This is a genomic window from Algimonas arctica (genome assembly GCF_014652695.1).
In the GTDB taxonomy this organism is placed as follows: domain Bacteria; phylum Pseudomonadota; class Alphaproteobacteria; order Caulobacterales; family Maricaulaceae; genus Litorimonas; species Litorimonas arctica.
Window position 1 is genome coordinate 56,653 of sequence record NZ_BMZH01000011.1, and the last position, 53,579, is coordinate 110,231.

The following is a 53,579-nucleotide window of genomic DNA, read 5'->3' on the forward strand; positions in this document are numbered from 1 at the left end:
GGGATGCGGGTCTCGGGCGCAAGCCGGAGCGGACAGGCGCGGGCGCCGTTTGACCGTGTCTTTCGGTTAGACGACCTTCCAGATATGACTAATTTTGATGTGTGTGTGGGGGCGCTCCCGCTGACGTCACAAACGCAGGGCATTATCGGCATAGACGTCTTGTCAAAGTTTGAAGGCGCGCTCTTTATCAATGTTGGTCGCGGGGCAACAGCGGATATGGATGCCGTGGTTGAGGCCTTGGCGGCGGGCCGCTTGCGTCACGCCGTCTTGGATGTTGTGCCCGAAGAACCGCTCCCGCCAGACAGTCCGCTGTGGGCGCAGCCCCAGATGACCCTGACGCCGCATGTCTCAGGCATCACCCTGAATGCAGACACGGTCGCGGCTTTTACAGCGGCGTATCGCGCGATTGAGGCCGGGGAAGAGCCGCCGCTGAGGGTCGACGCCAAAGCGGGATATTAAACCGCTATATTTCGAAATCTTCCGGCCTGTAACCCGGGTCGGGATAGGTCGGATTCATAGCTTCCAGCGTTTGCCGGACCAATCGCGCGACAATCGCATTGCGAGTGGGCTTATCGTCCGAGGGGATGATGTACCACGGCGCGTACGGCGTCGAGGTTCGCTGCACCATCGTTTCATAAGCATTCATAAAGTCCGGCCATAATTTGCGGTCCTCTAGATCGCCCGGATTAAACTTCCAGCGTTTGTCCGGGACGTCCAATCGGTCACGCAACCGTTCGCCCTGCACATCGTGACTAATGTGAAGCATACACTTTAGGATGGTCGTTCCGGTCTCAACGAGCATGCGCTCAAAATCGTTGATCTGTGCATAGCGCTGCTCAATGGCTTCCGCAGGCGCGAATTCTCGCACTTTAACGACTAAAACATCCTCGTAATGGCTGCGGTTAAAGACCGTGATCTGGCCCTTTTTGGGAACGACCTGATGGACGCGCCAGAGATAGTCATGCGCCAATTCTTGTTTGCTGGGGCTTTTAAAGGCGGCGACACCGACATTGAGCGGTGGTGTGCGGTCGAATACCGCTTTCGTTGTGCCGTCCTTGCCCGATGTGTCCATGCCTTGCAGTACCACGAGGAGTTTTTGGCTCGCTTGACCGTAAAGACGGTGGGCCAGGTCTTCAATGTCTTTGGCATGATCCAAGGCCGCGTCTTTCGCATCGCTCTTGTCTTCGAAGTGATCGACTCGCGTTGGCCGGTCGGCCAGCGTAAATGTTTGTCCGGGCGTGGCTATAAAAGGCGAATTCGGGTGGTTAGTCATCAAGTCTCCTTGGCGTCAGCGTTTGAACGCGCTAGCAGAGCGGATGCGCTTCGTCATCCTGCTCTCCGCCCTTCTTTTCTCTGCTTGCAGAGGGGAAACAGTCGAGCCTGAGATACAGGCCCCCGCTTTTGAGACGAATTATGTTGTGGCGAATGATGAAAGCCGCCTTGGATTCGCGGCAACACAGGAAGGGGTCGTCTTCACGGGTGAATTTACTGACTTCGAGGCCCTGATCTATTTCGATCCTGAGGAGCTGGAGGCATCGCGTGTACTAGTGTCTGTGCCTCTCGCCTCATTTGATGGCGGTTCAACAGACCGGAATAGCAATGCGTCCAGCAACATCTGGTTTGACGCCAAAAAATTCCCTGTCGCAGTCTTTGAATCGCAATTAATCCGCGAAGACGGCAATGCCTATATTGCGCAGGGGACGCTCATGCTCAAAGGGCAAACCAAACAGATTTTGTTTCCGTTTAAACTGAATGAGACAGACGGACGCACCGTCATGACGGCGACGTTCCCAATTAACAGGACCCGATGGGATGTGGGTCAATCGCCGTGGAATACCGAAGGTTATGTGGGTCTTGATGTAATTCTTGACCTTCGGATCGTCGCGGACCGGGCCCCCTGATAATCCTATGAGAATCAGCCTTTAAGCGCCTCGCGCTTTTCGTCCAATTCGAGCCATTCCATTTCCGCAGTGTCCAGCGTTTCACTCGCTTTGACGAGCTCATCAGACGCGGCGCAAAATCGGTCGAAATCTTTCGCATAAAGGTCTGGATCCGCCAGTTCCGCATTCAAGACTTCGATCGCCGCATTGATGGCTTTCATTTCCTCAGGCAGGTTCTTGAGCCGGAAGGTGTCATTGAAGGAGAGCTTTTCAGTTCGCCCTTTGCGGGGCGCGGGTTTCGACTTCTTTTTTGACTTGCCGGTATTCTCTGAGCGCGCTTCGACGCCTTTGCCGCGTTGCCGCGCCATATCGCTATAACCGCCCGGATAAAGCTGCCAATCTGCCGGGCCCTCATAGGCCAAAGTCCGCGCCGCGAGGCGGTCAATAAAGTCCCGATCGTGGGAGACGAGAATAACGGTGCCGGGATAGTCGGCGACCATATCTTGCAACAAATCCAACGTTTCCAAATCAAGATCGTTGGTTGGCTCATCCAGAATTAAAAGGTTGCTGGGAAGGCGCAAGCCTTGCGCCAACTGCACACGGGCCCGCTCCCCGCCGGACAGCGCGCGCAGCGGGGTTGTCGCTTGCTCAGGCCGGAACAAAAAGTCCTGCATATAACGCATGACGTGAACGGGATTGCCGTTGACGATGACCGCCTCATTGCCGTCGCCCATCGCGTCACGCAGGCTCATATCGGGGTCGAGTCCGGCGCGGGCCTGATCGATGATAAGCGGCTCAAGATTGTCACCCAGCTTGATCGTGCCTTCTTGCGCGTCGAGTTTGCCCGTCATCAAATTCAGCAAAGTTGTCTTACCCGACCCGTTCGGGCCAAGCACGGCAATCCGGTCGCCTCGCATGATGCGCAGGTTTAGCTCTGAGACGATGGGACGGTCGCCATAGGCGAACGACACATCTTTCATTTCGACCACACGTTTGGCGGACCGATCTGCTTCGCTGACCGTGATCGACACATTGCCTTGCGGTCCGTTGGCATTTTTCAACGTACTTTTGAGCGTCCCGAGTTCTTTCATCCGGCGGACATTACGTTTGCGCCGTCCAGAGACGCCGTGCGTGACCCAATGTTCTTCGCGGTTGATTTGCCGCTTTAACTTATGCCGGTCGAGCGCTTCTTGCTCGATCATCTCGTCACGCCAATCTTCGAAATGCGCGAAGCTCTTATCCAGCTCAAACGTGGTCCCGCGGTCGAGCCAGACAACGCGTTTCGAGAGGTTTTCAAGGAACCGTCGATCGTGACTGATGAGGACGAGGGCTGAACGAGATTGGCCGAGTTCGGTCTCTAGCCATTCAATGGCGGGCAGGTCGAGGTGGTTGGTCGGCTCGTCGAGCAATAACACATCCGGTTCAGGCGCAAGTGTACGAATCAAGGCGGCGCGGCGTTTCTCTCCGCCTGACAGATTGGTCGGGTCTTCTTTGCCGGTCAGGCCCAGAGCGTCGAGCAGATAAGGAACGCGCGCAGTGGATTCATCAAATTGGCCTTCAACGCTAATTAGCCCGTCTTGTATGTAATCCAGCACGGTGGCGAAGTTCGACAAATCCGGGCTTTGTTCGAGGTAGCGCGCATTGGCGCTGGGTTGACGAATAATGTCGCCCGAGTCCGGTTCGACCATGCCAGCGGCAATTTTCATCAAGGTCGATTTGCCTGACCCATTGCGTCCCACAAGACAGACTCTGTCCCGCTGAAATACGGAGAGGTTCGCCTCCGTCAGCAAAGGTGTCCCGCCAAAGGTCAAAGCAGCGGATTGGATCGATATAAGGGGCGGTTGGGCCATGACGGGGCCTCTATGGGAGGAGCAATCGCTTTACAATCGGAACGAAAGACCGAAAACAGCAACTATGGGCTTATTTGCAAATATTCGTACGAAATCCTTAGGCTTTTCCGCTTGTCTGATAGGGCTGTGCTTCGGTTTAGGCCTAACAGTGGACGCGGTGGCACAGACGGCCCCGACGACACCGGCTGTTTCGGCGGCCCCTGACTTCACGACGCAGTCGCTGCGTGCAGAACTCGATGCACTCGAAGTGCCGGATGATGAGGGCGACGATCCATCCGATGGTCTGACAGATGAACAACGTGAACAGACGCGATCTTTCCTTAACAATGCGGTCAATAGTTTGGAAGCCGCGGCCCGTCAGGGTGAAATCGCGACGCGATTTAATAATAGTTTTGAGACAGGTGAACAGACTCTCACAGACCTTAGGGATGAAACGGAGGCTTTGCAGTCTGAGTTGATTGCACGGGAGCCGATGGACGGGGAAGCGGACCTCGTCGGCGAGGTTGCCATGTTCGCGACTGAGCAAACGCTATTGGCCAAGGAAAGTGAGCTGCGCGCGTTGCAAGCCGAGCTCGAAGGATACCGGACGCAAACGACTGAGATTGGCGCGCGACTGACAGCAGCCCCGCGGGAACTCAACGGCGCGCGCACACAGCTGGGTGAAATCAGCTCGGAGCTGACAGCCATAGACGGTCCCGACTTGGACCCGGTCGCGGACGCCCGGCGCAAGTCGTTCCGTGCACGGGAGTTTTCCTTACGCCGCCAGGTGAGCGCGTTAGAAGCCGAGATATCAAGTCTGCCACTTCGGCAAGACATTGTCTCAGCGCGCCGAAATTTGGCCGATTTGCGGGCTGAAGCCTTGAACGAAGAAGTGCTCACGCTGCAAAACCTCACGGGACAGAGAAAAGTTGTTGAAGCAGCACAACAAGCGCAGCGCGCCCGCGACTTTGTCGCAAGCCTGACAGATACGCATCCGTTGGTGACGAATATGTCGGCTGAGAATTTGCGATTGGCCGATATGCTAACCGCGATGGCGACAGATGATTCTGCGACGTCGCGCCGGTTGGCCCGTGTGCGCGGCACAACCGCGAATGTTCAGAACGATCTGACCGCCGCGACGGAACTTGTCAGTTTGGGACAGCTTGACCGAGAAGCCGGCGCAACATTACGGCGCTTGGGGGATCAACTCACGCCGGCGCTGCAATTGCGCGCTGATCTGCGCGATACGCAACGCGCGCTTGCGAGTTTGACCCGTCAACGGGTTGTCGCGCAGGAACAGCTTCGCGACTTACCTATCGGGGCGATTGATCCCGATGTCTTGCTGCAAAATGCGCGCGGAGAGGATCCTGCGATTGAGCCTTTGTCCGACACAGCCGCCGTCGCGGTCCGGCAATTAGCGGAACAAAGACGCGCGTTTTTACGCCAGATCGCGTCCAATGCGACAGGGCGCATTAACGCGGTAGCAGAATTACAAACCGCGCAGAACGAGCTTTCGGATCGTACTGAAGAATTGCGCACTGTTTTGGATGAAAACCTACTCTGGGTGCCGAGCGTCCCCGCCATCAATGTGGGCTGGCCGCAAAAGGTTGTCCTGGGCGCCGTCGAGCTTTTCTCCCCCATGCATGTCGAGACGGCGATCAATGCCTTACTAACGCAGTCTCAGCGTCTTTGGTTGGTCATCGTGTTTTTTGGCATCTGTATCATCCTCGCCTATCGACTTCGCCCTAGCTTGCGGGAAGACATTCTCAAGCGGGCGGACTGTGTGGGGCGGGTGAGGCACGATAACTTATGGCATACGCCTGCGGTCATCGGGGCTGGGGTCATTATGGCGTTGCCATGGCCCCTATTGTTTGGCCTTTTGGCCATTCTCTTTGGCGCGTCGAATGAACCAGACCTTTTGGTCAGCGGTTTGTCCAACGGCTTTGCCTATCTCGCGCTATTTTCATTGATTATCGTGACATGGAATTACTGGGACCGGGATCGATCCTTGTTTGCGGCGCATTTCAAACTGCACAAGGCTTTGCGTCTCGCTATTCAGAATAATTTACGCTGGTTCCTGCCTGTTGTTGGCACGACGTCATTTCTGCTGGCTGTGACCTCGGGCATGCGCGGGGAAAATATTTACGGCGGCTTCTCCCTCGCCGTGTTTATGACCACGGCTCTGTCGCTGGCGGCCTTTGCTTTGCTGGTGCTGTGGCGCAGTCGAAAAAGCTACGCATCGGCTATTGCGGATGGGTCTGCATTTAGCCGTTACCGGGTGCCGATGACGATTATCGCTGTGGGCTTGCCGCTGTTTGCGGCCGTGATGGCCGGAGCGGGGTGGTATGAAAGCGCAGACGATATTCTCGTGCGTTTATTCATGACCCTCTGGGTCTTGCTGTCGACTTATGTTCTTTACGGCACGGTGAGGCGCGCCATCACTGTGTCGCAACGCCAGATCAAATATCGTCAAGCGGTTGAGCGTCGCGAAGCCACGATTCGATCGCGCAAGAAACAGCAGGAAGCCGAAGCGCGCGGCGAGGATATACCGTCACCACCGCCAATTGATACGGACGCGATCGATGTCACGGCGATGAGCCGCCAGTCATCACAGTTGCTCCGCACGATGATTGCTATCGGTCTAGCGGCAATGTTGTGGTTTATCTGGTCTGGTTTGCTGCCGGCTCTGTCCATTTTTGATGGGTTTCAGATCGGAGAAATCGGAACGGGGGATATTGATCCAAATACCAAATTAGAAATCTTCCGCAGCATTACACTTTGGACGTTGCTGCAAGCCGGCGTGATTGCGACCATCACGATTATTGCGGCGCGCAATTTACCCGGTTTCCTCGAAATTTTTATTCTCAACCGCCTCGGCGTAGACGCGGGGGCCCGCTACGCCGTTGTGACGATCTTGGGCTATATTATCGTCGCGACAGGCTTCGTGATTGTTTTCCAAAGGATCGGCCTGGAATGGGATCAGCTCCGCTGGATCGTCACGGGCCTATCGGTTGGTATTGGTTTTGGTTTGCAAAAGATTATCGCGAACTTTGTTTCGGGCCTGATTATCTTGTTTGAGCGCCCCATACGAATTGGTGATTTTGTCACCATTGGCGATAATTCCGGAACTGTGACCCGGATTAAAATCCGGGCGACCACGTTGGGCGACCTTGATAATCGTGAAATCCTCATTCCGAATGAAAACCTGATCAGTCAGGAAGTGACTAATTGGACGCTGTCGAACTCGACCACGCGGGTCGTGATTCATGTCGGTATTGCGTATGGCTCGGATACAGACCGCGCGCGCGAAGTTATGCTCGACGTGCTGAAGGAAAATGTCAAAATTCTCGATACACCGCCCCCGCAAGTTTTCTTCCTCGGCTTTGGGGATAGCTCGCTTGATTTCCAAGTCCGTTTCTTCCTGCGCACGTTCGAAGATCGTTTCCCGGTCAGCCATCAAGTCCACACGGACATCAATAAAATGTTGATCCGCGAAGGGTTTGAAATTCCGTTCCCACAACGCGACCTCAATATTCGTGGACAAGACGGACCGCTTGAATTTAAGACGGGCTACTCCGCCCCGCCACGCGGCGGGTCCGATCTTGAGACCCAAATTAAAGAGCCAAGTCAGCCACCGAATAAGACGAAGAAAACATAGGGGGTATTATGGACGACCTAACAAAAGACGGTCTCTCACGACGCGGACTTCTTGGCGCGGCGGCGGGGACCGTCGCTCTCGGAACTATGCTCAAAGCCGCGCCTGCGCAGGCGAAAGTCGAGCCGGGTAAGCCGTTTATATTGACGACATGGGACTTTGGACCGGGGGCGAATAAGCTCGGTTATGATGTTTTGCGTGAGGGCGGTTCGTCTGTTGATGCCGTCGAAATCGCGATCAACCATGTTGAGCTGCTGACGGATGAATATTGGGTTGGCTATGGCGGTGTTCCGAATGAAATTGGGGAAACGACGCTTGATGCGATGATCTTGTGGGGGCCAACGCACGATATCGGCGGAGTCGGTTGTTTGAAACGCGTAAAAAAGGCGATCTCTGTCGCGCGCAAGGTGATGGAAGAGACGCAGCACAGTTTGATCGTCGGTGACGATGCCACGCGGTTCGCCGTGCGCATGGGGTTTGTCGAGGAATCGCTAACGAATCTGCGCTCACAAAAAGCCTATGAAGATTGGAAAGCCAAGGGCGAGCGCTCGGATGCGTTTAACCCAGAGCCGTTCGTCGAGGACACCTTGCGCGGCCATGACACGGTCGGGACTATCGCCGTCGATGCGAACGGGAACCTTTGCGTTGGCTGTTCGACCAATGGGCGTGAATTTAAGATACCGGGGCGCGTCGGTGATAGCCCTATTCCGGGCGCGGGCGCGTATGGCGACCAGTATGTTGGCGGCGCGGTGGCGACGGGCAATGGGGACGTCATGATGCGCTTCTTGCCGTGTTACCATGTGGTCGAGTTAATGCGCCAAGGGATGCCGCCAGAGTTGGCGGCTGCGGCGGCGATCAAACGGATCACCGACCGAGGGTATAAGTTTAGCGGCGGGATCGCGGCTGTGACCGTCGATGGCCGACACGGCGGCGCGCAGGCGGGGTGGGACAAGGAAGGCTTTAGTTATTCCGTCCAGACCGAAGTGGGCAATTCTAAATTTCCGATCCCCGGATAGCATAAGATCCGCGCCGCGCTCCGCATCACAAATCGACAGGCGCGCTGGCTCTGGCTGGACGCACAGGGGCTGTCGCAGGCACCGCTCGGCGCGCCGCCTTTGGCGGATATTTTTGATGCGCTCGGCTATGTGCAACTCGACAGTATTCGCAATGTTTCGCGCGCACACCACCATATTCTTTGGAGCCGGGATCAAAGCTACCGAGAACCCGCGTTACACGGATTTGCGCATGAGGATGAGATATGCCCCCCGCGCGGTGCGTTCGAACATTTCAGTCATGATGCCTGTCTTTTGCCCATGGCGACCTATCCCATGTGGACGCGACGCTTTGCCCAGTTCCGCGAAAAACTAACCCATGGCTGGTATAAGAGCCTGCCGGACGCAGCGGCGCGCGCGGCGATTAAGGCGCGGATTGCGCGCGAGGGGCCGCTCTGTTCCGCCGACTTTACGCATGCGCGTCCGGCCGAACCGCGCGCCATGTGGGACCGTCCACCGACCAAGGTCGCACTTGATTATATGTGGTATTGTGGCGAGCTTTCGACCGCTTACCGCAAGGGGTTTCAAAAATATTATGATCTAACGGACCGCGTTATCCCGGCAGAATTCCGCGAGGCGGAGATTGACGACGCCGCGCAAATTGATTGGCTGTGCCACAGTGCGCTGGATCGGCTAGGCTTTGCTAATGTCGGGGAACTCAAGCGGTTTTGGGACGCCTGCACGACGCAGGAGGTCCGGGCTTGGGTTGCGCAGAATGAGGCCAGTTTAGTTCAAGTTGAAGTGGAAGGCGCGGACGGAACAATCCGGCACGCCTTTGCCGCCGCCAATATTGAGGTCCGGCTTGCGGCTTTGCGGGCCCCGACATCGCGGTTGCGCGTGCTCAACCCGTTCGATCCGGCGGTGCGAGACCGCAAACGGCTCTCGTTTCTGTTCGGTTTCGATTATGTCAACGAGATATTCGTCCCCAAGGCCAAACGGCGTTGGGGCTATTACGTCTATCCGGTGCTGGAGGGGGACCGCATGATTGCGCGGATCGATTTGTCAGGCGGCCCGAAAACGGGCTTGCGCCCGATCCAACAAAGCTGGGTCGAGCCGGGCGTGCGCTGGAGCGCCCGCCGTCAAGATCGGCTCGAAGCCGAAGTCGCGCGCTTTTCCCGACTCGCGGGCTAAGCGCGCAGCGTTCAGTCTAACGACCGCGCCGCTTTGGCGGACGGCTGCCACCGCTATTGCGGTTTGGGGCTTCACGCGTTGGGCGGGAACTGGACGGTTTGTCACCAGACGGCTTGCCGCCGCCCGTGTTTTTCGTCGCATATTGACCTTTAGGCGAACCGCCTCTGGCACCGCTTGGTTTTCCGCCGCCGCCTTTTGCCGCGTCGCCCCGGCTCGCACCCTCAGTGCGTTTGGTCGGGTCTTTGCGATAAGGTTTACGCTTAAAGCCTTCGCTGGACCGGGCTTCGCCTGAACGGGCATTCTGACCTTCAGGACGACCTTCGCCGCGCGGCTTATCCGAACGGGGTTTATCAGAGCGAGCGTGTGAGCGGGGCTTATCAGACCAGCTTTTACCCTCGGACCGTTTTTGTCCGTCTGGGCGTCCGCTACCACCGGCGCGGGGGCCTTGATTTTTACGACCGCGATAGCCTTCGCCGTCAGCACGTGCTGGGCGACGGTCATCTGATCCGCCGAGGTTGGCCGTCTCAGAGCTTTCACCGGAATTGCGGTTTGAGCGGGGCTTGCCAGCATAAGGTTTGCGATCACCCTCTGGACGGGACCGCGCGGGACGCTCGTCATTGGACACGTGATCGCGGGGCTGGCTGTTCGACCGACCGCGAGAGCGATCTTTCTTTTTGCCAGACTTGCCACGACCTTTGCGGCCCGTATCAGGTGACAGCTCAACCGGAGCTGCGGCTTCACGCGCTTTGATCACTTTGATCCGTTCACCCATATTGTCAGGCATGGCCTCAACGGGAATGGTTTCACCCAAAAGCTTTTGAATGTCTTTGAGGTAATCCTTCTCATCGGGCGCGACAAAGGCGACGGCGCGGCCTTCGGCATTGGCGCGGGCCGTCCGGCCGATGCGGTGAATATACTGTTCCGGCACATTCGGGATTTCGTAATTGAAGACGTGGGTAATGCCCGGAATGTCGATCCCGCGCGCCGCGACATCCGTCGCGACAAGAATGTCGACTGTGCTGTTCTTAAACGCATCCAAGGCGCGCTGGCGCTGACCTTGGCTTTTATTGCCGTGAATGGCGAGCGCCGGCAGACCATTTTCAGCCAGTCGTTTTACCACCCGGTCGGCACCATGTTTGGTTCGCGTAAAGACGAGCGAGCGCTTCACTTCGGGCTGGATCAGCCAATCGGCTAGCAACATCGGCTTATCGCCGGGCTTGGCAAAGATGATCGATTGGGTGACGCGTTCTGCCGTACTATTGGCTGGGCTAACCGTGACTTTAACGGGGTCGGTCAAGAATTGAGCCGCAAGGTTTTTGATCTTCGGCGGCAAGGTGGCGGAGAAGAACAGCGTCTGACGTTCTTTTGGCAGCAGCGGCACGATCTTTTTGAGCGCGTGGATAAATCCCATATCCATCATCTGATCGGCTTCATCGAGGATCAGGATTTCGATATGGGCGAGTGTGATGGATTTACGATCCAAAAGGTCCATCAATCGTCCGGGCGTGGCGACAATAACGTCATTGCCATGCACCAGTCGTTTGATCTGTTTACCGATTGAGACGCCGCCTGTGATTTTGGCAACGGACAGGTGCGGCATGCTGCGACCGTAACTAACGAAGCTGTCGTGAATCTGTCCGACCAATTCGCGGGTCGGGGCCAGCACAAGAACGCGGCCACCGCGTTTAGGTGGCTCGGCATCTTGGGTGAAAATATGGTGCAGGGACGGGAGGGCGAAGGCCGCCGTTTTGCCTGTGCCTGTTTGGGCGATGCCCAATAGGTCGCGACCTTCGAGGAGGTGCGGAATGGCTTGTTCTTGAATGGGAGTTGGTTCTTCGTAACCAAGGGCGGAAAGGGCGCGCGCGAGTGGGTCTGCGAGCTTAAGCTCTGAAAAGGTCGTCATGATAATCCGTGAGTAGGGGGACCATCAGCGTCGTCTGATCGTTCAGGGGCTCGGTCCAATTTGGGGCGCGGCTAAGCGTCTGGAGTGCGTAAGTCAATGCGTGTGCCCATGCTTAGAAAGTCAAACCTAATTATATCAGGGGCTTTTCCATCGCCGCGCGGCGCAACAATTGACCGTTCAAGGCGACAATTTCGCGTTCTGTGACGTGGAACCCGACCGACTTAAACGGGCCTTCGGCGGCAAGGCTCGCGTGGGTGTGAAGACGCGTTTCGCCCATTGCGCGCGCCTCATGCTCGACCTTCTCGAATAGTTTTCGAAACCATCCGCGTCCCCGCGCGCGGGGTAGAATATAACCTAAATCAATATAGCCGCCGGACTCGAGGCTCAGAAACCCAACGGACGTGTCGTCCTCCTCCGCGATCAACACACGTTTGCGGACAAGACGCGTATGCCAGTCGCGACCTGCGTATGGCGTGTCCCGCCACGCCAATCGTTCGGCATCGCTATAGGGCGACGGGTCGGAATGGATGGCGTCAAACATAAGCTGCCCGAGCACATCATAATCTTTTAGCTCTGCCCAGCGCATGAGAGCGGACTATCAGCGTTTTTCGCCTTCCGCCAACGCTAACTCTTTCGTCAGGACCTTGCTCATATCGCCGTTGACGTTGGCGAGCACACGAGGGTCCATGACCCGACGCCAAAGCGGAGGAACATAGGCAAGCAAATACATGGCGCCGTAGCCATAGGGCAGGGTCGGCACATCGGTGAAGTTACGCAAATATTGGTAATGGCGTGACGGATGCGCGTGGTGATCGCTATGCCTTGCGAGATTGTAGCTGGTTATATTGGTCAAAAGGCTATTCGTGTTCCAGCTATGCTGTGGGCGCGCCGGGAGGTATTTCCCGTCCGGGCGTTTGTCCCGCAGCAGGCCGTAATGGGCGAGGTAGTTCTGACTCGACAGGGCCGTCACAGAAATCACCATCGCGATGAGGAGATAGGGTAGAACAGCGAGTCCGAAGGTCGCGATGACCGCACCCCAAATAATGATCTGTAGTAAGACCGTTTGCACGACTTCATTCTTTAGCGACCATTTCGAGTAGCCTTTGCGGGACGCGCGCTTGCTCTCGATGCGCCAGCTGCGACTCCATGCGCCGGGGATTTCGCGGGTGATGAACGTCCAATAGCTCTCGCCGAACCGGGCCGTCGCGTGATCGCGCGGGGTGGACACATCGCTATGATGGCCGGTGTTATGTTCAACGCGGAAATGGCCCAAAAAAGACGGGGCGAGCATCAGCAGCGCAACCCACTTGCTTATCTTATCCGGTTTGTGACCGGTTTCATGCGCGCTATTAATCGCAAACGTCAGCCCCCATCCGTGACTGATGCCAAGTCCGAGATAGGCCCACCACGGCCAATCGAAACTCACCGCTGCCCAGGCCCCGACTAGCCATGTGAGATAGATTAACGGCAGCAGCCCGTGGACCATATAGCGGTAGAACAGTGACTGGCTTGCTTCATCTTCCATCAGGCCAAGAACATCATTTTTATCGTCGCCGATAAGGTGATCAAGGATTGGCATGACAATGAAGATGATGGCCGTGGTCAACCAAACCCACGCGGGTTGGTCCAACGTGATCGCCAACCATAACCCCAATAACGGCAGCGTCGGATAGGTCAGCGAAATAAGCCATAGATGGCGTTTCGCAGAGGCGTGGGGGTGAGCGGGGGCTGTCGCGGTCATAATAAAAGTCCTTGTTGACAAATTACTCAATAACTTAAGTGACGATTTTGTCAATAGGCGCGATATGTGCGACGCAATCGCGTCGTCGCCAGCGCACAGTGCTTGAAATCTGTCTCCCTAGTCGGCAAGGCCGCGCCATGAGTGACGGTCCTGATAAAACGAAGATAAACGCGCGGCGCAAGCGGCTCTCGCCCGACGCGCGGCGGGCACAATTGCTCGCAACGGCGATCGACGTTTTCGCCGAAATGGGGCTGGAGCGCGCAGGACATGGGGATATTTCTAAACGCGCCGGCGTGTCGACGCCGACCGTGTTTAACTATTTTCCGACCCGCGAGGTTTTGGTGCGGGCCGTACTGGCAGAGATCGAAGTGCTGATCGACGATTTGTTCGCGCAGATATCACCGCAATCATTGTCTGTCGAAGATCGTATTCTCGCCATGGCGGCGGCTTATGCGCAGCTGGTGCGCGATCATCCCTCAGTCGCTAAGACGTTCCTGAAATGGGAAGTGTCGTTCGATCCGGATATCCGCCCGCTCTATCTCGATTTTCAAGATCGTGTGCTCGACCGCCTCGAAGCCTATGTGCCGAATGTCCCTGATCGCCGGACCGAGGCGCGAATACTCTATGGGTCGGCGAATATGCTGGCGACGATGGGTTTTGACGGCACGGACCCGCTAGTAATTCAAAGCTATATTCGGCGCATTGCCGCGATGTTGGGGCAATCGTCATGAGAATATTGTCTGTCCTTTTGGCCAGCGCAGCAATAGCTGTCACGGCCGTGTCATCGCACGCGCAGGTTCAAAGCTATGTGCAAACAGGGCCGGACGGCGAGATTATAATCACACCGTCCAGACTGGATGTTATTACCGTCACCGACCAGTTGGATACCGCTGAGGCCCGACCGGAATCCATTGACCTTATTTCTGCCGAAGACACTCGCGTGCTCGTGCATCCGAGCGAAGCCCTCAATTCAGTCGCGGGCGTCAATATTCACCGGGGGTCCGGGCAAGAACATCTGACCGCGATCCGCTCGCCCGTATTGACGGGCGGGGCAGGCGCGGGGAGTTTTCTATTCTTGGAAAACGGTATTGCTTTGCGCGCGGCAGGCTTTGCCAACGTCAATGGCCTGTTCGAAGCGGGCACAGAATTCGCGCAACAGATCGAAGTGTTCAAAGGGCCGGGACCCGCCGAATATGGCTCCAACGCTGTGCACGGATTGATCAATGTCGTGACGCCGAAACCGGGTTCCGGCAGCCGGGTGACGATCATGGGGAGCGAAGACGGGTATGGTCGGCTGACCGTGGGGCATGATGTCACGGATAATCTTCGCGCCTCGTTTAGCCTCGCGCATGATGATGGCTTTCGCGACGCGAGTGGGTTTGATCAACAGAAGGCAGAGCTACGCTACACAGCTGGTTTGGGTGTTTGGGACGTGGACGCGATTGCGGGCTTTAATAATCTTAATCAGGAAACGGCAGGGTTTATTGAAGGACCTGAGGCCTACCGTGATGACGACGTCCGTTACACCAACCCCAATCCCGAAGCGTTCCGCGACGGCAAAAACTACCGCGCGCAGGTTCAGTTGTCGCGTCAGCTAGGTGACAACCGCCTCGTACTAACTCCCTATGCGCGCCGCGCGGAGTTGCGCTTCTTACGCCACTTTGTGCCGGGGCAAGCGCTGGAAAAGAATGGCCACACATCATTTGGTTTGCAGACAGCGCTAATCGGAGACGATTGGTCGGTGGGTGTGGACGGGGAATATTCCAATGGCTTCCTTTATGAATTCCAAGACAACCCCAATCAATTCTCCTTCGTTCAAGGGCTTCATTTTGACTATGATGTGAAGGCTGTCGTATTGGCCGGTTACGCGCAGAAATCGTTTGAGCTTGATCGGTTGCGGATCGATCTCGGCGCGCGCGGGGAATATACGGCCTATAACTATGATACTCAGGCCGCGCCGGGCGTGTCGGGGCGATTCATCCGCGCGGCTGACCGCACGGACGATTATTTCACCCTGACGCCAAAGCTCGGCCTGACCTATGCCGCCGCTGACAATATTACCCTGTTCGCTCGCGCCGCGCGGGGCTCGCGCGCGCCTCAAACCACCGATCTTTATGCCGTCGTGCAAAATCAGGAGCCCGGGCAGGCGGGAGTGGAAACACTGGACAGTCTGGAGGGCGGTGTGCGCTTCGTGCGCGGCGCATCACGCTTCGAAGTTGCCGCTTATACGATGTGGAAGGATAATTTCTTCTTCCGTAATGCGGCGGGTTTCAATGTCACAGATGGCAAGACGCGCCACACAGGCGTCGAATTTTCCTTTGCCGCGCCGCTGACCGATTGGTTGTCAGCCTCGGGTGAATGGGCCGTCTCAGACCAGACGTATGCGTTTGATGACCCGTCCAGTAATATTCAACGCGGCAATGACATCGACACCGCCCCCAATACGCTCGGGACGATGCGACTGATGGCGAATTTTGACCGGATTGGCGCCGGCGTTGAATGGCGGCACGTTGGGCGGTATTTCACCAGCGAAGCGAATATGGCCTCATATCCCGGCCATGACATTTTCGTCGCGCGCGGGTCTTATGACCTATCCGACACGCTGCGCCTGTTTGGCCGCATCGATAATATCTTTGATGTGAAATATGCGGACCGCGCTGATTTCGCTTTTGGAAATGAGCGCTATTTCCCCGGACGCCCGCGCACACTGTTCGTGGGTTTGACGGCGGAATATTAGGCAATCCGTCCCTCCACAGCCCGTTAGGCTTGCAATCTGGCCGCAACATCGTAACTCGCCCCCATGCATATTCCTGACGAAAAACTCCGCCAAGTCGTCGATCGGTTCGAACAGATCGAAGCTCGCATGGGCGTAACGACTGAGAGCGACGAGATCGTGCAGCTGGGCAAAGATTATGCCGAGCTGAAACCCGTTGCCGACGGGGTGCGCTCGCTCATGTCCGTGCGCGCCGAGATGGAAGACCTCGAGGCCATGATGTCCGATCCTGAAATGGCCGCTATGGCCAAGGATGAATTACAAACGCTCAAAGACAGTCTGCCCGGACTGGAGCGCGACGTGTCCCTACTGCTCCTGCCGAAAGACAAAGACGATAAAGCCTCCATCGTGTTGGAAATTCGCGCAGGTACGGGCGGAGATGAAGCCGCGATTTTCGCGGGCGATCTGTTCGCCATGTATCAGCGCTACGCCAACTTACAGGGCTGGAAGGTCGAGATCGAAACGGCGGCCGAGGCCGACATGGGCGGGTATAAGGAAATCTCCGCCAGTATTTCCGGCGCAGGCGTCTATGGCCAAATGAAGTTTGAGTCCGGTGTTCACCGCGTTCAACGTGTGCCTGTCACCGAAACACAAGGCCGGGTGCATACGTCGGCGGCAACTGTCGCCGTGCTGCCCGAAGTTGAAGATATCGATATTGGGTTTTCCATGAATGATGTGCGCGTCGATACGCTGCGTGCGTCTGGTGCGGGCGGACAGCACGTTAACAAAACCGACTCCGCCGTCCGCATGACGCATGAGCCGACCGGCACTGTCGTTTTTTGTGACGCCAAATCCCAACACCAAAACAGGGCCAATGCTGAGCGACTGCTCAAGATGAAACTGTATGACATGGAAAAAGCGCGACAGGATGCTGAACGTTCCGAGGCCCGGTCTGGACAAATTGGCTCCGGCGACCGGTCAGAGCGCATTCGCACCTATAATTATCCGCAAGGCCGCGTGACGGATCACCGCATCAATCTCACGCTTTATAATCTCGACAAGATCGTCGCGGGTGACGCGATTGGGGATGTCATCGGCGCGCTGATAACCGAAGATCAAGCGGCGAAATTGGCGGAGATGGCGTAGCGTCCCTATCCTTGGTGTTGTCTAAAGCGTGACCGCACGGCATACTCTTCCTTATGCTGAAATATCTCCTGCCGCTCGCCCTCCTCGCCACAACGGCCACGCCGACCTTCGCGCAAGATTCGTCTTGTGACGCCCGCACCCGCTTTGCGATCATTGTTCATGGTGGCACTTCGTCGGGCAAAGCCTATCCGGAGCGGCTCGCCTTTATTAAAACCATGCTCACCGAGCGCCGCGCGGAGTTAGACTCCGGTGCGCGCGCCATCGACACGGTTGAAGCGGCCATCGTCGCGATGGAAGACTCAGGTCTGTTTAATGCCGGCAAAGCGGCAATCACCAATAGCGCCGGCTATGTCGAAACCGATGCGTCAATCATGGATGGGCGGACGTTGGATGCCGGGGCTGTGGCGTCGCAACGCCGGATTAAAAACCCCATTCGGGCCGCGCGTTTGGTTATGGATAAAACCCGCCATGTCATGATGGTCGGCGATCGGGGCGAAGCGGCTGTGACAGCGCTCGGCGCAGAAACAGTCGTGCCGGAGGAGTATTTCACCCGGGCGATGACGAAAGAAATTAAAGAACATGGCACAGTCGGCGCGGCGGTTTTGGACCGTTGTGGTGACTTGGCGGCGGGCACGTCCACAGGCGGCTATGACAGTAAGATTCCGGGCCGGGTCGGGGACAGCCCAATTATTGGCGCGGGTGTGTATGCCGCGAACGGCCTGATGGCGGGGTCCGCGACAGGGCACGGCGAATATTTCATCCGCCATACGGCCCTGCGATCTGTCGCCGCGCGTATGGACTTTGGCACGCAATCGTTAGGTGTCGCCACGCAAGCCGTGATCGACGGGATGGATGCGGCCGGGCCGGGACGGGACGGCCAAGGCGGGATTATCGCCGTTGACGCCAACGGGAATTTCGCGGCTATTCACTCCACGGTCGGCATGATCCACGGCATGACAAGCGACCAGATGGCCCCGATGGCGGACCAATAGGGCATGCAGCGCGACCACGCCCCCTAAGATCGCTGAAAGACTAAATTTTCTAAATGTTGAAATAACGCCCCGGACACCTATGTCTGATCTATGTATTGTATCGTCTACCGTTTCACGCTCAGTCAGCCCTCCGCCGATACGAGCGCGCGTTTCATTAAAACCTGGTCCGGTATTACCGACTATCTGAAACGTGAATGTGGCGCGCTTGGCTCGCGTTTGCACCAAGATGACGCCGGCGTTTTCTTTGCCTATGCGCAATGGCCATCACTGGCCGTGTTCGAAGCCTCGGCGGAGCATGACCCCAAACTCGATTTCGTGGAAATGCGCCTTGATTGGGCCGACTTGTGTGAACCTAGTGAAGTCATTTTTGCTGGCGAATTATTAGCGGATTTAGCAGGCGGTTGAGGTTTCGGTCCGTCCCGCGCATAAGCGCGCGATGAACCTTCGACCTCTCGCTATTCTGACGGCCATCGCTCTGACGAGCTGTTCGGATGCAACCATCCAGTCTGCCTCAGACCAACCCATAATGGCGGGGGCGCCGATCACCCTCGGTCAATCCTATACGCTCAATTCGTCTGTCTATGGCGGCCCGCGCGAAATCAATCTGTATGTCCCTGATTTGCCAGCCTGGGCGGAAGGGTATTTTACCGACCCCTTGCCCGTTCTCTATGTAGTCGATGGCGGTTTGGCTCAGGATTTCGTGCATATTGCGGCCTTGTCGCAGCTCCCTCTGGTCAATGGAGAACGAAGCCCCGCCATTGTTGTCGGTGTGAAAACCGATAATCGGTATGGCGAGATCACACCGGACCCAATGGATCCGCGCTATCAGGCCGAATTTGAAGGCTATGGTGGGGCCGCGGATTTCCGTCGGTTCTTAAAGACAGAGGTGATGCCGTTCGTGCAAGCGAAGGGCTATGACGGCCGCGCCGCGTTGATGGGGGAATCGCTCGCGGGGTTGTTCGTGATAGATAGTTTGGCCGCTGAGCCGGATTTGTTTGAGGATTATATCGCCATTTCGCCGAGCAGTTGGTGGGATGACCGGGCGTTGGCAAATCGGGCCGAGGTGGCCTTAGCGGACACTCCCATGGGCAAACGTCTGGTTCTGGCTATGGCGGATGAAGGCGGGACGATGGAAGCGGGGACATTGGCGTTCCGGGATGCGGCCATCGCCAATCCCGCGATTGAGGTGACATTTTTGGATCGGTCTGACAGCGAAAGTCACGCAACGATTTATCACGATGCCGCCCGCGATGCGCTACTCGCGCTGCACGGTATTCCGGCGCAACCTTACGGGGATGCGCCGTGGTATTTGATCGACGGCGAAAATCCGCCTGAGAAAGAATAAGGCTTAGACTTGCGCCGCTTTGATTAAGGCCCGGGCACCGTCTTTAATCTCTGGATGGTCAAGCGCGTGGGCGAGCACGGCTTCGAAATAACCAAGCTTGGACCCGCAGTCATAATCTTGGCCCTCATAAGCAAACGCATGAAAGGGCGAGCCGCTCTCCATCGCGCGGGCCATCGCGTCCGTGAGTTGGACTTCGCCGCCTGCTCCGGTCTCTTGCGTGGCGAGGAGCTCCATGACTTTCGGCTGAAGGATATATCGCCCGGTGATTTTATAGCGCGACGGGGCGTCCTCGATACTGGGTTTTTCGACCATACCGGACATTGCGATGAGCGGACCTTCTATCTGTCCTTTGGGCGCAATAACGCCGTATTTGCTGACTTCGGCTTCTGGCACTTCGTCGACAGCGATGATGTTGCCGCCGACGTCATCATAGGCGTCCATCATTTGTTTTAAGCAACCCGGACCCGATGGGTTAGCGGCTTTGACAATGACGTCCGGGAGTAAGACGGCAAAAGGCTGATCACCGACAATATCGCGGGCGCACCACACGGCATGGCCGAGACCGCGCGCGGATTGCTGGCGAATAAAACTCATCGTACCTTCGCGCGGCCGGAGCCGTTTTAGTTCATCGGCAATGTCGGTCTTATTTTTCGTGACCAGCGCTTGTTCCAACTCATAAGCTTCATCGAAATAATCTTCGATCGCACCTTTGTTCCGGCCGGTAATAAAGACAATATGTTCGATTCCAGCGTCCAGCGCCTCATCGACCACATATTGCAGCGCCGGGCGGTCCACGACGGGCAGCATTTCCTTTGGCACCACTTTGGTTGCGGGTAGAACGCGTGTTCCAAATCCAGCAACAGGCAGGACGGCGATACGGACTTTTGAACTCATCTTAGGTCTCCTTGGGTTTTGGATAACCGACATTCGTGTAGGAAAAACCAAGACCGCGCATTTGTTCGCCGCGATATATATTGCGGAGGTCGATAACATTGGGGGCGTTGAGCAGGGATTTGACCCGGCGCATATCTAGCGCGCGAAATTCATCCCATTCGGTGGCGATCACCACCGCGTCAGCGCCGTCGATGGCGCGAAACGCGCTATCGGCATACTCAATATCGGGAAGTGTCTTCTTGGCTTCATCCATTGCTTCGGGGTCATAGGCGACAATCTCGGCGCCTTTATCGACAAGGCGGGGAATAATCGTGAGTGACGGCGCGTCGCGCATATCATCCGTGTTGGGCTTAAACGCGAGGCCGAGTATGCAGATCCGCAGCCCGTGAACATCGCCGCCCAGCGCCGCGACGATCTTGTTCGCCATCCGGCGTTTTCGGGATTCATTGGCCTCAATGACGGATGACACGATAGAGAGTGCGACATTGGCCTCTTCTGCCGTGCGCACCAAGGCGAGCGTATCTTTCGGAAAGCACGACCCACCATAACCGGGGCCGGCGTGGAGGAATTTATTGCCAATGCGCTTGTCCAGCCCGATTCCGCGCGCGACTTCCTGTACATTCGCGCCGACAGCTTCGCACAGATCGGCGATTTCATTGATAAAAGTGATCTTGGTCGCCAGAAACGCATTGGCGGCGTATTTAGTCAGTTCTGACGTGCGGCGCTCGGTGAAGACAATTGGCGTCTCGTTGATAAAGAGCGGGCGATACAGCTCGCGCATTTTGGCGACGGCGCGCGCGTCCGTTGTGCCAACAACCACGCGGTCGGGGCGTTTGAAATCATCAATCGCCGCGCCTTCGCGCAGGAATTCGGGGTTGGAGACAACCTCGAACAGATCGCGTGATACGTGCTCGCTCATAATGCGTTCGACTTCGTCGCCCGTGCCGACGGGGACCGTGGATTTGGTCACGACGACGGTGAAGTCCTTAATCAGTCCCGCAATTTCTTCGGCCGCAGCATAGACGTAAGATAAGTCCGCATATCCGTCTCCGCGCCGCGACGGCGTGCCGACGGCGATGAACACGGCATCCGTATCCTGCATCGCGGCAGTGAGGTCCGTGGTGAAGGATAGACGTCCGGCCTTGACGTTTTTCGCGATTAACGCGTCCAGACCGGGTTCGAAAATCGGGACGCCGCCGGCATTGAGTGTCTCTATTTTACCGGGGTCTTTATCCACACACACGACCTCGTGTCCGAAATCTGCAAAGCAAACTCCTGACACTAAACCGACATACCCTGTACCAACCATCGTAACTTTCATGGGGCCTCCTTAATGGCAGAGCTGTGATGCGTCACCTATGTCGATTGACAAATTTTTTGTGACGGTGTCGTGATAGGATCAATGGAAACTGAACTCTCATTCCCCGACGTTTTAGCGTGGGCTGTGCCGTTTTTCGTGATCACGGTCACGCTGGAATGGTGGCTTGTCGCCCGGGGCCGCGCGCAAGGGCGCTACGTCTGGCGTGACGCGATCACGTCCATGACGATGGGGCTCGGGAATATGATCACTGATTTGCTATTTGGCTTTATCAGCCTTGGCGTCCTGTTGATTCTTTGGCCGTACCGGTTGCTTGATCTCGGCGTCAGTGTGCCGGTCATCCTGTTGGCGATCGTGGCACAGGATTTTGTGTATTACTGGAAACACCGCGCCAGTCACCGTATCCGCTGGTTCTGGAGCGCGCATGTGGTCCACCATAGTAGTGAGCATTATAATCTCTCGACCGCCTTGCGCCAGCCGTGGAACAGTAATTTCACGGGCTATGTACTGATGTCGGCGCCATTGATTCTACTGGGGTTCCATCCACTCTTGATCGTCTTTGTTGGCGCGATCAATTTACTCTATCAATATTGGATCCATACGGAAGCTATTCGGAAAATGCCGCGATGGTTCGAGTTTATCTTCAACACGCCCAGCCATCACCGTGTCCACCACAGCACCCACCCGACCCATCTCGATATGAATTATGCCGGCATTTTTATCGTCTGGGATCGGATGTTTGGAACATTTATCGAAGAGCGCGATGAAGAAGCGATGGTCTATGGCCTGGTGAAGAATGTTGACACGTATAACCCGGTCAAGATCGCGCTGGCGGAGTGGTTCGCCATTTTCCGCGACGCTTTACAGCCGGGGCTGACACTCCGTCAGCGTATCGGTTATGTTTTTGCGCCTCCGGGGTATAGCCATGATGGCTCACGGCAGGGCAGTGAGGCGATATTGGCGGCGTGGGAAGACGCGCAAGAGCCGGCTCATCCCGCTGAATAAGCCCAAAAAATTGGCCTGAGGTCGCGGAAAACTGCAACCTGTTCGCAACTGACTGCATTCCATTGTAAAATTGCGTCGGAATGACGCCATTCTCGGGTGGCATTCTATCTTATATCTCGCTAGAGACGCGTCACATGCGTGCGCCCTCGGGCGATTGTCACGCATATCTGGGAACGAATAAGAAGGTTGCAACGATGGCCGAGACGGGCTTGATCCATCACGACGATATCGTCGCGGACGACAGTAAACGAGATTTCATCTTCCTTGCCGCAGGTGCGGCAGGGGCAATCGGCGCCGCGTCGATCGTGTGGCCGATGATTGCTCAAATGGGCAAAGCAGCGGACACGCTGGCCCTGGGATCGATTGAAATCGATGTTAGCAAAGTGGCTGAAGGTCAGCAGTTGAAAGTTCTCTGGCGCGGGGCTCCGGTCTTTGTGCGTCACCGGACAGCAACCGAAATCGCGGAAGCGGAAAGCGTAGATTTGGCTGTGTTGCCGGATCCGGCAACCGATGATTCCCGACTGGTGGCGGGCCCTGACGGCGCGTTGAAGCCGCAATATCTCGTCCAAGTTGGCGTCTGCACACACTTTGGGTGTGTGCCCGTCGGTGAAGCTGGCGATTATGATGGCTGGTACTGCCCCTGCCACGGTAGCCACTACGATACATCGGGTCGAATCCGTAAGGGGCCCGCGCCACGCAATTTGCTTGTGCCGCCCTACGAATATGTCTCGGACACAGTGATCAAAGTCGGTTAACCGACTAGGAGAAGAACAAGACGATGAGCGGACATTCCACTTACGAACCGAAATGGGCTGCAGCCCGCTGGATGGACCAGCGCCTGCCAATTGTGCGCATGGGCGCCGATTTCATGACCATGCCAACGCCTCGAAACCTGAATTATTGGTGGACGTTTGGCGGCATCTTGATGCTCTGCTTGATCGTCCAGATCGCGTCAGGCGTGATTTTGGGCATGCATTATGTCGCTCACGTCGATTACGCCTTTGATTCCGTGCAGCGTATTCGCCGCGACGTGCCTTATGGCTGGTTGATGCAATCGACCCACGCCGTTGGCGCCTCGATGTTCTTCTTGGCCGTATACATGCACATTTTCCGCGCACTTTATTATGGATCATACAAAGCGCCGCGAGAAGTATTGTGGATTTTAGGGTGCTTGATTTACCTCGTCATGATGGCAACGGCATTCCTCGGCTATACTTTGCCGTGGGGTCAAATGTCCTTCTGGGGTGCGACTGTGATTACGGGCTTCTTTGGGGCCGTTCCTGTCGTGGGTGAATCATTGCAGCAATGGTTGTTAGGCGGCTACGCCGTCGATAATGCGACGCTAAATCGGTTCTACTCGCTTCATTACCTGTTGCCTTTCGTCATTGCGGCCCTGTCCGGTCTGCACATTTGGGCGCTGCATGTCACCGGGTCGAACAATCCGATTGGTGTGTCCGATAAGGTTAAGACCGATACGCTGCCTTTCCACCCGTATTTTACGGTCAAGGATATGTTGGCGGTGACGGTCTTTCTAATGATCTTCGCGTTCTTCTTATTCTACTTGCCGGACGCCCTCGGTCACGCGGATAACCTGATCAAAGCCGACCCGCTGAAGACACCGCCACACATCGTGCCGGAATGGTACTTCCTGCCGTTCTATGCGATCTTGCGCGCTGTGCCAGATAAGCTGGCGGGTATTTTGCTGATGGTCGGGGCGATTGCCGTTCTGTTCGTCTTGCCATGGCTCGACACGTCACGTGTGCGCTCTATGCGGTTCCGTCCTATCGCGCGCTGGTTCTTCTTCATCTTCATCTTCATGTGCTTTATTCTCGGTTGGTGTGGCGCGGAAACGCCGGATGATAATGCCTTTCTTGGTTTGTCATTCTATCGTCTGAGCCAGATCGCGACGATCTATTACTTTGGCTATTTCCTCGTGATCCTGCCGATTTTGGGCCTCGTTGAGAATCCGGAGGAGCGGCCTGCGTCAATTACGCAGTCGATCCTTGATCATGGCGACAAGCCTAAACCCGAAGCCGTACAGGCGCCCGCCGAGTAGGCGACGCGCAATACGGACCGAAATACGGGAAAATTTATCATGGCACTTAAGACTGTTCGAAATCTCATGATCGCTGGCGGCGTTGCTGTCGCATCACTTACTGGCATCGCAATCGCCTCTGGCGGCAGTGTCGCCGATGGCTACGAGATGGTTCACAAACATTGGCATTGGAGTGGTGTCACCGGCACGTACGACCAAGAAGCCATGCAGCGCGGCTATAATGTATATGCACAAGTATGCCGTTCTTGCCATAATCTGGATCATCTTGCGTTTCGCCATCTTGGCGACAAAGGCGGTCCATTCTATGACGAACGCTACGAGAACCCGAACGATAACCCGCTCGTTAAGAATATCGCAGCGGAATATGAGGTTATCGATGTAAACCCAGAGGATGGGTCTGAAATCTCACGTCCGGGTATTCCAGCGGACATGTTCCCGCCCGTTTACCGCAACACCGCTGAAGCCGCTTATGTCAATAATGGCGCTATCCCCCCTGACCTCTCCGTAATGGTCAAGGCGCGCAATAATGGCGCGGATTATGTGTATAATCTGATGCTAGCTTATGATCACCCTCAGCCTGACTCAGTCGTCACAAGCTCGGGCCAATATTATAACCCTGTGATGGAAGGCGGTAAAATCGCCATGGGGCCGCAGCTCCAGCCTCAAGTCGGTGTGTTCGAATATCAAAGCGAGACAGAGGGGCAGAATCCTCCCGAAGCGACGGTCGAGCAAATGGCCGCAGATGTTGTCGAGTTTTTAGCCTGGTCAGCCGATCCAAAATTGGCAGAACGCAAGTCAGCGGGCATGATGTCGATGGTATATCTGTTGATCCTCGCGCTTCTCTTATGGTTGTCCTACAAGCGCATTTGGGCTCGGCTAAAGCCGAAGACGTAAGTGTGAAACACAGACTTGAAGAAGCCCGCCATTGAGCGGGCTTTTTTTATGGCCACTTTATTTATGAAAAAGTCGATACGCATGCTTTGCATAGGGACGAAGGCTAGCATGACCCCTTCCAGTGCTTTACAGATTTAAGAAATTATGGCTCTTACGATTTTGGTTTAGTGCTATGATTTGCTTTGGAACCCATGATCAATACAAAACTTATAGGTCTTCTAGCGACCGTCGTTGCGATCCTTATTGCCGTTGTCGCGGGCATCGGGCTGTTTACCTTTGTCCGGTTTGTTGATGCGGAGCATGATGCGCGCACCGTCGTTAAATCGGCCACCGCCTATTCTAACGCGTTAGATCAGCTAAAAGGGGGTGTTTTGGATGCTGAAACCGGACAGCGGGGTTATTTGCTCACAGGCGACAGGGACTATTTGGCCCCGTATATATCGGTTCGCGATTCCCTTGATGCGACCACACCCACGGATTGGGCGCAATTAGCGTTCCGCGACGGAACAGATAGCGAGTTGCGTCAGCTGGTCGACTACAAGCTCACGGAGATGGACGAGACTATCCGCTTGTTTGAAACAGGAAACCCCCGGGCGGCGCTCAGAATGATCCAAACAGATCGGGGGGCGGACTTCATGCGCGACATACGCGCAGCCATCCAATCCCGGAAAAGCGAGGCCTATGCGATCGCTGATGCGGCTGAGCAGCAATCAATTGCTTATGGTGCGCGAACCGAAAAGATATCAACGTTCCTCGCCGCCTTATTGGGGCTTGCCGCGCTTATGGGCGCTGTGACGATCTATTTATGGATATCCGCCGATAAGGCGGTCGCCGATGCCGAAGAAGCGGTTGATACGGCCGAGCGAATCGAAGTGATCGCGAATGAGCTAAACCACCGCATGAAAAATATGTTTACGATCACGCAAGGCATGTTGCGGCAAAGTGCGCGTGGCCGTTCAGAGTCCGTGAGAGAGTTCGCGCAGGAAGCGTCAGAGCGGGTCATGGCTATGTCTCACGCTTATAGTATCAGCCAATCTATAGACGCATCGCGCTCTATGTCGTCCGCCGACATTTTTGCGCGAGTGGTCCAAGCGCAATTACTCGAAGCGCACACGTTCAATGCTTCCGGGTCCACCGTATTTTTCAAAGAGAACGCGGTGACGCCCTTGGCTTTAATTCTGCACGAATGGACGACGAACACCCTGAAATACGGCGCATGGAATCTCCACAACGACGCAAAGAGTGAGGGTCATGTGACTCTAAGCGTTAGTGAGGGCGACGAGGGGGTGTTGGTGCTGTTGTGGGATGAGCAGTGTGACCGGGCCGGGCAACCCGATCCGGCGCCAACTGGATATGGCTCTAAACTAATCAAAGCCTGTGCGTCGCAATTGGGGGGCACTGTCAGCTATGATTGGCATAATGAGGGTGTTCGTATCCGCCTGACACTCGATAAAAGCCGGTCCTAATTGTCGAGTTCAAACCGATAGCGCTTGCGGACGCCCTCGGTTTCAATGGCAATGCCGCCGACTGTGCGCGGCTCAAACTCGGTCCGAAGGGCGGCTCTCTCGGCTTCTTTGACAAAGTCATCGGCATAGCGTGATGCATCAACCTCGACCAATTCCACCGTTTCGACGCGACCGGACTCATTGATGGTCAAGGACAAGGTGACAACCGCTTCGACTCCGCGTCGTAGAGCGCGGCGCGGATAGCGCGGCGTTTCATTCCGGCGCACGCGCGGGCCGATGATGTCGCCGGTTAACGCCCGCGTCGGCTCACGATTCTCAGAGGATGAACGGAAGATAATGCTCGGCTCAATACCATAGCGATCTCCGGCTAAGCGGTCATTGGGAATGCCGCGATAAGCCTCCGGATCGCGCGGGAGGGTCCGGTCGGGAATATCGGCTCCGACGGGCATGGTTTCAATCTCAGCTAATAAAGTCTCGATTTCCGTGTCTCTTGCCCCGAGATAACGGCCCCACTCGCGTTGATAGGCAGCGACGGCAGAGCGTCGTGTGATAATGTCAAAGCGCGGATCATAAGCGGTCGTCAGTGTGGCCTGCCAATCCCGATCCGCCGCCGCGTCCAAGATATCCAATTGCGCACGAACCGCACCGTCCCGCGGGTTTTCGGGGTATTGGCTGAGAAAGTCTGTCAGCCGCGCGCGCCGCAAAGCGGGGTCATTTTCAGCCAACGCGCGGAGATATGTTGTTCGCGCTTCCGGCTCTGGCCCAATCGGGTCGCTCTGCCCGACTGTCTCACCAAGGCTCGAGGCATAGAGCCACCCGACAAGGGCAAGCAGGGCTATCGCGGCGGCAATAGACGGCCACAACCATACCTTTACTGCGCCTGTATCGGCGGCATCATTGTCTGAATTATCATTGTCGATCGACTGGTACACACAGGCCTTATAGAGCGAATGCGACCCGATGATCTAGACAGGATGCGCGCAAGCCCGCACAAGCCGCTTCATGAGCCAATCTACGCCTGTTACCAAAGCCTCTCACGTCGTCCTTGTGGACGGGTCCGGCTATATCTTTCGCGCTTTTCACGCCCTGCCGCCATTAACGCGCAAGCGCGATGGATTGCCGATTGGGGCGGTCGCGGGTTTTTGTAATATGCTGTTTAAAATGCTGAAGGACCAAAAGGATGACAGCCGTCCGACCCATTTTGCAGTCATTTTTGACAAAGGCAGCATCACATTCCGCAATGATATTTACGACCTTTACAAAGCCAACCGGAGCGAAACGCCGGAAGATTTGATCCCGCAGTTCCCGCTGACCCGTGATGCCACCCGCGCGTTCGGTGCGCCCGCGATTGAGCTGGAAGGGTTTGAGGCCGATGATTTGATTGCGACTTACGCCCGGCAGGCGGAAGCGCTCGGGGCGCGCGTGACCATCCTCAGCTCAGATAAAGACCTGATGCAATTAGTCTCGGACCGGGTCTCGATGCTCGATCCGATGAAAAATCGGCATATCGGTCCGAAAGAGGTCGAAGAGAAATTTGGCGTGTCGCCGGACAAGGTTATAGATGTGCAGTCCTTGGCGGGCGATTCCGTTGATAATGTGCCCGGCGTGCCGGGCATTGGCGTGAAAACCGCGGCACTCTTGCTCGGTGAATATGGCGATTTGGAAACGCTGTTAGATCGCGCGGGCGAGATCAAACAAAAGGGCCGCCGCGAAAAATTGCTCCAACATGCAGATATGGCGCGCGTGTCTAAAGAGCTCGTGACCCTCAAGACGGATGTCGCGGTGGATGTTGCGTTGGAAGACTTGGGTGTGACCGATCCGGACGTTGAGGTGCTGTTTGATTTCCTCGAAGAAATGGGTTTTCGCACCTTAACGGCGCGGGTCCGGCAAGCCTTAGGGGATGGTCAATCGGACGGTATTCGCGCCGATGATACTGCCGTTGATACACAAGGCGCTTTTGTATCCCCGGCGACACGCGGGACCTATCCCAATACGGTCTTCGACCCGACGCGCTATGAATGTGTGCAAACCGAAGACAGGTTGATCCATTGGATCCGCCGCGGATTTGAAGTGGGTGTCGTCGCCGTCGATTTGGAAACCGATGGTCTGGATAGCCGCGCCGCTAACCTTGTAGGGGTTTGCCTTGCCGTAGATGATAATGAAGCCTGCTATGTCCCCTTAGCGCATAAGGGGGAGGGTGACTTGCTCGGCGAAGGCGTGCCGGATCAAATCCCCATGGCGCGCGCGCTCGAATTGTTAGAGCCGCTGTTACACGATCCGGCGGTGTTGAAGATTGGACAGAATTTCAAATATGATCTCGGTGTGTTTTTGCGCCATGACCTCTACCCCGCGCCGTATGATGACACGATGTTGATCAGCTACGCGCTCGATAATGGCATTAACAGTCACGGCATGGATGCGCTGTCGGAAACCCATTTCGGTCATAGTCCCGTACCGTTCAAAGAGATTGCAGGCACAGGCAAAAACCAGAAAACCTTTGATATGATCGGGTTGGAGGATGCGACCCGCTACGCATCTGAGGACGCCGATGTGACCTTGCGCTTGTGGAAGTTCCTTAAGCCGAAACTCGCCGCTGGACATGTGACGCGGGTTTACGAATCCATTGACCGCGACATGCCGCATGTTGTCGCCAAGATGGAAAACGAAGGCATCAAGGTTGATCGCGCTGAGCTGTCACGTCTGTCGGCGCTATTCTCGCAGAAAATGGCGGGACTGGAAGCCGAAGCGCACGAACTGGCGGAAGGTCCGTTTAATCTCGGCAGCCCGAAACAAATCGGCGAAATTCTGTTCGATAAAATGGGGCTGCCCGGCGGGAAGAAAACGAAGACGGGCGCGTGGCAGACAGGCGTCGAAATTCTTGAAGACCTCGCCGATAATGGCGAAGCCCTGCCGCGCACGATCCTGAATTGGCGGCAGTTTTCGAAACTGAAATCGACCTATACGGACGCGCTGCAGGCGCAGATCAATCCGGGCACGAACCGCGTGCATACGAGCTTTAGCCTCGCGGCGACGACGACGGGACGGCTAAGCTCCAGCGATCCGAACTTGCAAAACATTCCCATCCGCACCGAAGAAGGCCGCAAAATCCGCGATGCCTTTATCGCGGAGCCGGGGCATTTGTTGGTCGCCGCCGATTACAGCCAGATTGAGCTACGGTTACTCGCGCATATGGCGGACCTGCCGACCATGAAACAGGCGTTCGCCGACGGCGTCGATATTCACGCGCTGACAGCGTCGGAAATGTTCGGGGTTAAACTCGACGCCATGACCCCGGATATTCGGCGTCAGGCCAAAGCGATTAATTTCGGCATTATTTACGGGATTTCTGCGTTCGGTCTGGCCAATAATACGGGCGTTGATCGCAGCACAGCTGCGGAGTTTATCAAGACCTATTTTGAGAAGTTCCCCGGCATTCGCGCCTATATGGAGGCGACCAAGGCGGAAGCCAAAGAGCTTGGGTATGTGTCGAATCTCTTCGGGCGTAAGTGCCACATTCCGGGCATTCGCGAACGCAACCCGCAACGCCGGGCCTTTGCCGAACGCCAAGCCATCAACGCACCGATCCAAGGGACCGCCGCCGATATTATGCGCCGCGCCATGACCCGCATGCCAGACGCGATCCATGGCGTTGAGGGCGCGCGGATGCTGTTGCAGGTTCATGATGAACTGGTGTTCGAAGTGCCCGAAGGGCGCGAAGACGCGCTAATAGCTGTGGTGAAGCAGGCCATGGAGCACGCTCATGAGCCGGCGATCCATTTGTCAGTCCCGATTGATGTCGAGGCGCAAGCCGCGAAGAATTGGAACGACGCGCATTAAATGGTCCGGCGCAATCGCGCCGGACTTTTTTATTCCGCTGGAACGCTCACGCGTTGTGGAATCGGGCAACTCACCCCTGTCGGGCCGTGGTTGCAATAGCCCTGCGGGTTTTTCGCCAGATATTGCTGATGGTAATCCTCGGCCGGATAATAGGTCGGCGCCATCGCGATGTCTGTGGTCAGCGAACGGCCATAGGCCTCTTCATAGCGCGCGGCGGCGACTTTCGCGGCGGCAAGCTGTTCGTCGGAGAAGACATAAAGCGCACTGCGATATTGGGAGCCAACATCATTGCCCTGGCGATTGCCTTGGGTCGGGTCGTGGTTCTCAAAGTAGACTTTCAGGAGCTCTTCAAACGTGATGACTGTCGGATCAAAAACGACGTGAACAACCTCCGCATGGCCCGTGCGACCGGAACACACGCGTTTATAGTCCGGCGTTTCGTCCGTCCCGCCCGCGTAGCCGACGCTAGTCACGTGCACACCGTCCAGTTTCCACAGGATACGCTCCGCCCCCCAGAAACAGCCCATGCCAAGGATGACCTGCTGTGAGCCTTCAGGGTAATCGCCGAACATATTGGCGCCATTGAGATGGTGGTTTTGGATCGTGGCGAGCATGTCTGTCTCCAAGGAGTAAGATTGTTAAATAAGGGGGCGGATGGCGCGCGCGAGCCTGCCAGCCATACGCACCGCATCCGCCTTTGTGCTGATGTGGTCCTGCCGCAGCTCAATCGCAAGATGGCGGAGGCCGCGAGGCACGACATTGTGATCGACCGTGTGGTTAAGATCAAACCCGGAGTAGGGCTCGTTGACGTCGACTTGCAACTCTGGTGCGATTTCCGCCATGTTCCGAATAAAGGCAACGGGGGTCTCGCTATCGACTTTGACCAAGAGGCCAATGTCTGTGGGACGCTTAGGGTGGCCGCGTAATTGCGGCGTGAAACTATGAATACTGATCGCGAAACAATCCGGGCGATCATCCAACGCGTCACCTAAGGCGGTGTGATAGGCGTCATATAGGCGCTGTTTTCGTTCTTGGGCCTCCGGGATCGACAGGTCTGCATTGCCTGGAATTACGGTGCCGTCCGTTGACAGTGGGATAAGATCATCGGCAGCGGGGTCCCGGTTTGCGTCAATCACGAGCCGGGAAAACCCACAGATTAATCCGGCGCAAGACAATTGCTCACACAGCGCCCGCGCCACCCAGTCTGTGCCAATGTCCCACGCAATATGGCGAGCGAGGTCTTCGTCTGAAAGACCAAAATCGCCGACCCAGTCCGGGATGTGATTAGAGGCGTGGTCAGCAAAGACAAAGGCGGTGTCGTTGGGGCCGGAAATCGAATGATAAGCAAACATAGTGGCGGTTTTAGCTGTTAGGCTGGCGCAGTCACGTAGTTTCGTCTGTCCATCACCGCTTGCCCCGGACACAGAGCGTCGTTATAGGGCCGCCTGCTCTGCGGGCTGCGTCTAGTGAGGTGGCCGAGTGGTTGAAGGCGCACGCCTGGAAAGCGTGTATACGGTATCCCCGTATCGAGGGTTCGAATCCCTTCCTCACTGCCAGCCCGCCAGAGTGTTTCCCAACCGAGATAGCTGCGCCATTTGAACCGACCTTAGTGGTCCGTCGAATTCTTAAAACGATGGGAATTGACGCTTTAGGTTAGCCACAAAATGAGGCGGACGTTGTAAAGTTCTCATCCGTATGGAATGGCGTTTTCAGACTGTGAATGGTCGAAGCCAATCACCCTTTCCGCTGTTTGAGGGATAATGACATGCGATTTTCTGAGATCCTCGCTCTAACGGTTTTTGCCTTTATACCGCTCAGTCCAGCTATGAGTGTCGCGCAACAAGCGGACACTGACCCTTGGAATTTTGAGCGCATGGCGCCCAATTTGCGCCATTTATCATGCCCCGACGACGTCGACGTTTTTCCTTTCTCATCATTAGATATTGGCGTCGATCCTGTTAAATTGGGTGCGCCAAACGATGTTGAGCAGGCTCTGCCGCAGGGGGTGACATTTGTCGGTGGATGGCACTTAACCGCAAATAATTCTGATTTTGGCGGCTTGTCAGGTTTGGATATCACCGAAACCGGTGATTTACTGGCCGTCTCTGATAGAGGCACTTTTTTTACAATTGGCATGGCGAATGGCGCTCCGGATGGGCGCGGCCAGATGAGTGAAATGTTGGATGCCAAGGGTAAAAAACTATCCCGCAAACGCAATATTGATGCGGAAGGGCTCGCCTATCGTGAGGGTCTGGCCATGGTGAGCTTTGAGCGTAATCACCGCGTGCTAGCCTTTGATCTCGCGGGGTGCGAAGGAGTGGCGCGCGGCGTGCGCGTTTCGCAATTGCCGGATCAACTCGCGGGCCAATCAATAAAACCCAATGGGGGCGCCGAAGCCTTATGGATTCGTCCCGATGGCGGTCTCACGGTCGGGTATGAAACCGTCATCAATAACCGGGCGACACTCCTGACCCTTGATCAGGTGGGCGGTGTTTTAGAGCAAACCGTCACCATTGACGTGCCAAGACAGTTCAAATTAGTCGGGGCGAGTGGGTCAGCATACTTATTAAGAGCGTATAACGACACGCTCGGCAACCGAAATGAAATTAGACTTACCGACCAGAATGTGGCGTTTAAATTGGCCTCGCCCCTGAAGGTGGATAATTTTGAGGGGATTGCCCTCAGTGATCCCGAAGGCGGGGCGCGGCGTTTATACATCATCTCAGACGATAATTTTTCGGGGCGACAACGCACTCTCTTATACGCATTCGACATTACACCATCGTGAGCGGCATCATGCGCCGGACGGCCTGTTCCGTTAGGCGAACAAGGTCCCGATTATTGCGCCCACCCTTCCTATCAGCCCGCCGAAACTCCATTCATGTCTATTTTTCCCAAAGACCCCCCGAACCCGTGGACGACAAAGTCATCCGAGACTCTGTTCGATAATCCGTGGTCACGGCTAGACGCGCATGCTGTGACCGGGCCGGATGGGAAAGACTCCACCTATTTCGTCACACATTTCCATAACCGCGCCTGCGGTGTTGTTCCCTATGAAGTGCGCGACGGCGTGCCGGGCGTTTGGCTCGTGGGCCAGACCCGTTTCACGCTGGGTCGCTATAGTTGGGAATTACCTGAAGGCGGTGTGCCGCAAGGCGAAGACGTCGCAATGGCCGCCCGCCGCGAGCTGAAAGAAGAAGCCGGGATCGAGGCAGACAGCCTGACGTGGCTGTTCGATGTGCACACGTCCAATTCGCTGACGGATGAATGGGGACAGGTTTTCTTGGCGACCGGACTGACCCACGGGGCGTCTGATCTGGAAGGGACGGAAGATATTACGGCCTTGTTCGTTCCGCTGAAGGACGCGCTTGCGGCCATTGTCGATGGACGCATTACCGACGCGATTACCGTCGCTGGACTGTACCGTACGGAGTTGATGCGACTGTCCGGGGCGCTGGATTAGCATATCGAATATTTGAATTGGCCGGATAAGACCAAGCCGTGCGGGCTTGCGGTTGCGGCGCAAAGGGGCTGAGCGTGCCAAACCCCGGACAGCGGTGAGAGCGGCCCAAACCCACAAGGTAGCCGATCCGGTAACGCGCGCGATCCGACGCGTTTTCGGCGCGCTGTTCAAACCGGGACGCTCCGCTCGCCTGCCGGACGATGCTACGGAACGGGATAAATTGTGACGTCGCGGACTTTATGCCTGAATCGCGAAGGTTTCCCGTTCGCCCCGTAAAGGTTTCACTATCCCGCCGAAACCCGACACGGCGACCGTCATTGGTCATGAGCGCCGTTTCAAGGTCATTGATTTCCTGTGTCCAGGCTTGGCAGCCGCTCTGATCGGCAAAGCCGTATGGCTGCGCGAGCGCGTTGAGCTGTCCGGGAATAGGCGCTTGCGTGAGATTGAAATCGCGCAAGGGCGACATCGCGGCAAATCTGAAGTGGTCCACTTCTTCAGGGAAATTGGCGCAGGCCGAAAGTAAGGCGAGCGAAAGGACTGGTATAAGTCTCCGCATGGGGACCTTCTTCCTGTCTTACCCCGACTGGGGTTACGTTGCGCCGGACGGGTCATCCTGACCCTCAACCGCGCATAGCGATTGCGACCGTTAACTCATTTACCTAAGCGCGCAGACGTGAATGTAAATTCGAAACGCGATTACGATGTGACAATCATCGGGGCTGGCGCAGCCGGAATGATGGCTGCCATCATTGCGGGGCGACGCAAACGCCGAGTGCTGCTCATAGATCATGCCGATAAGCCCGGGGAGAAGATTCGCATTTCAGGGGGCGGACGGTGTAATTTCACGCATCTTTTCTCCTCACACGAGAATTTTATCAGTCAAAATCCCCATTTTTGTAAAAGCGCGCTCTCCCGATACACGCCTTATGACTTTCTCGACTTGGTCGAAAAGCATAAAATCGCGTGGGAGGAGAAAGCGAAAGGACAGCTCTTCTGTCAGGGGAAATCGACTCAAATCGTTGATATGCTGGTCACGGAATGCCGGGATGCAGGCGTCGATATCCGATTGGGCGCCGAGGTTTTGGGCGTCTCAAAACTAGGCGAGGGGTTCATTGTCACCACCGCCACCCAGACGCTGTCGAGCGATAACCTCGTAATCGCGACGGGGGGGCCGAGTATTCCGAAAATGGGCGCAACACGGTTCGGCTATAAAGTGGCGGATCAGTTTGGGCTCGATTTGGTCGAAACGGTGCCCGCACTTGTGCCGCTGTCATTCACAGATGAGGCGATGGAGCCGCTTAAGGCTTTATCCGGTGTGGCCGTTGACGCGGCGGTCTCGAATGATCGAATCCGATTTGAAGAGCCGTTGCTCCTGACCCATCGGGGGCTATCAGGTCCGGCGATTTTACAGATTAGTTCATATTGGGAACCCGGTGAAGCCGTGATGGTCGATCTTGCGCCCGGAACAGACGCGCTTAAAACTCTCAAACTGGACCGCGCTGAGCGGCCAAAGCTGTCGCCGGCCCAGTGGCTGAGCGAACGTCTACCAACGCGGTTGGCCAATCATATGGCGAGCTCATGTCGTTATGATCGTCTGGCCGATATGCCGGATACGGCGCTGATGAACCTCGCGCTGCAGGTCAATGAATGGCGTATCAAACCCGGGGGTAGCGAGGGCTATCGCAAGGCTGAAGTCACGCGCGGCGGCGTTTGCACAAACGCGCTGTCGTCCCGCACGATGGAAGTGAAGTCCGTTCCCGGTCTCTATTTCATTGGCGAAGTGGTCGATGTGACAGGCCATCTCGGCGGGCATAATTTTCAATGGGCATGGGCCAGTGGCGCGGCATGCGGCGAAGTTTGCTAACTTGCAGCCGAAACGGCGCTATCTGCGCACTTCCTTCCTGCGCGCAACATGATATGCGGCAGTCATGAAAACGATAGACCTAAATGCCGACATTGGCGAAGCGGACACGCCCGAGTGGGAAGCGGCAGAAGCCGCGATTCTGAGCTTCATTAGTTCGGCGAATATTGCTTGCGGGGGTCATGCCGGCAATGATGCGTCCATGCGCAAAACTGTCATTGGAGCTTTGGCGAACGGCGTCATCATCGGCGCGCATCCCGCTTACCCCGACCGCGAAAACTTTGGCCGACGCTCGCTTGTTCTGGGCGAAGATATTGGCGAAGGGGATTTGGCCGAGAGTTTAAAAGGCCAAATTGTCCGGTTAATGGAAATTGCGAACGATAAAGGCGGGCGGGTGTCTTACGTTAAACCGCATGGCCAACTTTATAATGATGCGGTTGGGGATCGGCGCAAAGCTAATCTTATCGCGCGGGTAATCGCTGATATTGATCCTAAGTTGATCCTGCTTGGCGGTCCCAATTCCGAAATGGGTAAAGCGGCGGCGGCGCATGGTCTCACTTTTGTCGCCGAAGGCTTTATTGATCGTCGTTATTCGGATGATGGCCATCTGATTTCACGTAAACAGCCCGGGGCGGTGATTTCAGATCAAAACGACCGATTGGGCCAAGCCCGCAGCTTAGCAACAACAGGCGAAGTTGTGACGGCGTCTGGTAAGACACTCGACATCAAAGCGCGCTCGCTCTGTGTTCACGGCGATAGCGCTGGCGCAGTCGAGACAGCGCAGCAGGCGCGCGCGGCGATTGAAGCTGAAGGTGTCACAATCCGGGCGTTTGCAGCATGACCGCGATAACCCCTTTGATCCGACATTACGGCGATAATGCCGTGCTGGTTGAATGGGACACTGCGGGGTTCAATGCGACTGTGAGTGATCAAGTTCATGCGCTGGCAGCACAGCTGCGCAAGACTCCGATCTTTACTGAGGTCATGCCGGGTTATGACAGTCTCGTGGTCAGTTTTGATGCGGAGGACCTCACCTTGGACGAGGTCACGCAGCAGGTCAAAACGGCGCTGCAAGCGGACTCCGATATTTGTGTTGCCAGCGAGAGTCGCCTCGTCGAAATCCCGGTCAGCTACGGCGGCGCGGCGGGTCCTGATCTTGCGGCGTTGGCTGAACGGATTGGAAAAACCCCGCAAGAGGTTATCGCCCTTCATTCAGACCGTGAATACCGTGTGTGTATGATGGGGTTCATTCCGGGCTTCGCGTTTCTGTCAGAGGTTGATCCGGTGTTACAACACCCCCGGCACGCGACACCGCGCGCGGTCGTTCCAGCGGGAAGCGTCGGGATCGCCAATTGGCAGACGGGTATTTATGGGCTGGATTCGCCGGGCGGTTGGCAGATCATTGGCCGCACCGATCTTGATATGTTTGACGCAAAACGGGATGCCCCGTTTCTTGTGGAGGCCGGTGATCGCATCCGGTTTGTTCCCCAATGACGCATAATATGAGTGTGATCACGGTACTTAACGGCGGCACGCAGACCACCGTGCAGGATGCAGGGCGTCCGGGTCATCGCCATCTCGGTATTCCAAGGTCTGGCGCCGCGGACCGCTTGTCCTTTGCCATTGCCAACCACCTTGTCGGGAATGTGTGGGACGCACCAGCGCTAGAATGCGCGTTGGGCGGGCTACATTTACGGTTTGAGAAGGACACGACAATCGCCTTATCGGGCGCGCAAATGTGGGCGCAAATCAATGGCATGAATATTGATTTGAACCGCGCGGTCGGGGTTGAGGCAGGCGATATCTTGACCCTGTCCTATGCCCGGGCCGGCTGCCGCAGCTATATTGCTGTCGCAGGCGGGATCGCGGCAACAGAATTTCTAGGTTCTGTTTCGACCTACCTCCCGGCCGCATTGGGCGGAATTGAAGGACGCGCGCTCAAGGCCGGGGATGAATTAGATTTGGCGGGCGATCCCAGCGGGCCAATCAACGCCATTCCCAAAGGCTATATCCCGTTTCTGTCAGGCCATGCGGTGTTGCGTGCGGGCGCCGGACCCGAATTTGACTTATTGTCAGCGTGTAGCCGCCGCTATCTTTTCACCACGCCGTTTATCGCCACCTCCGCGACCGACCGAATGGGCTCGCGTCTGCGCGGCGACCGGATTGTGACAGAGGCCGACTTTGCCATGACCAGCTCCCCGCTTCTACCTGGGACGTTGCAATGCCCGCCTGATGGGCAGCCGATTTTGGCGTTGGCCGATGCGCATTGTACGGGCGGCTATGCGCGTGGTTTGCATGTGATTCAGGCTGATCAATGGTTGTTGGGCCAGATCGCGCCGGGCATGCAAATTAGCTTTCGCCGCTGTTTCGCAGCGGAAGCGCCGGATATTTTGCGAACACGCAACGCGATGTGGGGTGCATTGATTCCGGACTTCAGCTTTTAGTCCCATGTTCGTCCTGCTCGACGATCAGGCGACGCATCGCCAGCATTACTTCACGGATCCGGTGGCGGTCATCACTCACCGTTTGGGTGATCCGGTGGACGCATTATTCTCAGCTATCGGTGCAGCGCACGCGGACGGTAAATGGGTCGCCGGGCTGTTCGCTTATGAATTCGCGGCGGCGCTAGAGCCTAAACTCGCGTATATCGCGGAGCCGGGCACGGAACTGGTTAAACTCGGTGTATTTGATGCGCCTGTGGCCCATCCTCCGGCTGACTTGTTATATCGCGCGTCGCCGCCCCTTGTTGCGTTGCATCCTGATTGGACAGAGGACGATTATCTATCCCGCTATGACGCCGTGGCGCAATATTTGCGCGCCGGTGACGCTTATCAGATCAATCTGACATTCCCCATGCGCGGAGAGACTTCGGCTGATGCGGCCGCGCTTTATGCAGGCTTTCGCCGCCGACAACCGGGGCGCTACGGCGCGATTGTGAGTTTGGGCGGACCGGACGTGATCAGCTTTTCGCCTGAACTTTTCTTTGAGCGGCGCGGCGCGTCTATGCGGATGCGACCAATGAAAGGCACACGTCCGAAATCATCGACAGATGACATGACGCTCGACATGAAGTCGCGCGCCGAGAACCTGATGATCGTGGACCTTCTACGCAATGACCTGTCCCGCCTCTGTGAACCTGGCAGTGTCAAAGTGCCGGAGTTGTTCGCGATTGAGGACTATCCGACGTTGGTGCAAATGACGTCCCAAGTGACGGGCGAGCTACGTGACGGCGTCAGTTGGTCCAATATTTTTCGAGCCCTGTTCCCTTGTGGGTCGGTCACGGGCGCGCCAAAAATCCGTGCGATGGAGATTATCCACGAACTGGAGGCTGCGCCACGTGGCCCTTACTGCGGGGCCGTGGGCTATATCGCTCCGGACGGGAACGCCAGTTTTTCTGTCGCGATCCGCACCGCAGTCTTGGACGCGGGTCAAATTCGCTATGATGTCGGCAGCGGGGTGGTGCTAGATTCAGATGGGCCGGACGAATATCGCGAATGTCTGCTTAAGGCGGGGATCTGGACGCCAGACCCCGCGACGCAATTTGAAACACTCCGGACGGGGCCGGACGGTCCCGTTCGTGCGGATGCGCATGCCACGCGGCTTGGCACGGCCCTGCCTGAGATTGCGGCCGCGCCGACGCCGCAGCGCGTTCGGGTGGATGTTCTGGCTGACGGCACGACGCGGATGACGCAGACTCCATTGGTTGACTTCGACACGCCAATAACGCTGGCCCTGTCTCGCTACCTGCTCACGCCTGCGGTTCAACGCACGGACATCAAGACCTCACAGCGTGACTTCTATGATGGGGAACGGGCTCGGGTCGGCGCGCTTAGCGGGGCGACTGAGGTGTTGTTCTTGGGCGCGGATGGCCATGTGAAAGAGGGGTCGTTCACCTCGCTGTTTCTCAAAGTTGGGGGTCGCTTGCTAACGCCGCGTGGACCGGGGCTGTTGCCGGGGGTGTTGCGCGCGGAACTGTTGGATCGCGGGCAGGCCGAAGAGGCGGATATCACGGTGGACGACATCAGGGTGGCGGACGCGATTTTCGTCGGCAATAGTCTGCGGGGTCTGTTGCCCGCGACACTGCTTTCGAATGATCCTGTCTAGTATCGGACGCTATGCGTGCCCCGTCTTTCGCGCTAAACTCTCTCTATGAGCGGTATTGTACAAGCATGGAAAATCAACGGTTCGGGTCAAGCGACGCCAGCCACGAAAGAGGATTTCGACGATCCGCTTGATGAGGGCTATTACTGGTATCACTTCAACCGCAATGACCCTGCGACGCAGGCCTTGTTCGATGCGGATGAAGGCGTGGACGTCATCGCGACACGCACATTGCTCGCGGCCGATACGCGGCCCCGCACCATCGTTAGGGGTCAAGATGTGCTCATCAATCTGCGCGGGGTGAACCTGAACCCCGGCGCGGAACCCGAAGATATGATCCCGCTGCGCTTTTTTATTCAACAAGGCCGCGTTATCAGCTGTAACGGCAAACCGCTTAAAGCGATCAACGATATGGTGGAGCGGTTGCAAACGCAGACCGTGTCTAAAACGCCCGGCGGTTTTATCGCAACCTTCGCCTTAACCATTATTGACCGGATGAGCCCGACGATCACCGATATGAATGAACAGGTCGATGAGCTGGAAGAAATGATCGAGGGCGATGCGCGGGATCGTCACGAAAATGCGCGCAGCAAAGTGGCTGAGTTGCGCCGCGCAGCGATCATGCTGCGCCGCTACCTTGCGCCCCAAAAAGATGCGCTGACAACCCTGTCGCAGCAAGCCCTTCCGTGGATTGACGCCAATGATCAGCTCCGCTTGCGAGACGCTGCCGACCAAGCCACCCGGGTAGCGGAAGAGTTGGACGCCGTCCGCGAACGCTGCGCGATTGTCAAAGACCAGCTCACCGATATTCGCGCCGAGCAGATGAATCAAAATATGATGATCTTATCCGTCGTTGCCGCTGTTTTCCTCCCGCTCGGTCTGCTCTCCGGCATGATGGGGATCAATGTCGGCGGGATGCCGTGGGTCGAGAGCGATATGGGGTTTTGGTATGTCACAGCGATCGTCTCTGTGATCGGCGTCGCTTTGATGGGCCTGTTCAGACTGTTGCGTTGGATTTAAGGGGGGGCACCCCTCATTTGCGGACGGCTCTGAGTGAACGCCGTGTGATCGGGCTGCGCTGTTACAAACTGATACAAGAGCTAAAGTCGCGATTAAAGGTTCCCGTCTAACCCGTCTCAAGACGTACTTGGGACAGGAAAACTTCAATGATGAATTCGATCAACCTTGGCATGATGCCGCCGCCACAATCACAAGCCGGGGCCTTGCCGATGTCCCAAGACCAGCTCAGCGGTTTGACCAAAGTCCTCGAGCAATATGACCCTGACAATCTGTCCCAATCAGACGCTGAGGATATTGTCGCACAGGTCAAAGGGTTGGGAATAGAACCTGGAAAAGACCTAACCAACGCGATGGCGGACTCCGGATTTGACGCGGCTCAAATTGGTGGGCAGGCCAATGTTGGGAAATCTGGACCGCCTCCTCCCCCACCGGGTGGCGGGCAAGGTGGTGGACCGGGCGGCGCAGGTGGTCCCGGGGGTCAATCTGGAACCGTTAATAGCGAAGCGATCACGGCGCTGCCCCTCCTGATGGAAGATTACTCTGGCGAAGGTATATCCGACGATGACTGGAACGACATCCTGACCGCGATGGATGACAGTGGGTATGATATGACTCAGGCCTTGCTGGACGTAAAACTCTAACCATCCACGCTAAAACACGCCACTCCAGAAACCCCTTTTTGGCGCAGTGAATGTCGACACGTGTCCCTCCGGCCTTGGTGGATCTAACGGAAGACACAAACTGATCGATTGCAACATACAGTTATTGCTGTCGAAAAAAGAGCGTGATATTGCGTAACGGCTAACAATATTGACGGCCACCGCGGGAGCGACTTTTGGGTGATGTGTCTGAAAGACGCTTTGGGGCGCCGTCGTCTGTTACAGTGGCGGCCCCAAATAATTTTCACGAGACTGAGTGGTCTGAGCTTTTGTCGCTCAAAGATACGCCGGCCTTGAATCAAATTACGGCCTTGATCTGTGAAATCTTCGATGTCCCTTTGTCTTTTGTGTCTGTTATTGCGGGTGATCGACACGTATATCTGAGCGCGAAAGGGTTAGCCAAGCCTTTGGACGCCCTCGGGCAAGTTCCACTCAATCACTCGTTTAGTCAGCACGTCGTGACTTCGAACCGTCTTTTACAGGTTAATGATGCGCGGCAGTCGACTTTAGGGGCGGATGATCTCGCAATCGGGGGGCGTGAGGTGAAAGCCTATCTTGGTACGCCTGTTCGGGATTCTGATGGTTTCGTGTTGGGGTGTCTTTGCGCCATAGATAGCAAACCACGCAAATGGGCCGCGCGGGATATAAAAGTGCTTGAAGGATTTTCAGCCGCTATCACCACCCAATTACAGCGTGAGCGCGCTGTGAATGCACTAAGCCAGTCCCATGGGCAATTGGCGGTACAGGAAACGAGACTAAAGCGTATCACCAATATGGCGCCAGTCATGATCGCCGCGCTTTCGACGGATCTATTTTATACATTCGCCAATAAAAGTTATGCGGCTCTCTTTGATGAAACGCCGGAGACGATTCTCGGTCTGCATCTCCGTGAGGTTTTGGGGGAAGAGGCTATCTTACTTGCAGACCCCTATTTGCAAAAGGCGCTGGCGGGCCAATCGACCGAATATGATTTTGAGTTGCCCAGGTCAGACGGGAGCTCTCGGATATTTAGAATTCATCATGCCCCCGAGCTAAATCCGGACAATAAGACACAAGGGCTGGTCGTCGCGTTAACGGACGTGACCGATCAACGCCTTTTATCCTCCTTGGCGAGCCGGCTGGAAGACCGCCTAAAAGCGGCGTATCAAATGTCTCCGGATGGATTCTCAGTGTTCAAGTCACAGCGTAATCAGAAAAACGAAATTGTCGATTTTGAATGGGAATATGTGAATGAACGCGGCACAGAAATTACCGGACACTCGGCGGCAAACCTAATCGGGAATACGCTTCTGACAATGATGCCGGGCAATAAGACCCAAGGTATTTTTGATGCCTATGTTGATGTGGTCAATACGGGACTGCCCTATCGGGAAACCGCATTTTATGAAGCGGACGGCCTGTCGCTCTGGGTAGAGATTAGTGCGATCAAATTAGGGGACGGATTTGCGGTCTCCTACAGCGATGTCACCGCGCGTAAGCAAACTGAAATTGCGCTGGCGGAAAATGCCGTGCGTCTGCAGCTCATACTGGACAATGTTGTCGCCTTTGTCGGGGTGTTAACGCCCGAAGGCATACTGAAAAAAGCTAATCAACCCGCGCTCGATATTGCCGGTGTTTCGCGGGCGGACGTCATTGGAAAGCCGTTTTGGGAAACGCATTGGTGGAATTTTTCAGACGAATCTAAAACACGTCTTAAACAGGCCATCGCGGACGCAAATGATGGCATACGATCACGCTACGACACCCAAGTTCAGATCCATAATGGTGAGAAAATTTGGATTGATTTCCAACTCTCCCCCCGATTTGACTCGCATGGCACGCTCGTTGAAATTATTCCCTCTGGCATGGACATAACCGAGCGGAAAGAGGCCGAAGCCCACCGTCAATTGTTAGTCGATGAGCTGAACCACCGGGTTAAAAACTCGCTTGCATCGATCCAGGCGATGGCGCGTCAAACCATTCGAACGGCCAAGGATTTACACAGCTTTGAAACAAAATTCACAGACCGCTTGAAAGCGATTTCGACGGCCCATGAAATTCTCATGGGGTCTGACAATGCAAAAGCGGATTTGCGAACGATGATTGATCGGCAGGTGGGCCCTTATATTGAAGATAAACGCCACCTCAAAATTACGGGCGATAAAGCCATGCTCGCGGCCGAATGTGCCCATAATATCGGTCTCGTGTTCCATGAATTGGCCACGAACGCCGCGAAATATGGCGCGTTGTCTAGCGACAGAGGGTGCGTTAAAATATCCTCCGAGGACCTAGGGGATGGGACCGTAAAAATCGTATGGTCGGAGACTGGCGGTCCGCCTGTATCAGCTCCAAGCGCCACAGGATTTGGAAGCCGTTTGATTAAACAATCGATTGAATTTTCCCTCGGGGGCAGCGTAGACGTCGATTACCGTGCAGAGGGCGTGGTAGCGACTGTGATTTTACCGAAAGATTTTGATCATGGGTAATCAGAATAAAATTCTTCTGGTCGAAGACGACGCTATAATCGCGATGGATCTGGAAATGAGCCTGTCCGATTTGGGTTGGGAGGTCATGGGGCCTGCGCCAACGGCGGACCAAGCGTTCGATCTCATCAAGAGCGGTTTGCCGGATGTCGCCATCCTTGATTTCAACATTCGGGGCGGCACCAGTGAGCAACTCGCGATCGCGCTCATGGAGGCGTCTGTCCCGGTCCTGTTTCTGTCCGGCGATAGTTCTGCGACCGATATCGACAGTTTAAAAGAGTGTCGTGTCTTAGCAAAACCTGTGTCTATGGACATGATAAGCGCGGCGCTGACGGAGGCTTTGGGGACATTGTCATAGGCGAGATCGCCGCGCGTATAGTCCACGATGTGGGGCCAGATTTTGATCCCGTTCATAACGCCCACGCCTCATCCTACGACCGCTCATCAAGGAGGCGGCAAACAGCCAGTCATAGCCAAAAGTGGGACGAGGCGCAGGGCTTATCCAGCGATGGGATAGGTGTGATTAAGACCGAACGGTAAACCGTTCGGTTCCTCGCTATTTGATCTCCCAGATCAACTAGCTTCGTCACACTCAAACCGCCAAGCCCTCACTTCCATTCCCGACGTTCAAGGATCGTACACCTCCTCGTGCCTGCCGGGAATGGGAGTGAAGATAGGGTGGGATAAGCGGGGATGGAGTTGAGTGGGTTTGCAGCCGACGGCAAGTTTTCGCTTGCCCAAGCACGCTTTCATACATCTTGATAAACCCTGTTTCACGACCTAGTAGGATGATCGGATGCTCAAACAACGACACAACGTTAATATTCAAGGGGCAGGCGACCGTACGCTAGTCTTTGCGCACGGTTATGGCTGTGATCAGAATATGTGGCGACCAGTCGCAGATGGGCTCGTGAACGACTATCGGACCGTTCTATTTGATTACGTCGGTTTTGGTGGATCTGATCTCTCTGCTTATGACTCTGAGCATTATGCTAATCTTGATGCTTACGCTCAGGACGTTGTGAATTTGGGCCGTGAATTGTCTCTGACAAACGCCGTCTTCGTCGGTCATTCTGTCAGTTCGATGATTGGCGCGCTCGCATGCACTGCGGCGCCGGACATGTTTTCTGACATCATAATGGTGGGCCCATCCCCTTACTATCTTTCGGACGACACCTATTCTGGCGGCTTCACTCACGTGCAAATTGACGAAATGTTGGAATTTTTAGATGCCAACCACTTTGGTTGGTCGGAAGCTATGGCCCCGCAGATTATGGGTAATTCTGACCGCCCGGAATTGGGTCAGCAGCTTACGAAAAGTTTCTGCGCCACCGACCCGCAGGTAGCGCAGGATTTTGCCCGCGTAACATTTTTGTCCGATACACGCGATATTCTGCCGAACGTCCAAACCCGATCGCTGGTCTTGCAATGTCGAGACGATATTATCGCCCCTGAATCTGTCGGAAAATATGTACACGATAAGTTGCCTAACAGCGTTTTTCGCTTGTTAGACGCAACGGGTCATTGCCCAAATTTGAGTGCACCTGACGAAGTTATTGCGGCCATTCGTGACTTCCTATTAGATGATCTCGCCCATGATGAATGACACTCACGGTGATACGTCTCTGAATGAAAGGGACGCAGATTTCTTTGAAAACTTTCCGTGTGGCATCATTCTTGTCGGCCCGAACGACATCATTCTCGAGGCCAATGCGACAATGGCTGAATGGTTGGATATGCCCCGCACTGCGCTTGTAGGAAAAAAATTTTCAGAGCTGTTAAATTTTGGCGGCAGAATCGCGTTCGAGACACATGTGCGACCGATGCTGCGAATGGAGGGGCGCGTTGAGGAATTAGCCTTTGATTTGGTCAATGCGCAGGGCGATCGCGTGCCCTTTATGGCCAATACAAAGGAGCAGCGCAGCCCTAACGGCACTCATATTTCGACGCAAATCGCTTTATTTAAAGCGATTGATCGCCGAACCTATGAGCGCGCGCTTTTGGATGCAAAAAACATGGCGAAATCAACAGCGGCGCGGGAACAAGAGATCGCGGTATTTCGTGAGCGTTTCATTGCCCTGCTGGGCCACGACTTACGAAATCCACTCTCTGCGATCTTGTCAGGGGCGAGTTTGCTCGACCGTTTAGGTCAAGGGGGGCGCGACGATGAGCACAATAAGACGCTTGTAAATAAACGCCAATTTGTCGTGGATGGGATCAAATCTAGCGCTAACCGCGCATTGAACTTGGTCGATGATTTGCTCGATATGGCCAAAGGACGAGTGGGCGCTGAGATGGAAATTGAGCGTGTCGCTGTCGCGTCACTAGGGGCGGAGCTTGAAAAGCTCGTCAATGAAATACGCACGGCCTCACCAACACGGGACTTTGTCTCGAACTGGACGATTGATCATCCTGTCGAAGTCGATTTGCCCCGTCTTTCACAGCTCCTTGCGAACCTTCTGTCCAATGCGCATCGTCACGGAGATGAGGCCGGGATTGTGACTGTCACAGGGCTGACAACACAAGATAGCTTTAAGTTATACGTCGAAAACAATGGCGAAGCCATTCCTGAAAATGTTCAAGCGACCTTATTTGAGCCCTTTGTCCAAGGGCAGGGCAAGACAAAGAAAAATGGTCTAGGTCTTGGCTTATTTATCGTATCACAAGTTGCAAAGGCGCATTCTGGCCAAATGGAAATTCAATGCGACGATAACTTAATCCGGTTCGTGTTTTCTATGCCGAGATTGACGGCCCCTCTTGAGTAGTATGGCCCTCAGCCTGCGCTAATACGGCTGTGCTTTCTCTTAACACTCAATCACATTGACCGCGAGACCGCCCTGACTGGTCTCTTTATATTTGCTGCTCATATCCAGCCCGGTCTGGCGCATGGTTTCGATGACCGCGTCGAGGCTGACAATCATTTGGCCGGGCGCGTGTAGCGCGAGGCGCGCGGCGTTGGCGGCTTTGACGGCGCCGATGGCGTTGCGCTCAATGCAAGGGATTTGGACGAGGCCGCCGACGGGGTCGCAGGTCAAGCCGAGATTATGTTCCATGCCAATTTCGGCGGCGCTGGCAACTTGTTCGGGCGTTCCGCCCCACACCGCGCAGAGCCCGCCTGCCGCCATAGAGCAAGCGACGCCAACTTCGCCTTGGCAGCCCATTTCCGCGCCAGAGATGCTGGCCCGTTGTTTATAGAGCAGCCCGATCCCGCCTGCCGTCAGCAGGAAGCGCCGGGTTTGATCCACTTGCATCGTGCCGTCCTCATCATGACAGTAGTGGCGGATAATGGAGGGAATGATACCGGCAGCACCATTGGTCGGCGCGGTGACGACTTGGCCGCCCGCCGCATTTTCCTCATTCACGGCCATGGCATAGACATTGAGCCAGTCGAACAAGGCTTCGCGCTCATTCGGGGGGGCGCTGGTTAGTTTATTCCACAGCCCGGATGCGCGGCGCGTGACTTTGAGGGAGCCGGGCAACAGCCCCGTGGCGGTCAGACCCCGTCCAATGCTTTGCATCATCACGGCGGCAATATGGTCGAGATTTTTGAGGGTCTTGGCGCGTGGGCGTTTGGCGTCCTCATTGGCGAGGACAATCTCGGCAATGGATTTATCTTCGCGCGCGCAAATGGCGAGCAGTTCAGCGGCGGAGGGGAAGGGGTGCGGGCTGGGTACGCCGACACGGATAAAGTCGTTCTTAACCGGACGCGAAAGTTGCGCGTGGCTGGCGATAAAGCCGCCGCCCGTTGAATAATAGGTCCGCTGGTCGAGCGGTTCCCCGTTGAGGCTCGCGAGGATCACCATTTCATTGGGGTGAAGGCGCGTCGGTGTTTCGTAATCGATGGTAATTTTTACGTGTGTTCCGTCGGGCAGCGCATCGGCTTTGTCCAGAGCGTCGAGCGCGGCTTCGGCGACGTCCATTTTGATGGTTTCTGGTTTGAAACCGAGAAGACCGAGTTTCGCCGCGCGAAACGTGCCGTGTCCGGCCCCGGTGAACGCGAGGCTGCCGCGAAAGATGATTTCGAGCTGGTCAGGGCGAAGCCCCTTCTTGTCTAATCGGGATCGATAGCGCGCCGCAATACGCATTGGTCCTACTGTGTGGGAGGAGGACGGGCCGACGCCGATCCGGAAAATGTCGAGGACGGAAAGCATGCCTGTTTGATAGACGAATTCCACAGTTTGGGAAGCCCGTGTCGCTCCCTTACTGCCAGCGTAACGCAGGCCTCTGGGACGCCGGTTTGCCCCGATGTTCTTCAACAAATGTTCAACCTATAAATAAATCGGCAAGGGTTTCGCGTTAGGCGACAGTGAAATCGGTTGGGCCGTTGATGAAAAACGTAATTAGAAGGTGGGAAACGTTCCTGCGGCTTGAGCGTCTGACGAGTGCGTCGGACATGTTCAAGGCGCGAACAGTCTATGTCGCGGCCTTAGGTTTCTTTGTCGTTCAGCTCGCGAATTTTGTCCAAATGTATTTTGCCTATGGCGGCTGGATCTTGGATCACACATTACTTCTGGTGGCGGTTAGCATCTTTATCGGGTCCGCGCTTAGCTTGCGGTATCACGCGAACTTCGACTTCTTTTCCGCGCTATGGGGCGTTATTATCTTACTCGGTGTTGGCGGCACCTCGTTACCGACAAATGTTGGGATTAACTCGGCACTATTGCCTATTATGATCGCTGGGACAGTCTTGATTGCGCTACTTGGATCGCGACGGTCGCTCATCTTCTATTGCCTTTCGGCGTCCTTGATGGTGATTTGTCTTTATATAAACTCGGGCCAAGCGGACCTTTCTGTGATGTCAAATCCAGACTATATCGCGCTACGCAACTCTCAGCGGACTATTCAGGCCTTGATCGCGATTACGCTATGCGGTCTCGTTTTAGGATTGATGTCGTATTCAATGACTAAGCTGTTTCAAAAGTTAGAATTTAACCTTGATATCGCGCAGAAAGCGGAAGCCGCTAAGACTCAATTTCTTGCGGATATGAGTCATGAATTACGCACGCCTTTGAACGGTGTGTTGGGGATGAACCAGCTACTTCTGCGCACGAACCTCAATGATATGCAGCGCAATTATGCGGAGATCGTTGATGACTGCGGCAAGGGGATGATTGTCGTGATCGACGATATTCTCGATTTGTCGCGGCTCGAAGCGGATAAGATTGCCTTAACTGAAACGGCCTTTAATCCCGCGAAAATGTTAGAGTCGATCAATGCTCTGTATCAGGCCAATGCCAACGCAAAAAATATAGAACTCAATGTCATCATTGAACCGGGATTGCCCGCGATGTTCACGGGGGATCACGGTCGATTGCGTCAGATCATCAGCAATCTCATCAACAATGCCATCAAGTTTACCGATACAGGTTATGTCACCGTGTCGATGCGCGCGTTGGATATGCAAAACGGACGATGGTGGATGAACTTTTTTGTCCAAGACAGCGGAATCGGGATTACGCCGGATCGGCAAGCCAAAATATTCCAGCGTTTTGAGCAAGCGCAAGATGGTCAAACCAATACTGTCCGAGGGTCCGGCCTTGGCCTCGCAATCTGTCGGGAACTGACCGATTTATTTGGGGGCGAGATCAGCGTCACATCAGAACCGGGGAAGGGCTCACTGTTTTGTGTCGCGCTACCGCTCGCGGCCGTTGTGCTTAATAAGTCGGTATCTGAAACCTTGCCAGAGCGTCCACTAGAGGTCGTGATGAAAAGAGGCGTGGCCTAAGCTATATTGTCTTTGCACACGCTCTAACGTCTGGATCGGGCGACTTAGTTACGTCCCCGACGCGCCCTATAATCTATCCAACATTAAATTGACGACAGGTGTCGTTTTGATCTTTACTTAACGACATCTGTCGTTCAATAAAGACCTATGACACAGATTGCAAAACCATCACCGGCAGAAACGGCCATTCTTCAAGTGCTTTGGGAACGCCAGCCTTGCAGCGTGAAAGCCATTCACCACGCGCTAAGCCAGACCAAATCCGTGGGCTACACAACGACTTTAAAACAAATCCAGCGGATGCACGATAAAGGCTTGGTGTCCCGTGCGCGGGGCGAAGGCAAATCCTATGATTACAGTGCGGCTGTCAATGAGACGGATACGAAATCAGGCCTGTTTGATCGCTTTGTCAAGACGGCCTTTGAAGGCTCCGTGCCAGACCTCGTGATGCATGCGCTCGGGACCGATAAAGCCAGCCCGGATGATATCGAAAAAATCCGCGAATTTCTAAATTCGTTAGACACAGAATAATTGACGTAAATTCGTCCGACGCCCGTGCCAGGCGACCGTCGCGACAAAGACTGATTAAGGGGACGAGAGAATGACGCTGAACATCACCGCACTTTGGGACGCTCTGGGATGGGCCATCTTGCATAGTCTTTGGCAGGGGGCCGTGATTGGCTTTCTTGTCTGGGCGGTTCGGACTTTGGCCACAGATCGACACGCTTGGCTGCGCTATCTCGCCGGGATGGCCGGGCTTGTCTCGACGTTCGTCGCCTTTCTCGCCACCTTTATGATCCTGACATTTAACCGGGCCCAAAGCTGGGTCCCTGTCGAATTTTCGAGCGGACCTGACGCGGAAGCTGCTAAAGAACTGACCCTTTCGATTAGCGTGTTGCCAATGCCCCTCGGTCAGGCGGCTCTTTCTGAGGCGTTAGTGCCTTGGCTTGGGATGGGCTGGGCTGTTGGTTTCGCGTTTTTAAGCCTACAAGCTTACCGCGCCTATGCCACCACCCGTTGGTTGGCGACGCGCGGATTGCATGCGCCGGACGCGGATTGGACAACGCGTTTCACGGCGCTGATTAAACGTAGCCGGACGCATGAACGTGTGCGCCTGTTTGTGTCAGACCATGTCAGCGGCCCGATGACGCTGGGTGCCCTGCGCCCGATCGTGCTCGTGCCGGTTGGATTTTTGACGGCCTTACCTCCAGCACAAATTGAAGCGATCTTACTCCATGAGTTAGCCCATATCCGACGTCATGATTTCCTGTTCGGTTTGATCCAAACAGCGATCCGCACGGTGCTCTATTTTAATCCCGCCGTGATCATGATTTCGCGTCAAATCGACGAAGATCGGGAAGAGGCCTGTGACGATATCGCGGTGACTGTCTCAGGAAGCCCCAGTGATTTGGTCCGTGGATTGGCCGCGCTCCGTCTCGGCAGTAATGCGCCCGCAATGGCCATGGCCGCTGATGGGGGGCCGTTATTGACCCGATTAAATCGCCTCATGGGTCGCCCGGCGTCTCGCAGCACGTCCAGCCGCTTGACGGCGGCGGCGGTGTCCGCTCTCTTATTAGGCACGGCGGCGTGCAGTACAGTGTCGATGGCGCATCCGCATCCCCCCGCCATCCCGGTCGCCCCGGAAGCGTCGATCCCCGATACAATTGTTCGGGCGAAACCAGAGGGCCAATCTCGCATCTATGCGGCGAATGCGACGAGCCTCCCGCCTTTGCCCGTCATGCCAGTCATGCCCGCTGTCCCCGCAACGCCCGAACTGCCCGCTGTTCCGATGCCCGTTTTCGGCGACTATGACAGTAAGGACGCTTTTGAAGCGGCTATGGAGTCATGGGGCGAACAGATGGAAGTTTGGGGCGAAGAGGTCGAGCGTCGTTTCGAAGGGGACTGGGAAGACAAGATGGAGGCGTGGGGTGAAGAAATGGAGGTTTGGGGTGAGCAATTTGGCGAACAAGCCGCACATTTTGATATTAGTGAGTTGGCTGAATTAAGCCAGCTGGCAGATTTAAGTGAACTCGCAAAATTGGGCGATCTCTCAGAGTTGAAACCCGGAATTTATATTGATGGTGATGCGGTTGATGCGAAAGGTGACGTAATCAAAGCGCGCGTCTTACTACAGGTCGAGGCTCGATTGCGGGCTCAAGACGAACAAGAGCGCGCGATGGACCGCGCCGAACGAGCCCAGGGTGAGGCTGAACGTGCCGAAGATCGCGCTGAGCGGGCCAGAGATCGGGCTGAACAACAAGCAGACCGGGCTCAAGAACGCGCTGAACGGCTGGCCGAACGACAAGCCGAACGGGCGCATGAGATGGCGACGCAGCATGAGACCCGCTCCTCTAGTCACAGCAAGCACACTGTCACGGTTAACAGCGATGAGCCTGGAAACACTGTGATCATTAATGGCCGTAAATTAGATGTGGATTCGTTTCGAACGAAAGTCATGAACGCGCTCATCGAAGATGGTTTTATTCGGGCGGGCGATCGGTCGGTGACGCTCGCACTGTGCGGAGACTCGCTTGAAGTCGATGGTAAGACAGGCAGTAAAGCCCAAGCCAAACGCTACGCCAAAATGCTCAAGTCCGCCGGATTGGATTTAGACAACTCCATAGTCCTCAAGCTCAAACCAGATTTGATGAGCCTGTCGATGTCCGGGCCCGGAGATGAAAAAGACAGAGAAATATCTGTCGGTACTTACGAACACACCCCTAACAAATAGGCCTTCCTCATGCGCAGAATTTATAATCCGCGTCTCGCGGCGATGGTCTCCCTTTGCCTAACGACAGCCCTCACCCAACCGGCTTTTGCCGCCCGACAAGTCACCGATACCCTAGCGGATGACTCCGCGGTGGCAGAGGGGGCTGCGACCCCAATCGCAGTCCCCACATCGAACGCGACTGACAGTCGGGATGTTTATCCCGCGAGTTATTTCGCAACCTACGTACCGCGCACAGCGCTCGACATGGTCTCGCGTATTCCAGGGTTTCAGATCCAACAGGGCGATACCAACCGCCGTGGGCTGGGACAGGGCGGAGCCAATATTCTGATTAATGGCGAGCGACTGACGGGCAAGTCCGATCCGTTTTCGCAGCTTGAGCAGCTGCAAGCCTCCAGCGTCGTCGAGATCCGCATTCGCGAGGGCGCAACCCTCTCCATTCCAGGGCTGAGCGGGCAAGTCGCGGATATTATCGTCAACCAGAAGGCGAAACTTAAAGGTACATGGGAATGGAACCCAGAATTCCGCAAACGGATCGAACCCAACCTGCTAAAAGGTGAAGTCAATATAAGCGGAGAGGCCGCTATTCTCGGTGGTGTGACCTGTCCGTCGTCATATAAAACGGCACAGATTTCGGCCTGGGCCAAGAGAGACTTTGCTCACCTTTATTGATTGATATTAGGCGACGGCTTTGCGGTATTGCAAC

The 53,579-nt window shown here is 55.7% G+C and carries 46 protein-coding genes and 1 tRNA gene (1 of these 47 running past the window's edge); 35 read left to right on the forward strand and 12 right to left on the reverse strand.

Translation table 11 applies throughout. From position 1 onward, the window contains the following. Positions 1 to 459: the 3' portion of an NAD(P)-dependent oxidoreductase gene (locus tag IE105_RS12130; protein WP_189498839.1), read on the forward strand. The gene continues 477 nt to the left of window position 1, outside the view; only the last 459 of its 936 coding nucleotides appear in the window; the start codon falls outside the window, past its left edge; its stop codon occupies positions 457 to 459. A gap of 4 nt (positions 460 to 463) precedes the next feature. Here IE105_RS12130 and IE105_RS12135 read toward each other — a convergent pair whose 3' ends face one another. Further along, a complete protein-coding gene (locus IE105_RS12135) occupies positions 464 to 1,273 on the reverse strand; it encodes a PPK2 family polyphosphate kinase (protein WP_189498841.1) in 810 nt (269 codons plus the stop codon). A gap of 43 nt (positions 1,274 to 1,316) precedes the next feature. Between IE105_RS12135 and IE105_RS12140 the strand changes: the two genes are divergently transcribed. Further along, a complete protein-coding gene (locus tag IE105_RS12140; protein ID WP_189498843.1) occupies positions 1,317 to 1,901 on the forward strand; it encodes a YceI family protein in 585 nt (194 codons plus the stop codon). 14 nt (positions 1,902 to 1,915) lie between these two features. On the opposite strand, the gene IE105_RS12145 is transcribed toward IE105_RS12140, so the two are convergent. After that, positions 1,916 to 3,730: an ABC-F family ATP-binding cassette domain-containing protein gene (locus IE105_RS12145; protein WP_189498845.1), complete on the reverse strand. Its 1,815-nt coding sequence runs from the start codon at positions 3,728 to 3,730 to the stop codon at positions 1,916 to 1,918. Between the two features lie 64 nt (positions 3,731 to 3,794). Between IE105_RS12145 and IE105_RS12150 the strand changes: the two genes are divergently transcribed. From IE105_RS12150 to IE105_RS12160, 3 genes are all read left to right on the forward strand, one after another. Beyond that, positions 3,795 to 7,367, forward strand: a complete 3,573-nt coding sequence (locus IE105_RS12150) for a mechanosensitive ion channel domain-containing protein (protein WP_189498847.1) — start codon at positions 3,795 to 3,797, stop codon at positions 7,365 to 7,367. 8 nt (positions 7,368 to 7,375) lie between these two features. Continuing rightward, complete coding sequence (locus tag IE105_RS12155; protein ID WP_189498850.1) at positions 7,376 to 8,380, forward strand: glycosylasparaginase; 1,005 nt, start codon at positions 7,376 to 7,378, stop codon at positions 8,378 to 8,380. Positions 8,381 to 8,479: 99 nt separating this feature from the next. Next, on the forward strand, positions 8,480 to 9,547 hold the full coding sequence (locus tag IE105_RS12160) for a winged helix-turn-helix domain-containing protein (protein ID WP_233354137.1): 1,068 nt from the start codon (positions 8,480 to 8,482) through the stop codon (positions 9,545 to 9,547). Between the two features lie 16 nt (positions 9,548 to 9,563). Here the strand turns inward: IE105_RS12160 and IE105_RS12165 are convergent, their stop codons facing one another. From IE105_RS12165 to IE105_RS12175, 3 genes are all read right to left on the reverse strand, one after another. Beyond that, positions 9,564 to 11,450 (reverse strand): DEAD/DEAH box helicase, encoded by a 1,887-nt coding sequence (locus IE105_RS12165; RefSeq protein WP_189498852.1) that lies wholly within the window; start codon positions 11,448 to 11,450, stop codon positions 9,564 to 9,566. A 130-nt stretch (positions 11,451 to 11,580) separates the two neighbouring features. Next, positions 11,581 to 12,036 (reverse strand): GNAT family N-acetyltransferase, encoded by a 456-nt coding sequence (locus tag IE105_RS12170; RefSeq protein ID WP_189498854.1) that lies wholly within the window; start codon positions 12,034 to 12,036, stop codon positions 11,581 to 11,583. Positions 12,037 to 12,048: 12 nt separating this feature from the next. Beyond that, a complete protein-coding gene (locus tag IE105_RS12175; RefSeq protein ID WP_189498856.1) occupies positions 12,049 to 13,191 on the reverse strand; it encodes an alkane 1-monooxygenase in 1,143 nt (380 codons plus the stop codon). A gap of 137 nt (positions 13,192 to 13,328) precedes the next feature. Here IE105_RS12175 and IE105_RS12180 point away from each other — a divergent pair, with 137 nt between their 5' ends. From IE105_RS12180 to IE105_RS12205, 6 genes are all read left to right on the forward strand, one after another. After that, positions 13,329 to 13,922, forward strand: a complete 594-nt coding sequence (locus IE105_RS12180) for a TetR/AcrR family transcriptional regulator (RefSeq protein ID WP_189498858.1) — start codon at positions 13,329 to 13,331, stop codon at positions 13,920 to 13,922. Next, entirely contained in the window at positions 13,919 to 15,928 is a 2,010-nt protein-coding gene (locus IE105_RS12185) for a TonB-dependent receptor (RefSeq protein ID WP_189498860.1), read from the forward strand. The genes IE105_RS12180 and IE105_RS12185 overlap by 4 nt, the downstream gene beginning before the upstream one ends. A gap of 63 nt (positions 15,929 to 15,991) precedes the next feature. Further along, positions 15,992 to 17,050: a peptide chain release factor 1 gene (gene prfA, locus IE105_RS12190; RefSeq protein ID WP_189498862.1), complete on the forward strand. Its 1,059-nt coding sequence runs from the start codon at positions 15,992 to 15,994 to the stop codon at positions 17,048 to 17,050. A gap of 53 nt (positions 17,051 to 17,103) precedes the next feature. Then, on the forward strand, positions 17,104 to 18,042 hold the full coding sequence (locus IE105_RS12195) for an isoaspartyl peptidase/L-asparaginase family protein (protein ID WP_189498864.1): 939 nt from the start codon (positions 17,104 to 17,106) through the stop codon (positions 18,040 to 18,042). Between the two features lie 90 nt (positions 18,043 to 18,132). Next, entirely contained in the window at positions 18,133 to 18,447 is a 315-nt protein-coding gene (locus tag IE105_RS12200; RefSeq protein ID WP_189498865.1) for a hypothetical protein, read from the forward strand. 31 nt (positions 18,448 to 18,478) lie between these two features. Further along, a complete protein-coding gene (locus IE105_RS12205; RefSeq protein WP_189498868.1) occupies positions 18,479 to 19,387 on the forward strand; it encodes an alpha/beta hydrolase in 909 nt (302 codons plus the stop codon). A 3-nt stretch (positions 19,388 to 19,390) separates the two neighbouring features. Here the strand turns inward: IE105_RS12205 and galU are convergent, their stop codons facing one another. Next, a complete protein-coding gene (gene galU, locus IE105_RS12210; protein ID WP_189498870.1) occupies positions 19,391 to 20,281 on the reverse strand; it encodes a UTP--glucose-1-phosphate uridylyltransferase GalU in 891 nt (296 codons plus the stop codon). A gap of 1 nt (position 20,282) precedes the next feature. After that, positions 20,283 to 21,602 (reverse strand): UDP-glucose dehydrogenase family protein, encoded by a 1,320-nt coding sequence (locus tag IE105_RS12215; protein ID WP_189498871.1) that lies wholly within the window; start codon positions 21,600 to 21,602, stop codon positions 20,283 to 20,285. Positions 21,603 to 21,683: 81 nt separating this feature from the next. Between IE105_RS12215 and IE105_RS12220 the strand changes: the two genes are divergently transcribed. From IE105_RS12220 to IE105_RS12240, 5 genes are all read left to right on the forward strand, one after another. Continuing rightward, a complete protein-coding gene (locus IE105_RS12220) occupies positions 21,684 to 22,604 on the forward strand; it encodes a sterol desaturase family protein (protein WP_189498873.1) in 921 nt (306 codons plus the stop codon). A gap of 194 nt (positions 22,605 to 22,798) precedes the next feature. After that, the gene (gene petA, locus IE105_RS12225; protein WP_189498937.1) at positions 22,799 to 23,359 is read left to right on the forward strand and encodes a ubiquinol-cytochrome c reductase iron-sulfur subunit; all 561 of its coding nucleotides are present in this window, start codon (positions 22,799 to 22,801) and stop codon (positions 23,357 to 23,359) included. 23 nt (positions 23,360 to 23,382) lie between these two features. Next, positions 23,383 to 24,660 carry a cytochrome b gene (locus IE105_RS12230; protein ID WP_189498875.1) on the forward strand — a complete coding sequence of 426 codons (1,278 nt, stop codon included), beginning with the start codon at positions 23,383 to 23,385 and terminating at the stop codon, positions 24,658 to 24,660. Positions 24,661 to 24,699: 39 nt separating this feature from the next. Next, positions 24,700 to 25,554 (forward strand): cytochrome c1, encoded by an 855-nt coding sequence (locus IE105_RS12235; RefSeq protein ID WP_189498877.1) that lies wholly within the window; start codon positions 24,700 to 24,702, stop codon positions 25,552 to 25,554. A 191-nt stretch (positions 25,555 to 25,745) separates the two neighbouring features. Beyond that, positions 25,746 to 27,020, forward strand: coding sequence for a sensor histidine kinase (locus IE105_RS12240; RefSeq protein WP_189498879.1), 1,275 nt, complete (start codon positions 25,746 to 25,748; stop codon positions 27,018 to 27,020). Here IE105_RS12240 and IE105_RS12245 read toward each other — a convergent pair. Next, positions 27,017 to 27,952: an energy transducer TonB gene (locus IE105_RS12245; RefSeq protein WP_189498881.1), complete on the reverse strand. Its 936-nt coding sequence runs from the start codon at positions 27,950 to 27,952 to the stop codon at positions 27,017 to 27,019. The genes IE105_RS12240 and IE105_RS12245 overlap by 4 nt on opposite strands. Before the next feature lie 70 nt (positions 27,953 to 28,022). On the opposite strand from IE105_RS12245, the gene polA reads away from it, so the two are divergent. Further along, the gene (gene polA / locus IE105_RS12250; RefSeq protein WP_189498883.1) at positions 28,023 to 30,857 is read left to right on the forward strand and encodes a DNA polymerase I; all 2,835 of its coding nucleotides are present in this window, start codon (positions 28,023 to 28,025) and stop codon (positions 30,855 to 30,857) included. Positions 30,858 to 30,886: 29 nt separating this feature from the next. On the opposite strand, the gene msrA is transcribed toward polA, so the two are convergent. Further along, entirely contained in the window at positions 30,887 to 31,471 is a 585-nt protein-coding gene (gene msrA, locus IE105_RS12255; RefSeq protein WP_189498885.1) for a peptide-methionine (S)-S-oxide reductase MsrA, read from the reverse strand. 24 nt (positions 31,472 to 31,495) lie between these two features. Beyond that, positions 31,496 to 32,209, reverse strand: a complete 714-nt coding sequence (locus tag IE105_RS12260; RefSeq protein WP_189498887.1) for an N-formylglutamate amidohydrolase — start codon at positions 32,207 to 32,209, stop codon at positions 31,496 to 31,498. A 113-nt stretch (positions 32,210 to 32,322) separates the two neighbouring features. On the opposite strand from IE105_RS12260, the gene IE105_RS12265 reads away from it, so the two are divergent. From IE105_RS12265 to IE105_RS12275, 3 genes are all read left to right on the forward strand, one after another. Next, a tRNA-Ser gene (locus IE105_RS12265) sits at positions 32,323 to 32,413 on the forward strand. 209 nt (positions 32,414 to 32,622) lie between these two features. Next, entirely contained in the window at positions 32,623 to 33,645 is a 1,023-nt protein-coding gene (locus IE105_RS12270; RefSeq protein WP_189498889.1) for an esterase-like activity of phytase family protein, read from the forward strand. A 93-nt stretch (positions 33,646 to 33,738) separates the two neighbouring features. After that, entirely contained in the window at positions 33,739 to 34,320 is a 582-nt protein-coding gene (locus IE105_RS12275; RefSeq protein ID WP_189498891.1) for an NUDIX domain-containing protein, read from the forward strand. On the opposite strand, the gene IE105_RS12280 is transcribed toward IE105_RS12275, so the two are convergent. Then, entirely contained in the window at positions 34,262 to 34,876 is a 615-nt protein-coding gene (locus tag IE105_RS12280) for a hypothetical protein (RefSeq protein WP_189498892.1), read from the reverse strand. The genes IE105_RS12275 and IE105_RS12280 overlap by 59 nt on opposite strands. A gap of 117 nt (positions 34,877 to 34,993) precedes the next feature. Between IE105_RS12280 and IE105_RS12285 the strand changes: the two genes are divergently transcribed. The 11 genes from IE105_RS12285 to IE105_RS12335 all read left to right on the forward strand — a co-directional run bounded on the left by IE105_RS12285 (position 34,994) and on the right by IE105_RS12335 (position 47,188). Continuing rightward, positions 34,994 to 36,184, forward strand: a complete 1,191-nt coding sequence (locus IE105_RS12285; protein ID WP_233354139.1) for a BaiN/RdsA family NAD(P)/FAD-dependent oxidoreductase — start codon at positions 34,994 to 34,996, stop codon at positions 36,182 to 36,184. 64 nt (positions 36,185 to 36,248) lie between these two features. Continuing rightward, a complete protein-coding gene (locus IE105_RS12290) occupies positions 36,249 to 37,022 on the forward strand; it encodes a 5-oxoprolinase subunit PxpA (protein WP_189498894.1) in 774 nt (257 codons plus the stop codon). After that, positions 37,019 to 37,675, forward strand: a complete 657-nt coding sequence (gene pxpB, locus IE105_RS12295) for a 5-oxoprolinase subunit PxpB (RefSeq protein ID WP_189498896.1) — start codon at positions 37,019 to 37,021, stop codon at positions 37,673 to 37,675. The genes IE105_RS12290 and pxpB overlap by 4 nt, the downstream gene beginning before the upstream one ends. A gap of 8 nt (positions 37,676 to 37,683) precedes the next feature. Then, positions 37,684 to 38,625, forward strand: coding sequence for a 5-oxoprolinase subunit C family protein (locus IE105_RS12300; RefSeq protein WP_189498898.1), 942 nt, complete (start codon positions 37,684 to 37,686; stop codon positions 38,623 to 38,625). Positions 38,626 to 38,629: 4 nt separating this feature from the next. Next, positions 38,630 to 40,285, forward strand: a complete 1,656-nt coding sequence (pabB, locus tag IE105_RS12305; RefSeq protein ID WP_189498900.1) for an aminodeoxychorismate synthase component I — start codon at positions 38,630 to 38,632, stop codon at positions 40,283 to 40,285. Positions 40,286 to 40,330: 45 nt separating this feature from the next. Next, positions 40,331 to 41,302 (forward strand): zinc transporter ZntB, encoded by a 972-nt coding sequence (locus IE105_RS12310; protein WP_189498902.1) that lies wholly within the window; start codon positions 40,331 to 40,333, stop codon positions 41,300 to 41,302. Positions 41,303 to 41,448: 146 nt separating this feature from the next. Continuing rightward, entirely contained in the window at positions 41,449 to 41,943 is a 495-nt protein-coding gene (locus IE105_RS12315) for a hypothetical protein (RefSeq protein ID WP_189498904.1), read from the forward strand. A gap of 203 nt (positions 41,944 to 42,146) precedes the next feature. Then, the gene (locus IE105_RS12320) at positions 42,147 to 44,426 is read left to right on the forward strand and encodes a PAS domain-containing protein (protein WP_233354141.1); all 2,280 of its coding nucleotides are present in this window, start codon (positions 42,147 to 42,149) and stop codon (positions 44,424 to 44,426) included. Beyond that, positions 44,419 to 44,781, forward strand: a complete 363-nt coding sequence (locus tag IE105_RS12325; RefSeq protein ID WP_189498908.1) for a response regulator — start codon at positions 44,419 to 44,421, stop codon at positions 44,779 to 44,781. Before IE105_RS12320 ends, IE105_RS12325 begins: the two co-directional genes overlap by 8 nt. 438 nt (positions 44,782 to 45,219) lie before the next feature. Further along, positions 45,220 to 46,029 carry an alpha/beta fold hydrolase gene (locus tag IE105_RS12330; RefSeq protein ID WP_189498910.1) on the forward strand — a complete coding sequence of 270 codons (810 nt, stop codon included), beginning with the start codon at positions 45,220 to 45,222 and terminating at the stop codon, positions 46,027 to 46,029. Further along, positions 46,019 to 47,188 (forward strand): PAS domain-containing sensor histidine kinase, encoded by a 1,170-nt coding sequence (locus IE105_RS12335; protein ID WP_189498912.1) that lies wholly within the window; start codon positions 46,019 to 46,021, stop codon positions 47,186 to 47,188. The genes IE105_RS12330 and IE105_RS12335 overlap by 11 nt, the downstream gene beginning before the upstream one ends. Before the next feature lie 39 nt (positions 47,189 to 47,227). On the opposite strand, the gene IE105_RS12340 is transcribed toward IE105_RS12335, so the two are convergent. Continuing rightward, the gene (locus tag IE105_RS12340) at positions 47,228 to 48,574 is read right to left on the reverse strand and encodes an L-serine ammonia-lyase (protein WP_189498914.1); all 1,347 of its coding nucleotides are present in this window, start codon (positions 48,572 to 48,574) and stop codon (positions 47,228 to 47,230) included. 176 nt (positions 48,575 to 48,750) lie between these two features. Between IE105_RS12340 and IE105_RS12345 the strand changes: the two genes are divergently transcribed. The 4 genes from IE105_RS12345 (at position 48,751) to IE105_RS12360 (ending at position 53,545) form a co-directional block, all read left to right on the forward strand. Continuing rightward, positions 48,751 to 50,148 carry a sensor histidine kinase gene (locus IE105_RS12345; RefSeq protein ID WP_189498915.1) on the forward strand — a complete coding sequence of 466 codons (1,398 nt, stop codon included), beginning with the start codon at positions 48,751 to 48,753 and terminating at the stop codon, positions 50,146 to 50,148. Positions 50,149 to 50,295: 147 nt separating this feature from the next. Beyond that, entirely contained in the window at positions 50,296 to 50,676 is a 381-nt protein-coding gene (locus tag IE105_RS12350; protein ID WP_189498917.1) for a BlaI/MecI/CopY family transcriptional regulator, read from the forward strand. Between the two features lie 70 nt (positions 50,677 to 50,746). After that, entirely contained in the window at positions 50,747 to 52,876 is a 2,130-nt protein-coding gene (locus tag IE105_RS12355) for a M56 family metallopeptidase (RefSeq protein WP_189498919.1), read from the forward strand. A 9-nt stretch (positions 52,877 to 52,885) separates the two neighbouring features. Continuing rightward, on the forward strand, positions 52,886 to 53,545 hold the full coding sequence (locus IE105_RS12360; protein ID WP_189498921.1) for a Plug domain-containing protein: 660 nt from the start codon (positions 52,886 to 52,888) through the stop codon (positions 53,543 to 53,545). Positions 53,546 to 53,579 lie beyond the last annotated feature (34 nt).

Coding starts and splice junctions, on each gene's coding strand:
- msrA (WP_189498885.1), bottom strand. CDS start 31,471: ATGCTCGCCACGATCCAAAACCACCATCTCAATGGCGCCAATATGTTC.
- prfA (WP_189498862.1), top strand. CDS start 15,992: ATGCATATTCCTGACGAAAAACTCCGCCAAGTCGTCGATCGGTTCGAA.
- IE105_RS12325 (WP_189498908.1), top strand. CDS start 44,419: ATGGGTAATCAGAATAAAATTCTTCTGGTCGAAGACGACGCTATAATC.
- IE105_RS12275 (WP_189498891.1), top strand. CDS start 33,739: ATGTCTATTTTTCCCAAAGACCCCCCGAACCCGTGGACGACAAAGTCA.
- IE105_RS12280 (WP_189498892.1), bottom strand. CDS start 34,876: ATGCGGAGACTTATACCAGTCCTTTCGCTCGCCTTACTTTCGGCCTGC.
- polA (WP_189498883.1), top strand. CDS start 28,023: ATGAGCCAATCTACGCCTGTTACCAAAGCCTCTCACGTCGTCCTTGTG.
- IE105_RS12350 (WP_189498917.1), top strand. CDS start 50,296: ATGACACAGATTGCAAAACCATCACCGGCAGAAACGGCCATTCTTCAA.
- IE105_RS12155 (WP_189498850.1), top strand. CDS start 7,376: ATGGACGACCTAACAAAAGACGGTCTCTCACGACGCGGACTTCTTGGC.
- petA (WP_189498937.1), top strand. CDS start 22,799: ATGGCCGAGACGGGCTTGATCCATCACGACGATATCGTCGCGGACGAC.
- IE105_RS12170 (WP_189498854.1), bottom strand. CDS start 12,036: ATGCGCTGGGCAGAGCTAAAAGATTATGATGTGCTCGGGCAGCTTATG.
- IE105_RS12360 (WP_189498921.1), top strand. CDS start 52,886: ATGCGCAGAATTTATAATCCGCGTCTCGCGGCGATGGTCTCCCTTTGC.
- IE105_RS12300 (WP_189498898.1), top strand. CDS start 37,684: ATGAGTGTGATCACGGTACTTAACGGCGGCACGCAGACCACCGTGCAG.
- IE105_RS12180 (WP_189498858.1), top strand. CDS start 13,329: ATGAGTGACGGTCCTGATAAAACGAAGATAAACGCGCGGCGCAAGCGG.
- IE105_RS12260 (WP_189498887.1), bottom strand. CDS start 32,209: ATGTTTGCTTATCATTCGATTTCCGGCCCCAACGACACCGCCTTTGTC.
- IE105_RS12345 (WP_189498915.1), top strand. CDS start 48,751: ATGAAAAACGTAATTAGAAGGTGGGAAACGTTCCTGCGGCTTGAGCGT.
- IE105_RS12165 (WP_189498852.1), bottom strand. CDS start 11,450: ATGACGACCTTTTCAGAGCTTAAGCTCGCAGACCCACTCGCGCGCGCC.
- IE105_RS12220 (WP_189498873.1), top strand. CDS start 21,684: ATGGAAACTGAACTCTCATTCCCCGACGTTTTAGCGTGGGCTGTGCCG.
- IE105_RS12205 (WP_189498868.1), top strand. CDS start 18,479: ATGAACCTTCGACCTCTCGCTATTCTGACGGCCATCGCTCTGACGAGC.
- IE105_RS12330 (WP_189498910.1), top strand. CDS start 45,220: ATGCTCAAACAACGACACAACGTTAATATTCAAGGGGCAGGCGACCGT.
- IE105_RS12145 (WP_189498845.1), bottom strand. CDS start 3,730: ATGGCCCAACCGCCCCTTATATCGATCCAATCCGCTGCTTTGACCTTT.
- IE105_RS12340 (WP_189498914.1), bottom strand. CDS start 48,574: ATGCTTTCCGTCCTCGACATTTTCCGGATCGGCGTCGGCCCGTCCTCC.
- pxpB (WP_189498896.1), top strand. CDS start 37,019: ATGACCGCGATAACCCCTTTGATCCGACATTACGGCGATAATGCCGTG.
- IE105_RS12230 (WP_189498875.1), top strand. CDS start 23,383: ATGAGCGGACATTCCACTTACGAACCGAAATGGGCTGCAGCCCGCTGG.
- IE105_RS12185 (WP_189498860.1), top strand. CDS start 13,919: ATGAGAATATTGTCTGTCCTTTTGGCCAGCGCAGCAATAGCTGTCACG.
- IE105_RS12135 (WP_189498841.1), bottom strand. CDS start 1,273: ATGACTAACCACCCGAATTCGCCTTTTATAGCCACGCCCGGACAAACA.
- IE105_RS12335 (WP_189498912.1), top strand. CDS start 46,019: ATGATGAATGACACTCACGGTGATACGTCTCTGAATGAAAGGGACGCA.
- IE105_RS12215 (WP_189498871.1), bottom strand. CDS start 21,602: ATGAAAGTTACGATGGTTGGTACAGGGTATGTCGGTTTAGTGTCAGGA.
- IE105_RS12150 (WP_189498847.1), top strand. CDS start 3,795: ATGGGCTTATTTGCAAATATTCGTACGAAATCCTTAGGCTTTTCCGCT.
- IE105_RS12200 (WP_189498865.1), top strand. CDS start 18,133: ATGTATTGTATCGTCTACCGTTTCACGCTCAGTCAGCCCTCCGCCGAT.
- IE105_RS12290 (WP_189498894.1), top strand. CDS start 36,249: ATGAAAACGATAGACCTAAATGCCGACATTGGCGAAGCGGACACGCCC.
- galU (WP_189498870.1), bottom strand. CDS start 20,281: ATGAGTTCAAAAGTCCGTATCGCCGTCCTGCCTGTTGCTGGATTTGGA.
- IE105_RS12310 (WP_189498902.1), top strand. CDS start 40,331: ATGAGCGGTATTGTACAAGCATGGAAAATCAACGGTTCGGGTCAAGCG.
- pabB (WP_189498900.1), top strand. CDS start 38,630: ATGTTCGTCCTGCTCGACGATCAGGCGACGCATCGCCAGCATTACTTC.
- IE105_RS12270 (WP_189498889.1), top strand. CDS start 32,623: ATGCGATTTTCTGAGATCCTCGCTCTAACGGTTTTTGCCTTTATACCG.
- IE105_RS12140 (WP_189498843.1), top strand. CDS start 1,317: ATGCGCTTCGTCATCCTGCTCTCCGCCCTTCTTTTCTCTGCTTGCAGA.
- IE105_RS12315 (WP_189498904.1), top strand. CDS start 41,449: ATGATGAATTCGATCAACCTTGGCATGATGCCGCCGCCACAATCACAA.
- IE105_RS12195 (WP_189498864.1), top strand. CDS start 17,104: ATGCTGAAATATCTCCTGCCGCTCGCCCTCCTCGCCACAACGGCCACG.
- IE105_RS12240 (WP_189498879.1), top strand. CDS start 25,746: ATGATCAATACAAAACTTATAGGTCTTCTAGCGACCGTCGTTGCGATC.
- IE105_RS12235 (WP_189498877.1), top strand. CDS start 24,700: ATGGCACTTAAGACTGTTCGAAATCTCATGATCGCTGGCGGCGTTGCT.
- IE105_RS12355 (WP_189498919.1), top strand. CDS start 50,747: ATGACGCTGAACATCACCGCACTTTGGGACGCTCTGGGATGGGCCATC.
- IE105_RS12175 (WP_189498856.1), bottom strand. CDS start 13,191: ATGACCGCGACAGCCCCCGCTCACCCCCACGCCTCTGCGAAACGCCAT.